This window comes from Streptomyces sp. NRRL B-24085 (assembly GCF_001282115.1).
Lineage (GTDB): Bacteria > Actinomycetota > Actinomycetes > Streptomycetales > Streptomycetaceae > Streptomyces.
The window spans coordinates 1-55388 of sequence record NZ_LJBR01000037.1 but is presented as its reverse complement, the minus strand read 5'-3'; the positions used below and the strand labels follow the sequence as shown (position 1 = coordinate 55388).

The window sequence follows — 55388 nt, the reverse complement described above, 5'->3', positions numbered from 1 at the left end:
CTCGGACCTGAACCTGCTCCGCGGCCACTACCCCTTTGCCCACTTCCCCGTGGTGCCCGGCCACGAGATCACCGGTGTGGTGACGGCCGTGGGGGAGGGCGTGACCTTCCCTGAGGTGGGCGCCGCCGTAGGAGCACAGTTTCTCTACGACTCCTGCGGCCACTGCGACTACTGCGTGCGCGGCGACCAGATCCTCTGCCCGCGCAAGCGGATCACCGGGGTCGTGGCCGACGGCGGCTACGCCGAGTACGTACTGCTCAAGGCCGGCTACGTCACGCCGCTGCCGGCCGGACTCGACCCCGTCAGCGGCGCGCCGCTGATGTGCGCCGGCATCACCGCCTTCAACGGACTGCGTCAGGGCGGTGCCAGGCCCGGCGCGCGCATCGCGGTCATCGGTGCGGGCGGCATCGGCGCGCTCGCGATCCGGTACGCCGTCGCCATGGGCGCCCGGGTCGCAGTGGTCGGCCGCTCGCCGCGCGGTGAGGAGCAGGCGAAGAGCCTCGGCGCCGAACGCTACGTCGCCACGTCCGAGACCGATCCGGCCGAGGCCCTGAAGACCTGGGACGGCGGTGCGGACCTGATCCTGAACGCGGCCCCGTCGACCGACGCGGCGGCGGCCACCCTTGGCGGCCTCGCTCCCGACGGCATGCTGATGCTGTGCGGCTACGGATCGCAGCCGCTGGTCCTGCCCACACAGCCCATGGTCCTCAACCGGCTGCACGTCGCGGCGAACCCCTCCGGCTCTCCGCACGACCTGCGCGACACCCTCCGGTTCTCCGCGGCGCACGGCATCCTGCCCGACGTCACGCCGATCACCCTCGACGACGCCCCGGCCGCGCTCGACGCGATGGCCGCCGGCACCGCGCACGGCCGCAGTGTCATCGTCTTCGGCTGAGGCCCACGTCTCCCGTTCCGCCCCACCCTCTCGTCCCCGCTTTCCGTCACTCGTTCCAGGGAGAACGCGATGCCGTACGTCATCCTCGTCACCGGCGCCTCCAGCGGCTTCGGCGCGCTGACCGCCCGCGCCCTCGCTGACGCCGGGCACACCGTCTACGCCGGCATACGCCACACCACCGGGCGCAACGCCCCGGCCGTGGCCGACGCCAGGGCCTATGCCGATGAGCACGGCGTCCAATTGCGCACGGTCGAGCTCGACGTCTCCCGCCAGGACTCCGTCGACGCCGCGGTCGCCACCGTCTCTTCCGAGGCCGGCGACATAGACGTCGTGGTCCACAACGTCGGCCACATGGTGCTCGGACCTGCGGAGTCCTTCACGCCCGAGCAGATAGCCCAGATCTACGACACCAATGTGGTCTCCACCCAGCGGGTCAACCGCGCGGTGCTGCCGCAGATGCGCCGGCGCCGGGACGGTCTGCTGGTGTGGGTCGGTTCCTCCAGCACCTACGGCGGCACGCCGCCGTACCTCGGGCCCTACTTCGCCGCCAAGGGCGCCATGGACCATCTCGCCAAGAGCTACGCGGTCGAGCTCTCCCGCTTCGGCATCGACAGCGCGATCATCGTCCCGGGTTCGTTCACCTCCGGCACCAACCACTTCGCCCACGCCATGCACCCCGAGGACACTGCCACCGCGGAGGCGTACGAGGTCCACTACGCCGGTCTGATGGAGGACGTGGGCAAGCGCCTGGCGGCGCTCTCGCCGCCGGACGCCGACGTGCGGGAGGTGGCCCGGGCGATCGTCACCGTCGTCGACACGCCCAAGGGCAGCAGGCCCTTCAGGACCACCATCGACCCGGCCGACGACGGCTCCGAAGCTGTCAGCGACGTCGCGGACCGGATCCGCGCCGACTTCTACGAGCGCATCGGCTTCACCGACCTGCTCACCACGCGTACGACGAGCTGACGTCCCTGGTCCGGGAGTGGCCACCGCGTCGGAGCGGGCGGACCGCCAGGCTCTGACGCGGCAGGGAAGCCGCCGCCCACCATCTGGCTGCCCCGGCTGACAAGTCTCACCCGATGGCCCCGGACGATTCTGACTGGTCGTACCTCGTGAGGGCCGAACGCCTCGGCGGCCATGCGATGGCGGAGACGCCCGCACGGGAGTCGACCCGCTTCCCACGCCTGGTAGCGCCTGGACGGGTTCGACCAACCGTGATCGCCGCAAGCGGCTCATGGCACCTGCCCGGCGCGACGCCTCACCCTGTTCAGGGACTCGCTCGTCAGGTCGTGGAGGTGGTGGCGCGGGCGCTGCTCTCAGGGCAGGGCAGTGGTGCGTTCTGCCGGCGGAGTGCGTAGTTGGGTGTCCTTGCTGGGCGGTGTGCCGAACATGCGACGGTATTCGCGGCTGAACTGGGATGGGCTGTCATAGCCGACGCTGAGGCCCACACCGGTGATGTCCGAGGGGCGGCCGGCGAGCAGGAGCCTGGCTTCTTGCAGGCGGATGCGCTTTTGGAACTGGATGGGGCTCATCCCTGTGACGGTCTGGAAGTTGCGGTGGAAGGCGGAAACGCTCATGCCGGCGATGTCCGCCAGGTCCTCGACCCGGAAGGCGGTGGCATAGTTCTCCCGGATCTCACGCACGGCGCGGTTGATGTGGGCCAGTGCGCTGTCGGCGAGACCGAGCTGGCGGAGAGCGGCTCCTTGTTCCCCACGCAGCAGATGCCACAGGATTTCCCGCTTGACCATGGGAGCGAGGATCTTGCGGTCCGCGGGCTGGTCCAGCAGCCGCAGCAGCCGCACGATGGCGTCCAGCAGTGAGGGGGAAGCTGTGGAGACGGCGATGCCGGGCGTTGTGGTGCGTGGGGTGGCCGGCAGGTCCCGGGGGTCGGCTTCCATCAGGAGGTCGGCAAGGGCTGAGGGGGAGATGGTCATGCCGAAGCCGAGGGTGGACTGTCCGGTGTCCAGGACATGGCCGGTGACGGGGAGGTCGGCGGAGGTGATCAGGTACTCGCCGGGCCGGTACTCGTAAAGGCGTTCGCCCAGGGCGAGACGTTTGCCGCCCTGGGCGATGACTGCGAGCACGGTCCCGGACATCCCGGTTGCCGACGTGTGGGGAGGGAGGAATCTGCAGACTTGGATGCCGTCGATCGCCGTGCTCATGTCGGGCCGCGCGTGCCGGTCGAGTAGCTCACGCATTTCATCCAGGGCAGACATGAATCGATCCTTGCACAAACCTCCAGACCGGAAGGCTTGCTGGGCAGGATCGGGCATGCACGGGTGACTCCGTGAGTGTTCGGTCGTCCCCCCGCGACCGGATCCGGTGGCTGGTGTCTCGGCCCGTCGCGGAGTGAGCCGTGGCTGGGCGGAGAGCTCTTGGCGCGGCTCAAGTTCGCAGCAGGAGCGTTTCAGAGGTTCTGGCCTCCGGAGACTTCGATGTCCTGGGCGGTGATCCACCGGCCTTCCTCGGAGACCAGCATGGCGATGACCATGCCGATGTCGTCGGGCTCGCCGACGCGGCCGAGAGTGAAGGTCTTTGCCAGTTCCGGGATGATCTCGGGGTTCTTGCCGAACGCGTCGTCGGCGAAGCGGGTGACGGTGGCTCCCGGTGCGACCGAGTTCACGCGTATGCCGCGGGGGCCGAACTCCTTGGCCATGTAGCGGGTGAGCACCGCTACGGCGCCCTTGAGCGCCGCGTAGACGGAGTATCCCGGCGCGGTCACGTGGGGCAGCATGGAGTTGCTGGTCACGTTTACGATGGCGCCGCCGTCGACGATGAGCGGCAGCAGGGCCTGCGTGAGGAAGAAGGGGCCCTTGAACAGGCCGCTCGTGAGTCGGTCGAATTCCTCCTCGCGGGTGTCCTCGATCATCGCCATGCCGGCGAATCCGGCGTTGTTGACCAAGTGGTCGAAGGAGGTCCGCTGGAAGGTCTCGCGCAGCACCTCGGCAACGGTCTCCCGGAAGACGGTGAATCCCGCCGTGTCGGCGAGGTCCAGGTGCAGTGCCGCGGCAGTGCCGCCGTGCTGCTCGATCCGGGCGACGGTGTCCTTTGCGCCCTGTTCGTTGGAGCTGTAGGTGAGGATGACGCCGGAACCGCGCCGGGCGATCTGCAGGGCGGCGCTCTGACCGATGCCGGAGCTTGCGCCGGTCACGACGGCTACCTTCATGCTGTGCCTCCTGGGCCTTGAGGATCAGTTAAAATCCGGGGGAATGTGTCTCTTCCAGGAGACCGCCGTGCCAGGCCCGCGCAAAAGAATGATCCTCTTCGCCTCTTGCCTGATCCTCTCGAATGGACGCGGCAAGACCTGCCGCCCATGCCCAGTCACTGCCCACCGTGCAGCGTTGGTCTCGGCATGGGCGCCCATCCTCCGATGCCGGAGAACTCGTCGCCGTGTGGCCATCGGTCCGGGCTCGCCGCGCAAGGCACGCACCATCGACATCACCACCCTGGGTTGGCGTACCGGCCGCCCGACGGGGATCGAGATCTGTCGCAGATCACCCGCCTGCCGGGCTGGGAGGCGGTCAGGCCGGAGCGGCGCTTCGATGGCTGCTATGAGCGAGCGCGACGACTTCCTGGCCTGGGTCGGATCCGACCTGTACGCGGCGGAGCTGGCCCTCCACAACGGCGACGCGGACCCGCGTAGGGCGCTGTGGTCCCACGAGGAGCCGGTGAGTGTGCTCGGCGCCTGGCGCAACGCCTTCGGGCTACGTGAGGTCGATGAGCTCTTCACCCACCTCGCGGAGAGCTTTTCCGACTGCACGTCGTATGCGTTCGAGCTGCGGGCGTGCGACGTGGTGGGCGACCTGGCCTGGACGGCCGGCTTCGAGCGCACGTCCGTGTCCGTCCACGGCAAGCCGACGAGTTACACGTTGCGGGTGACTCAGGTCTACCGTCGCGAGGGCGGGTGGTGGCGGGTCGCCCACCGTCATGGGGACGACGGGCCGTGATGGACACTGTCGGGCTCCCGCCGTTCCATGGTTCAGCCCTTGATCAGTTTGATCTCCCAAGCTGACGTTTCTCAGGGGGACGCAGTGGGGGAGGGGGCGAGAAGATGCTCCCCGACCCCTTCCCGGCACGGCAGCCACACCCGCGCCGATGTGACCACCGAACACCCCGGCGCATCCCTGTCCCCGGCACCCTCAGCAGCCGACCACGCCACCAGGCACCTGGGGCACCCGTTCCTCCGGGTGCCCCACAGCACCTGTGAAGTGAGTGGTGCCGCTGGACGGTTCAGCGCAGATGGATCAGCCGCACCGGATGTCCGGGGTGCTGAGGGTGTACTTCACCCCACCGCGGATCAGTGACCCGCTCAGGTGGATGCATTGATTGGTCGCGTCGAACCAGGTGTAGACGGGTCCGGCGTAGTAGTGGTAGTTCGCTGGGTGCTCGGGGGGCGGGTCAGCTGCGTAGTCACCGCTCTCGTCGTGGAGATACAGCGTGATGTAGGACGCCAGACCGTCGTAGGGGCTGGAGAAGAACTTCGCACAGTTCTGCCTGGTCGACGAGTTCCAGTAGGTGCGCGCATAGCCGCCCCCGCTGCTCCCTGAAGGGCTCTTGGCCCAGTAGTTCTTGCCGTCCCAACTGCCACTGCACTCAACGGCTCCGGCCGCAGCGGCATTTGTCTCGCCGGAGGGTGCCGCCTGCGCAGTCGGGGCGGAGACCAGGCCGAGCGTCAGGGCCATGACTCCGAGGCCGATCAGCTGTGTTCTCCGTAAACGCTTCATCCGCAACTCCTTGGGTGAGATGTCGCTGATCCGGTACATGACAGATGGCACACGGAATGCTCTGCTTGTCGCGGGGTCGTCACCCGGCTTTTCACGAAATCTGCGCTGACCGCCCGCGGCGAACCGGCACGGTAGCCCTGGCGCCACCAGGCCACCGCACCCCATGTTCACGTGAGCGATTCAGGAACGGGGTGGTCACCTGCGGGACGGACATCTGCTGGTCAACCCGCTCTCGTCTCATTCGGGATGGCGTTGCCCCCGCGCTGCGCGGCAAGGCGTCCGCCCAGGGGAGTCTCCCCGCCCCCGCGATGCACGCGCGCTCACCGGAGAGCGGAATCACTACAAACGGAACATCGAGTTCGGCAAGTGCGGCGCCCACGGCATCAAGGGCCACGAGGCCGTCGCCCGCCAACTGGACGTGCAGGCCAGCTACATCGCTGCCCCGTCACCACCCGATGCGCCCTCCTGGTCCGCCTGAACTACCTCACCCGCACCCCCCACGCCCGGGCTGCGGCCCGCACGGCCAGGCTGACCGTCACCGACCGCACCCGGTGCGCCTGGACGGCCAGCACCCCCACCCCGTCCCGACGCAACCTCGAGCGCATCGAGCAGGCGTACCGCACCGTGCGGCGCCAGAACGTCGCCCGCTAACGGCCGCCCGGCTCAACCGCGACGGCCGCGGCACCCGCGTCGAGATCCATCCCTTCAACCAGTCCGGCGTCTCCCGGTTGCGCCAGCGCCCCATGGAATTCGCTGGATCTGCGCCGCTGGGACCGGAGTGTCGCCGCGTGGGCGGTCGGCCACGACCAGGCGCTGGACGGCGCCTGGGTCAACCTGGCCGTCGACCTCGGTTCCCAGTGAGGCCAATACGAGTACGTCACCAACATCGAGTTCGCCGCCTGACCTTGGCGCTTCAAGATTTCGACCGCCCCGCCACGCCGCAAAGACGGTGTGGCGGAAGGAGCAGACATTCCCGCCCACCCATGCCCCTCAGAGAGCGAGTCAGTTGGTTCGCCCGATCGGCGCAGACTGGCAGGACGTGGGAGGGGAAATTGGTGAACACCTTCGGGGCGTGGCACTTCCGGCGCGTTTCGGGGTGAGTGAGATGCGGGTGCCGCGGCCATCCCCGAGTCGGCCGCGGCATACCGTACCCCTCCCGTTCCCTCTGGTCCGGCGGAAGGACTGGGCGGGGCGGAGAGTGCTTGCGTCCCGGCGCGCAGTCACTGAGGACTGGGCACGGGGCGCTGGTCGGTTCAACAGGTGACGACCTTGCCGTAGGAGCCGCGGCCCCAGTTCCACTCCCACTGCTCACCGGGCTGGTAGGTGAGGCATGGCGAGTCGTTGCCCCAGTCGATGACGACCTTCAAGTGCATGGCCACGTTGCAGGTGTTGGTGACCTTTACGTACTTTCGGTGCTTGATGACGTCCCGCGTGACGCAGGCTGGCGCCGTGCCCTGCGCGGACACCGCAGATGCCGTGGGGGCTGCCGATGCCGGGGAAGTTGTCACGAGGCCGGCGCCGAGGAGAGCCGATGCCGCGACGAGACTGACGGCGAGATGCCTGCGGTAGTTCATGTCCGGTTCCCTTCACTGAGCCAGGAGGCCGTGGGACGGGTGTCGTTGCCCCACAGACTCTGCCGATCTTTTGGCCTCCAGAGCCAGCGACATGGCTGAAGTGCATCCTTTTGGGGATATTCCAACTGAAGTGATCGCTATTGGGGCAGAGGCGACCGGGGCGTGAAGCACACCGCTGGGACCGCATCCAGACATGGCCGACACCCAAGCGCGATCAGCTCACGGCCATCCCTGCCGCGCTGACTTGCCAAGGTGTGAAGGCGTCGATGACGGGTGGCCGTCGCCGTTCATGCGGGCTAAGACATACCGAGGCCCGGAGGAACGGCCCCGGGGCGCGGATCGGGGGCGTACCGTCCCACGGCGGCGGAACCAGGCCGTCACGTGGTGCCGGCTCCGGCACCTCCGACACGCCGGCAACCAGCTGTGGGGAACTGCCGAGGGCGTCGACGTCGTCACACAGCCTGGCGCGGAGTCCGTGACTGTTGCAGCCCTGAGACTGGTGAGCGGCGGTTTGCCGCTGCTCGTACCAGGCGGGGCCCCCTTGCACGCTGAGCTGCCGTCAGTACGGCGATGAGGTCTTCTGGGGCACTCGGACCCGCCTCCCGCAAAGTGCGGCTCTTGCCGGCGACCACCGTCCTCAGGCGAGCGTCGTGGTCCCGCGGGACGTAGGCGGGCAGAATCCCGAACCCCCTGGCGCGCGCCGTCGGTGTCCAGGGCCGGGTGGATGCCCAGTCCTGCGTCCAGGAGGAGCCGGAGATCGCCGCGCAGGTCGCTGATCGGGCGCTCCGCGCCCTGCGCCATCCGGGCCCGTAGCCACAGCTCACGCACCCGCCCCACCAGATCCGGAGTGTCCCAGGCAGCCCGCCGGGCCGGCACCGTCACCACGGCGACCACATAGGTCTGCTGGCCAGGTCGTTCTGCGTCGCTGATGAGGCCGTGGACCGTGTCCCGGCTCGGCGCCCCCACCAGGCCGTCGTCGTCGGTGATGGCCTCGGTGATCTCCTTCAGGCTGGGGGAGCCCGCTGCCAGATACACCTCGAAGAGCGGGTCTTTGAACTCGCGCAGCGCCGGCGGCCGGCCCACGCGCGCCCACGTTTCGAAGGGGATCGAAAACATGGTGCTCCTGGCAGGTGCGTGCGACTGTCGCTGTGACCGTTGGACGAACAGGGGGAACGTATGAGGCATGCCGTCAAGGCGGCCCTGGTCGCTGCGTTGGTCGCGGGCTGCTCCGCGATCGCCACCAGCCCGGCATCAGCAGCTCAAGGCGCAATGGTCACCACGTACGAGCGGGTGAACGTCCGGGACTACCCGACCTCGAAGAGCGCCCGGGAGGACGTATACCCGGCCAACTACACCGTCTTTGGACTGTGCTGGAAGTGGGGCGAGACCATCACGGACAACGGCTACTCGAACGACGTCTGGGTGGCCACCGGCAAGAAGGGCAGCCGCTACTCGTGGTGGGTGAGCGCCGTCTACCTGAAGGGTGACAAGTACGCCGGACTGTCCGTCGAGAACGGTTACTGCTGGGACGACGCCTGAGCCGGCCGTAGAGCATGACCACGAGCCACAGGCAATGTCCGTGACGGCGGTGGGCCCGGGTCAGAGGGAACGGGTACATCGCACCACCGTCACCTCTGGGGGCGTCAAGTCGTCGGTCTGCCGGCTGCCCGCGCCCCGCGCCTGGACCGCGCGCTGAGGAAGATCGCCCGAAAGGGTGGCGGGGCGGAGTGCCGCTGATGGCTCTCTGATCCGCACCCGGCGGCGCACTGCGACCGAGAACTAGGAAGAGTGGGACGACTCCATGGGCAACACGGGGGACACCGCGTTCGGGCGCCGGTTATTGGCTGCCGTCTCGGGACTAATGATCTTTGCCGTGGCCGCCTGTGGCTCGAACGGGAACGTTCCGGAGACGCGGGCGGAAGATCCGGCTGGGATGAAGCCTGCGGGAACGGCATGGCCGTTGACGGCGCGGGAGAAGTCGCTGCTGTACGACGCCGAACAGGCCATGGTGCAAAGCTGCATGGCCCGCAAGGGGTTCAAAGTGTGGAAGGTACCCGAGAATCCGGTGCCCGAGGACAAGTCGTTCCCTTACGTGGTGGCTGACTTGGCCTGGGCACAGCGGCATGGGTACGGCAGCGACGTGCGGCGGCGCATCGCCCAGGTGCGGCGCACTGATCCGAACCGCCGTTACCTGCAAAGTCTGCCTCCGCAGCGCAGGACGCAGGCGGTCGACGCCTACAGCGGAAGAACCGGAGGCTTGGAGGTGCGCCTGCCCACCGGCGCCATCGCCGGGCGCAACACTGACGGCTGCTTGGCGGAGACAGAGGGAGAGCTCTACGGCGGCCTTGCGAAATGGTTCCGGGCCAAGGCGGTGACCAACTCGCTCGCGTCGATCCGCCGGGCCGACGTCCTCGCCGATCCGCAGTTCCGCGAATCCACGCGGGAATGGGCGACGTGCATGCGCCGACACGGTCACCGCTACACGGATCCGAGCCAGGCCCGCGCGGCCTTCGTCTCGGACAAGGCCAAGGACCAAAAGGAGGAAGTGCGTACCGCGGTCGACGAAGCACGGTGTGCGCACAGTACCGGGCTGTCCGCCACCGCACAGCGGCTGGACGCCCGTTATGACCAGCGCCTGCAGAAGAAGTACCGCGCGGCGGTGGACAGCCGACTCCAGTTGGAGAGGGGCGCGCTTCCCCGGGCTCGCGCCTATCTGTCCGGGCACTGACCGCGCGACCACGGAAGCGACAATCAGGGAGACAGCCATGTCTGCATCACCCAGGAAGATCAGCACCGGCCTCGCGGGGCTCGCCCTCGCGGGCCTGAGCATTCTCGCCGCACCGGGGATCGCCGGCGCAGCAGAGGCCCCCGTGCCCACCCCCGGCTCGAAGTCCGCCGCTTCCGCCGCTGCCGCCGATTCCTCGGCTGTGGCCGCGGACGGCTACTTCTACGCCTGGGAGGGCGCGAACAGGACGGGCAACTACTGTCGCTGGGTCGGCAACGACACCGACTGGACCACCTGCTCGCCCGGCGGGAACATGCGCAATCAGGCAAGCTCGATCGAGAACCGCGGTTACCCGGGTTCCTATGCGAACGTCGTCGTCTACTGGGACACCGGCTACGGTGGCGCGAACGCCTGCATCGACAACGGCTGGTACTACGCCGACCTGTCACAGTGGTTTTTCCCGAACAACGGTCCCGGACAGGGCGAGACCCTGAACGACAACATCTCTTCGCACCAGTGGACGAACGCCATCTGCGAAGGACCGTGAGACCGGGGGTGGCCCGTGCGGACTCCGCACGGGCCACCCCGCCGGTGCACAACTGGTTCTGGGAATCGACGGGTTGCTGGCGCGCGGCACCATAACGTGCAGGAGGATGTTGGGAACTTCGAGGCGCCGCATGACGGATCGGTGTATCGAACACGGACGGCATCACTGGACGAACCGGAGTTCGACAGGGTAGCCGACGACCTTCGGCAACTTCTGGGACTGCTGGAGCAATTCCTGCCGCGGTTCGTCGCCGACGGTGAGTCGGGACCTCTGCAGATCAGCCTGCACGGCCCATTCCGTTAGGCGTTGTTAGTGCTACGTCAGGCAACGTTTGTCCTGTCCGCGAGCGGCACCTCGGGGCGATGTCCCCCGTCGACATGTCCGCCGCTCGGGGTACGGGCAGCGCGGGACAGTGCGACCCGAGCCGACGTTCCGTCGAGGGAGCGGCCAATGTGCCAGGACAACACATCAAGTCAAGCCGTGACTTGTGCGGGCCGGTATCGCTGGGCTACCGCCCCCGACCGGAACTCGCGGCGGTCCACGAGCTCAAGCTGGATGCGCTCGCGCAGACCGGCGAGCAACGTCGGCCCGTGTCCGGCAAGGACTGGCTGAACGAGGAACTCGTACTCGTCGATCAGTCCCAGGTCTGCCAATGCCGTGGGGAGCGTCACGCCCCCCACCCACAGGCCGTCGCCTGCCTCTGCTTGAGCCGCTGAACCGCTTGCCCCAAGTCGCCTCGCACCAGATCGGCATTCCAATCGACCTCGCTCAGCGTGCTCGACACGACGTACTTCTTCGCCCGGTCGATGGTCTCGGCGAACGGGATCTCCCACTCACCCATCCACTCAGGCCACGTGCCCGTGGCCGGCTTCCGCCACGCTGACTCCATCATCTCGTAGGTCACCCGGCCGAACAGCAGGGCATCGGCTCGCTCCATCTCAGCGGTCCAGTAGCGCATCGACTCCTCGTCCGGGGGAAGTCCTGCCTCGTGATGGCAGCAGCCGTCGAGTGTGACGTTGATCGAGTATCGAAGTGGTCTCATGCCGTGGCTCTCCCTTGATGCGCGCCCTGCGTCCACCGGACCGCAATCAGACGACTGTCGGCGCCATTTCTCATCGGTGTCCCGATGGCACCTACTGTGACGCCGTCGTGATGCGAACCAGACCGCAGACCGAGCGCGCGACCGATTCGGCGCTCGGAGCGTTGAGGTTCGCATTGGGACGGCGCCCACAACGCTCGGCTTCGGGCCACGTTACCTACCGTCCAGGGGCCAACAACGAACATCGCAAACGTTGCCTGACGCGGCACATGGCCCTCGGCAGGATCCACTCGTGCAGGTTCGAGGGTGTTTCGGCGGGCGGGCCACCTGTTGTCCCGCCGCCGCTGCTCGATCGGTTCGACGACATCAGGTGGGAGCTGGGTCGGTGAGGACCGCGGGACGCTCGGGCGGTCCTGCAACTCGGCTTCGTCGTGAGTGTCGTGCCGGTTCTTCCACGTGGGCAGGCAGGCGCGCGGTACACCGGCTTCGGCGGCGACGTGCGCGATCGGGCGGGTGCGGCAGCGCTCCACAGGCCGTCGGCGTTCCTCGATGTGCGAGGGCGCATGCGCATGTGTCATCGCAGCACCTCGGTGCCCCGGCCGGCCGTGATGACGGTGAGGAGGGGGAATGCGATGAGCAGCGCGACCGCGACGAGCAGCCCGCTTGTCCAGAGCGGTCCCAGGATCCCGGCTTCGGTGTTGAGCGTGGCTGCAGCGACGACGGGGCCGACGGCGGCGCCCACGTTCAGCGCTGCCGTGGCATACGAGCCAGCCATCGTGGGGGCTCCCGCGGCCTCGTAAAGGACCCGTGTGATCAGCGTGCTGCCCAGCGCGAACGACAGCGCGCCCTGCACGAACACGAGGGTGAACAGGGCGGCGGGCACATTGGCCAGCACCGCCAGAGTGGGCCAGCCGATGAGCAGCAGTGGACCGGCGACCGCGATGGCCGGGCCGGGCCTTCGGTCGGACAGCCGTCCGGCGACGGTGACACCCACGAAGGAACCAGCACCGAAGAGCACCAGAGCGACAGAGATCCAGAGCTCGCCCAGCCCGGTGCTGTCGGTCACCACGGGGGCAAGGAAGGTGAGGCTGCCGAAGGTAGCCGCGTTCACCAGTGCGCCGAGCAGCATGACGAGGATCAGCCGCGGCCGGGCGAGCTGGGCGAGTTCTGCTCGCAACGATGGCCTGCCGGTCGCTTCATCCTCGTCATGTCCCGCGGGGAAGCCTTTCAGGATGCCGAGAGCGGCGGGCAGGCAGAGAGCGGCGACTGCCCAGAAGGTGGCCCGCCAGCCGAGTGCCGTGCCGAGCACTGACCCGCCGGGGACACCGGCGATCGTGGCCACCGTCGTGCCCGACAGCAGGACGGCCAGCGCGCGTCCCTTCCTGCCGGGTGGGACCAGCCCGGCCGCGGCTGTCAGAGCGATGGCGAGGAATCCCGCGTTCGCGAGCGCGGCGATGACTCGGGTAGCGAACAGGACGGGGAAGCTCGTGGTGACGGCGCCCAAGGCGTGGGCTGTCGCGAAGACGAGGACGAACCCGAGAAGGGCCGGGCGCCTGGGCCAGTGGCGGGCAAGCACGGCCACCAGGGGGGCGCCGACGATCATGCCGATCGCGAAGCCCGAGGTGAGCACGCCTGCTGTCCCGACGGTGACGTCGACATCCGAGGCGATGTCCGGCAAGAGGCCGGCGAGCATGAACTCCGAGGTGCCCATGGCGAAGACCGCCAGGGCAAGCAGGTACAGCGGGAGAGGCATCGAGTGGCTCCGGGGTGAGGAGAGGCACGAGAAGGTCATCTCGTCACCACGGCCAGCCCCGTGCGCACACTCGTCCCACCGCGGAAAGCGGTGTGACGGCAGGGCTACGAGATCAGTGGTTCAGGGGGCTGACGGTGTGACCGAAAGCCCCCACCTTGTCTGACTCAGGACTCGACATGGCCCGCACGCTACCCGACCGACGCCCGTCGAAGCATCCTGCTTTCTCAGAGGGTGTTTTGCGCTTTATCAAGGTGTTTTAGATAGGTTTTCATGCCGGACCTGGTGTGAGCGATGAGGTTGATGGGGTCTGCGTTGCAGGAGAGTTGATTTAGCGGGCGTCTTGGCCTGGCTGCTCCTGTTTCATCCCAAGGCGCCGGACTATGCGCCGTGCGCTTCGAGCGCTGGCACGCGCGCCTGCGCCTTGCGGGTAGTCCCGAATTGTGCCTGAACGCCGCCGATATCCGAGTGATCTGTCCGATGCCCGCTGGGAGTTGGTCGAGCCAGTCCTGACCGCCTGGCGAGCTGAACGCCGCGGCCGTGGACTGGACATCGGCCGGCCTCCCGACCATGACCTGCGCAGCCTCCTGGACGCGATCCTTTACGTAAACCGCACCGGGATCCCCTGGCGCTACCTCCCGCACGACTACCCGCACTGGAACACTGTCTACGCCTACTTCGCCCGGTGGCAGGAGGAGGGCGTCTTCGACCAGTTCAACAGTCTCCTTCGCCGCCAAGTCCGCAGGCAGGAAGGCCGCGAGGCCGAACCCAGCGCATGCGTCATCGACTCGCAGAGCATCAAGACGTCCACCAACGTCCCGGCATCCGGCCAAGGTGTCGATGCGGGCAAGAAGATCGTGGGCCGTAAGCGGAGCATCGTCATCGACACGGTCGGTCTGCTGCTGGCGGTGCTGGTCACGGCCGCGAGCGTGCAGGACTCCGTCGCCGGCCAGGCCCTCATCGAGAAGGTGGCCGCCGAGCATCCCACCGTCCGCAAGACCTGGGTCGACGGCGGCTACCGCCAGTACCTCGTCGAGCACGCCGCGACCCTCGGGATCGATATGCACATCGTCCGCCGCGACCCTGCCGCCAGAGGCTTCACCGCCTTGCCCCGGCGGTGGACCGTCGAGAGAACGTTGGGCTGGCTGATGAACCACCGCCGCCTGGCCCGCGATTACGAAGCCCACCCCCACCGCTCCGAAGCCATGGTTCACCTCGCGATGATCAACCTCATGACCCGTCGCCTCACCGCCGAATCCACCCCGAGCTGGCGCGGCACGTGAACCACCTCAATCCGGCAATCCGGGATGAAACAACAGAAGAAAACGCCCTCTTACTACTCCAGCAGCGGTTCGTGTCCTGAGCTGGCGGTTGTCGTTGTCCTGGCATGCAAGGGATGAGTGAAGTCGCTTGCTGGGCTGCTGAGTTGGAGTCGGTATTCGCTCGGGTGGCGGATGCGGGATTACGTTCGTGGTCTGCTGGGGCGGTCGACGCGGAAGAACGGCTGGCAGCTTGCGGAATGGGAAGGCCACCGGACCCCTGACGGCTTCCAGCGGCTGCTGAACAGTAGCGTTTGGGACGTAGACGCCCTGCGCGACAATGTCCGTGATTACGTGTCGGAACGACTGGGGCCCGACGGTGTGCTGATCATCGATGACACTGGGTTCATCAAGAAGGGCACTACGTCGGCCGGGGTGGGCCGACAGTACACCGGCACCTCCGGGAAGATCGACAACTGCCAGATCGGGGTGTTCGCCGCCTACGCCACCGGCTCTGGCCGGGCTCTGGTAGACCGGGAACTCTACCTGCCCAAGTCCTGGACGGCTGACCGCGAGCGGTGCCGAGCAGCGAAGATCCCCGACGAGCGGGCCTTCGCCACCAAAGGCGAACTGGCCAGGGACATCATGCATCGCTGCCTGGCTGCCGGCCTGCCCGCCGCATGGGTCACCGCGGACGAGGCCTATGGACAGGACTGGCACTTCCGCCGTCTGCTCGAACAACTCGACGTCGGCTATGTGGTGGCGGTGCCCAAGTCCCAGCAGATCAAGTCCCTGGCCGGTATCTGGCGGATCGACCAACTCATCGACGAGGCACCTGGTGATGTCTGGCAGCGGCTGTCCTGCGGCGACGGGGCGAAGGGCCCGCGCATCTACGACTGGGCCGCAGCAAAACTGCCCGGCAACATCATCTTCGACCCTGATCCGCCCACGCATCACCGCTGGGTGATGGCCCGGCGCAGCCTGTCCGACCCCAGCGAGATCGCCTACTACATGGCCTACGCTTCCGCCGGCATCGAAATCGCCGAGTTGGCCCGGATCGCCGGCAGCCGCTGGGCCATCGAGGAGTGCTTCCAGGCCGCGAAGAACGAGTGCGGCCTGGATGAGTACGAAGTCCGACGCTACATCGGCTGGCATCGACACATCACACTCGCGATGCTCGCCCATGCAGTCCTGACCGCACTCGCGGCCGAGGCCAGCAGCGACACAAAGGGGGCTGCAGAAACGCATCAGCCCTCGTCCCGCTCACGGTGGCAGAGATCCGGCGGCTCCTGGACGCTCTCCTGCCCCGGCCACGAGCCGACCACGATCCCGTCACCCACGCATTGAATTGGTCGGCGTGGAGACGACACCGTCAGGCTGTCGCTCGTCGCTGTCACTACCGGGGGCAAGCTCTGCTGCCTCAGCCTTCACCCACCTCACAGTAGACCGGCATGCCGTTGCCGGGGCCGGTATGACGACAGCGCCCCGGCCGGGGCGAGGCCATCCGGCCGAGATCGCCACATCGGCAGGCCGTGCCCCCGGTGGGCGCATCGTGCGCGGTCACTGCGAGTCGCGGCAGTTCCGGTCGCCTTCGCGCGTTTCTGCGTCCGAGTCCGGAGCCGGGGAAGCCGACATCACGGTGACTGGCGGCTCCCGCACAGTCGTCGAATGTGGCTTGTTCTGCAGCCTCGACGCTCAGCACGGGGTCATCGCCCAGGTCATCCGCGTACTTCACACTCCCCCTCACCATGGGCGGACGCCTGCCGCCCCACCGCCGTGTGAACAACACCCTGCGCGTCAATACACCTAGCTCGAGGGCTTCTTGGCGCTCGTGTCCAGGGCGTAGACGTACTGACCATTGCTGCAGACGAACACCGTGCTGTTCTTGACGACAGGTGAGCTGGGGATCTGGAAGTCGGTTTCGTAGCTCCACTTCTTGGTGCCGGTGGCGGCGTCCAGCGCGTAGAGACGGTGGTCGAAACTGCCGATGTAGACCACACCGCCGACTACGGCGGGACCGCCCCATACCTCGTCGCCGGTCTCGTAGGCCCACTTCTTGGTGCCGGTCGCGGCGTCCAGCGCGTAGACGTTGTGGTCCCAACTGCCGACGTAGAGGACGCCGTCGGCCTGCACTGGCGAGGAGGTGATCTCGCTGTCACGGTTGGTCGTGGCCTGTGCGTCGCCGCGGTAGGACCACTTCTTGGTGCCGGTCGCGGCATTCAGCGCGAACACGCTGTCATTCCCGCCCCCCACATACACCGTGCCTCCCGCCGCGGTGGGCGACGAGGACGAGGCGCCGATCTCGTAAGCCCACTTCTTCTTTCCCGTCGCAGCATCCAGGGCGTAAAAGCTCTTGTCGAGGCTGCCGAAGTACACCAGACCGCCCACCACCACCGGCCGCACTTCGTCGACGTAGGCGCCCGTGGGGAAGGACCACTTCTCGGCGCCAGTCGCCGCGTCCAGCGCGTACATGTGGTTGTCCCAGCCACCGATGTACACCGTCCCGCCCACGACCGCGGGCGAAGCGGCCACGGCTTTGCCGGTCTGGTGCGACCACTTCTTCCTGCCGGTATCGGCGTGTACAGCGTAGACGTTGCGGTCATCGCTGCCGAAGTAGACCACCCCGTCCACCACGGCGGGCGAGGAGTTGATCTGGTCGCCGGTCTTGAAGGCCCACTTCTTGGTGCCGGTGGCGGCGTCGATCGCATAAAGGTTGTAGTCGCCGCTGCCGACGTAGACCACGCCGTCCGCGATCGTGGGCGCGGCACTGAGTGCGTTGGCGGCATCGAATCGCCAGCGCAGGCGCCATTTGTCGGGTTCGGAATGCGTGCCCGAGGTGAGGTTGACGGCTTCGGCGATGCCGCCGGCCAAGGCTGCCACCGCGGTGCCCAGCATGATTGCCCGGCGGCGCGTGATGCCCCGCACCGCTGGCCGAGCGCTCCCGGGAAGAGCCGACGGCTGGGGCATGGGCGGTGCCTGAGGGGTGGGTGCCGTCTGGAGGCTCTGACCGGTCGTTCGCGATGCTGCCCTGAGGACAGCATCGGGGCGCAAGGGCGGTGCGGCTGGAGCCGGGGCAGTGCCGGTGGGGGCCTCGAACGGCTCTTTGAACGAGGGGGCGCGGCCGTGCGCGCGGTTGTGCACCCAGCCCTGGCGGGCGACCGCGTTGTGTCCGAACTGCTGGGGCTCGGGGCTGCCCTGCGTCAGCAGCCGGCGGCGCACCCGCCGCCAGATCTGTTCCACGCTGAGGGTCGGTCCGGCGTCCGGGATGCCGTGCTCCAAAACTTCGATCAGCTCACCGGTGAACTCCGGATACCGTGCACCGGGCGGTGCGAAGGAGCGGCCGGTCTTCGGCGCCGATGTCAGCACACAGCTGCCGTAGTCTCCGCCCTCGGGCTCGTCGTCGCCGTCCTCCTCCAGAAGATGGGCGAGGTCCGGACGGGCAAGGGTCGCCGCGCCCATCCCGCCTGCCAGGCCGCTGTAACAGCAGTCCAGCATCGTGATGCGGCGCCGCGCCCGGTATCCCGCGCGCCCCACGACCCGGCGCAGTTCCGGATAGGCCAGGCTTGCGATCTCCGGGTGCTCATCGTCGGCGTCGGCCAGGGCCAGGTACAGCTCATCGCTACGATCGCGCAGCCCATGTCCGGCGAAGTAGACCAACAGCGTGTCGGTGCAGCCGGACGCCGCATCCCGAACCGCGCCCAGGACGGTGTCTCTGGACGCGTTGGACCCCAGCAGAGTGACCTGCTCCCTCGGCAGGCCCCACACCTGGCGGTCGCGCAGCAGTTCGGCCATCCGCGTCACCCCTGCGGTGACCGCGGGCAGGGGATCCAGCCGGGTGTACGCGGCCACGCCGATCAGTACCGCCGCACTCGTTCCCGTATTGGGTAGCGCCACCGGAGGTCCTATGCCAACGGGTCGGCTGAGGCAGCAGGCCCGGCCAGTTCGGCCGCACCCAGAGCCTGAGCGATACGGGAGACGTCGTCCGCAGAGCCGCCCTCGATGGTGACTCGCGTGGAGCCACGCTCGATGACGAGGCGCGTGGCCGCCTGCACCCGACGCGGCAGCGATGCCCGATACGACAGGTGGGAGTAGGCAAGGGCCGCCGCCGAGAAGCCTGAACTCGTGCCAAGCGAGATCCAGCTGAGCACGTCGCCCGACATCCCGCCGTCGTTCCGCGGCTGGCGCACCTTGCGGATGTCCGCGTGCGCGGCGACCGCACGGTCCTCACCCAGCCAATCCGCGAACGCTTCGGTCAACTCCGCAGCGTTCCCTTCCGCGGCGTCGGTGCACTCGATCCGAATGCGTACGTCCATCGTTTCTCGCCCTCCCCTGGTGGCAGCAGAGCGGGAAGCGTGGAAAACCCCGCGCAATTCGATCACCCGCCCGGCTGGTCGCCCCACCGTAGAGCCCAGCTCGCCGACCGCGCATGAATTCGCCGCAAGTACGGCCCCGGCCGGTTGGGCGACGTCCTGGCTCTCAGCCGTCGCAGCGCCGACGTACATGTAATGAAGTACTCAGGTTGAATGCGTGATGTCCGGTGTCTCGGTCAGTCCCTGAAGGTCAAGGCCGGTGGGTGGCAGGCAGCCTGTGATCAGGTGCGGCCGGTATTGGATCTTCTTGAGCTTCCGCTTGATGACGCGGGTCAGGTGTGCGAGGTCGGCGGCGGCGAAGTTGGCCAGGGCCCTCGTGAGCAGGCTCCAGACGCCTTCTCGTGAGCGGCTGATCGGGATCTTCGCCGACCGGCTCCCCCCGTCGGCGTCGCTCGGGCACCATGGCTGCATGGCATGGTGGCGGCGTCACCGCGTGCAGCGGGACGACAACCCGGGTGCGCCCGGCGGGCGGCTGGAGTACTTCTGCTATATCTCACGCGGCAAGGTCGACCAGCTGTACGAACAGGTCGACCCGGAAGCGGAGTACGAGGTCACGGAGCTGCGATCCACCACGACCAGCACCAGCGGCAAGGTGGACACGGACTGGGGCGTTCCCCAGGTGATCACCCTGTTCAAGGCCGGGGGCAGCTACGGCCGTACCGGAGTGATCCAGCGCGAGGCGAAGGTGAAGGTCTCGTACCTGCGCAAGCTGGAGAGGGTGATGCTGGCCCTGGCCGCCGGGAGCCCAATTCCGGACCTGGCCGAACTCCAGCGGGCGCAGGCTACTGCGTCCGGTTCCGGCTACTTCCACTTCAGCGGCACGTTCCGGGTGGTCTCCCGGGTCACCCCGCAGACGGACTCGTTCGTGACGGTGGCCGCCGACCTCGGCCGCGGTCGCCGGCTGCTGCTCGACTGCTCGCTGCGCAACTTCAGCGAAGGACCGCTGCCCGACGGCTCGTTCGACATCAACTCCGCGAACATGCGGTTCTTCGAGGAGGAGATTTGGCTGCGGATGACCACCGTCTTCCTGCTGCTGGACGCCTCGTCCGAGCGTGTCGTGGGCACACCGCTGTTCCTGAAACTCGCCCTGCCCGCCCACGACACCATGACCGCGCTGTGAGCCCCGCGCGTCATCTGGACATCGCGGCCGACGACCCGGAGGAGTACGAGGGCCGGCTGGTGATCGTGGGAGACGCCGAGTACGTCATCGGCCCCTGCGTCGGCCAGGGCGGCGAGCGTTTCGTCCACAGCCTGGTCAACCGCCGTACGGGACTCGGTCTGCACCTCATCAAAATCCTGCGCCACCAGGCCACGGCCGCCCAGAAGGCCGACCAGCTCGGCAGGAACCTGACGCGGCTGCGCGATATGGGCCTGCCCACCGTGGACCCGGCACAGGTCGTGCACGGCCATGGCGGCGTCTTCGAGGTCGAGGAGGCCGCGGGCGACATGGAGCCCTACGCGGAAGAGCTCCAGCGGATCCGGACCGCGCTGGAGGCCGGGCGCTGGACGGAATGCGAGGAGGTGGCCAGCCGGATACTCGCGGCAGCACCCGCCCATGTCGTGGCCCTGCACGCGCTGGCGATCGCGCGGGCACGGCAGGGAGATCACGGGACGTCGATCGAACTGGAGCACCGAGCCGTCGAATTGGAGCCCAACGTCCGTCTGTACTGGGGCCAGTTGCTGGAGTCGGCCGGAGCGCTCGGAGCGGTGCACAGCGCGCGGGACGCCTTCGCCGTACTGCGGCGCAAATGGCCCCATGACCACCGGTGGAACGAACTCGGCGTGCAGCTGCTGCTGATGACGGGTCGGCCGGACGAGGCCGCCGCGCTGAAGGCACCGGGGTCCGCGGACCTCGCGCGGCAGATCCGCAAGGAGACACGCGACCGCGACCGGGCCCGTCGGCACCTTGAAGCCGCCCGGCGGGCCGCCGAGGCGGGCCGGGCCGAGCGGGCCGCGAAGGAACTGCGTGCCGCCTACGGGCGCTACCCCAAGGACATCGACGTCGCGTTCAACCACGGGATCGCCCTGCTGCGCGGGGGCCGGTACACACAGGCGCACGACGTCCTCGTGGGCATCGTCCAGTTCGTCCCCCCGGCCTGGCGTGACCAGTGCCTGGGCACGGTGGGCTTCGCACTCGCCCTCGACAGCCGGGACGCCCGGGCAGCGACGATCTTCGAGCTGGTGGTCGCCGAGCTCGACCGTAAGGTGACGACACCGGCCGGGAGCGCGGAGGCCGTGGAGGCCATGGCTCACCCAGTCTGGGATCTGCCGGTGTGGCCGGTCTGGTGGCGCGGTGACAGTGTGGTGGGCGAGCGTTCGGACCGGGCCGCGGCGATCGTCGCGGACCTGGTCCGACGGCTCGACGCCCAGGGCGGGGCTCCGGGGCCGCTACGCCGGCTGTCCCGGGCGTACCGTCAGGGACTGGCCGACTTCCTGGGCACCTGACAATGGCTCCCGGCCCGCGGTTGCCCCGGGCCCGGATCCGTACCTCTTCCCGGCGCCTGCGCTGCTCGGCGATCAGCCCGCCACCGTCCGGATACCGCATGCCCCCGTCGTACCAACCCGGACAAACCGCGTCGCCAGTCCCGACACAGATCCAGACCCCGCAACGCCGAAGTCAGTACTCAGGTTGAATCCGTGATGTCCGGTGTCTCGATCAGGCCGTGAAGGTCCGGGCCGGTGGCTGGCAGGCAGCCGGTGATCAGGTGGGGCCGGTACTGGATCTTCTTGAGCTTCCGCTTGATGACGCGGGTCAGGTGTGCGAGGTCGGCGGCGGCGAAGTCGGCGAGCGCCCGCTTGAGCAGGCTCCAGATGCCTTCCTGCGGGTTGATCTCCGGTGCGTAAGGCGGCAGATGGAAGATGACCAGCCAGTCCTTGTGCTCCGCTTCGAAGTCGAAGAGTTCCTGCTGGAGATGCGTGCTCAGGTTGTCCCAGACCCACACGACGGGAGTACCGAGCTGCAGGTGCACCATTCGGATGAAGTCCCGGTAGTCGTGCCAGGCGAAGGGCTTAGGCTCGCCCTTGCGGCCGCGGTGGACGTGCAGCTTGAAGAACATACGCGGCCGGTGGCCGGGCTTGAAGCACACCGCGCCGGCGATGTTGACCCGGCCGCCGCGACGGCCCGCCACCCGCACCACCGGTCTGGCCCCGCGGGGCGCCCAGGTCCGGTCCCTCGGCGGGATCAGCGACTGGCCGCTTTCGTCCGCAAAGCAGATGTGGGCGCCTCGGTCGTGCGCGGTACTTTTACCCGCGGCCACAGCTCGGCCTTCCACACCTCGATCGCCGCCTCGTCCCGTTCCAGCGCTCGCCGGACCGGCACCTGGCAGCTCCAGCCGTGCCGCTTGAGCAGCCGCCACACGCCCTGGACGCTGTAGCCGACGTGGAACAAACGGCCGATCAGCAGCTTCACCCGCTTCAGCGTCCAGCCCTGCCCCTCGTCGTTGAAGCCGTGTGCCAGCGGCCCTCTCTTCAACTCCGCCTCCAGCCGCTGCAACTGCTGCGGGGAGAGTTTCTCCACCGCCATCGGCCCCGCCGACGCCAGGGCTGCGACACCGCCCTGCCGTCAGGCCGCCCGCCACCGGCGCACCACCGATCCGTCACCCGCAACTCGACCGCGATCTGCGCCGTGGCAGCCCCGGCCTCGAACGATTTGGCAGCCTCCAGCCGCACGGCCTCCCGCTTCACCTGCTCAACAGGCGTCAACCCGCCCCCTTGCGCGTACCGCATGAGGACGTCGTACCGCAGGGATCACGACCCGTCACCCCGCCCGGACATCACGGATTCAACCTGAGTATGGGCTCGACGAATTCGTGCAACCGCGTTCCAGGACCCGGGACACCGAGCCGACGGGTGGGGGACGCTACGGATCGGCACCACCGGCTCCCGGTCGTGGAGGACAGCCTGGCCGTGGTGAGCCGCGGTGGCGGCGATGGCGAGGTCCACCGGTGGCAGGTCAGGCAGGCACGGCCCCCCGCTGGCCCCCTGCGGCAGTGTGCGCCGTCTCACGCATCGCGGAACCTCCCAAGTTGCCCACATCACAGCGCAAACGAGTCCGTGGCATCCATGCTCAAAACAGACACTGATTCATGAACCTATTCGTACTGTCGTGGACTTGGGTGAATCATTCCCAAGTGGACCATGACCCAGCACCCATGGCATTTGATCTCACTCCCTGTAGAAAGGCACCAATTCATGGTCGCTTACCTGTGCCCGCCTGCCGTGATACACGGCAAGCACACCGTACGGACCAGCCAGATCGTGGACGAAGTGCGCGGGCGGCACCCGAACGCGCCGTGGGCGCCGCGGATCGACGGCATCGCGGCCAGTACGGGCATAGAAACCCGTGGCTGGATGGTGCCGTTCGAGGCAGCCGTCGCGCCCGGCAGCGGAAGCGGCCTGCCGGCCACCGCCATCGGGCCGGCCCGAGAGGCGCTGGCCGGTGACGGGTTCACCGAACAGGACGTGGATCGCGTGATCGCCGCCCTTGAGGCGACACCCGCGCCGCAGACCGTCCAGGAGCGCACTGCGCCGGCCTGGTCGGCAGTGCAGTCCTACGGTGAGCGTGCGGCGCGCGGCGCCCTGCAGAGCGCCGGGCTGGACGCCGCGGACGTCGACTGTCTGATCACCAGTCACTCCACCACGCCCGCGCTGCCGGGACTCGACGTCTCCCTCGCCAACCAACTCCCGCTCCGGAGCGACGTGCTGCTGCTGCCGGCCACACAGTGGGCCTGTATAGCCGGGACCCGCTCCCTGGCCCTGGCGGCTGATCTCGTGGCCGCGGACCCCGACCGGGTGGTCCTGGTCGTGATCGCGGAGGCACTGAGCACGACCTACCAGCCCGCGGACGACACTCTGGAGTCCTTGATCGTCCGGTTGCTGTTCGCGGACACCGCAGTCGCCGCGGTGGTCACGGGCCGATCGAGGCCCGAGTCGGTGCTGCGGCTGGACGCCGCCTGGCACCACACGCTGCCCGGCACCCGGGACCTGCACCGCCTGGAGACACGGGAGGACGGCACCCACTTCGTGATGGACCGGCGCGGGCCACGCGCCGTGCAGGAGACGGTCACCGCGATGTGGGAGTGGTTGCGCCTCCGATACCAGGACGACCCCGGTTCTTGGCACCCCGACGTTCTGCTCGCCCACCCCGGCGGCACGCGTGTGCTGGAGTACATGGAGCAGACGATGCCCGACGGATGGCCGACGGGCCTCCTGCACTACAGCCGGGACAGCTACACCAGCGGCAACCGCGGAGGCGCCGCCGTGTTCGACATCATGCGGAGAGCCTACGACGCCGGGCAGAAGGCGGGCAGCCGTGCCGTCCTGTACGCGGCTGCCCCGGGCCTCACGGCCACCGCCCTGGAAGGGGAGTGGCTGTAGCGCGGACTCGCGCGCCTCATAACGCCGGTGCCGCCGCCCGACGAACAACTCCCGCACCGCCCGACCAACGCCTCGTCACCCCCGGCAAGGCCGCCTTGCCACCAGCCGGCCGAAGCCTCGCCGCCAGCCCGCTGACGCCTCATCACCGCCCAGCCGACTCCCCGTCACCGCTCGACCGAAGCCCACACCACCTTCCCGGTGTCCGTCCACCGCACCCCCCACCGGGTGGTGAGCCCATGCACTACGTGCAGACCACGGCCTGCGTCGTCGAGGAGCCCGCTCGGGCCCAGCCGCGGCCTGCCGTTGCCGGTGTCGCCCACCTCGCACAGCAGCCCGTGACCGGTCCTGATCAGCCGTACGGTGATGGGTCCGCCGGCGAAGCGGACCGCGTTGGCAACCAGTTCATCGACCACCAGCAGCACGTTGTCCCTGGTGTGCTCTCCGGTGCCCCACCGTCCCAGCAGCTCGGAGACCAGTGTGCGGGCCCGGGCGGCCGCGTCACGGCGGGCGGGCAGACGCCACGTCGTGGTGTCCCCCTTGCGGTAACCGATCATGCGGGCGATCAGCAGAGTCACGTCGTCGCGCCGACGTGTCGGCGCCACCGCCGAGACCACGCGTCGAGCGGCCTGCTCCAGGGCGTCCCAGGGGTGCACCGAGGACACGGCGTCCGTCAGCCTGTCGATGCCCTCGTCGATCGACAGGGCCGGATCCTCCACCAGGCCGTCGGTGTAGAGGGCGAGCAACGAGCCCGGGGGCGCACGGAACGTGTGCACGTCGTACGGCTCCCGCAGCGCGAACTCGGCGCCGAGCCCAGGGTGGGGGTGGATCGCTACCGGGCCGGCGTGGCCCTCCGGGGGTACCAGGACCGGGGGGAGGTGGCCGGCGCTGGCCACCGCCACGTGGTGGCTGACCGGGTCGTACACGGCGATGCAGCAGGTCGACCCGAGGGCGCTGTAACCAGCCGCCAGCCCGGACTCCGCGTCGTCCAGCAGCGACACGGTCTCGTCCAGGTGCTCCAGCACCTCGTCGGGCGCCAGCCCCGCTGACAGCAGCGCGCGGGCCTCCATGCTCAGTTGTCCCATGGTCGCCGCGGCGCCCAGCCCGTGCCCGACGACGTCTCCGACCACCAGCGCGGTACGGCCGTCCGGCAGCGGAAAGCTGTTCACCCAGTCGCCGCCGACGCCCGCGCTGTCGGGGGTGGCGGGCTGGTAGACGCTGGCCGTCTGGATGGTGTCGCCGCCGGACCGTGGCAGCAGTCGGCGCTGCAAGGCCAGGACCTGCGTGTGCTCGCGCTGGTGCTGACGGGCCAGGTCCACGTGGTGGGAGGTCCTGGCCACCAGTTCCTGCAGGTCCAACAGCTCGCTGTCCGCGAAGGGGCGGTCCGCCCGCCGCCAGACCTCCGCTACCCCCAGGACTACGGGCGGCGAGCCGTCCAGGACCAGCGGTATGCACGCCACGGCCGACGCCTGGTCGCCGGGCACCAGGGCACGTACCAGCCGAGGACTGCCGAGCACCCGCTCGATCGCTTCCCGGTCGGGTATGACGATGGCCTGCGCGGCATCGTCACGCCGTATGGCCTGCGACAGCAGTCGACTCGCATCGCCGGGAAGATCGTCGCCCGGGAGCACGTAGCCGTCGGGCCACGCCCGGTCCGGCACCAGGGCCGCCCGGCGCAGCCGGAGGCGCCCCTGCGGCTGCTCGGTGACCGCCTCACCCGTCCACACGGCGAAGTCGAGGTCGATGGCTGTCACGTCACCCCAGGCCAGCAGGGACTCCGCCAGCGATTGCGCGGTCTCGCCGATGTCCAACGAGGTGCCGATCGCGGTCTCGGCGGCGTACAGGTGCAGCCTCCTGGCCATGGCGATCAGGGAGACGGTCAGGCCCTCCTGGGGCGCTGCGGCGGCCAGGATACTCATCGAGACCACCAGCTCCGACCCGTCGCCGCGTCGCAGGCGCTGGACCCGGGCGACGTGCGGCTCTCCGGTCTCGAGGGCCTGCCGCAGGCGCCGGGTGACCGTCGGTACATCCGAGGGAGGCAGGAGATCGACGAAGGGCCTCCCGGCCACGGCCTCCACCCCCGCGAAGACCGGGGCGTCCAGATTGCAGCGGGTGATTCTCAGATCCCGGTCCAGATTGACCGCGCCGAGGATTTGCTCCTGACCCGCGGGGGTCGGGTTGTCGGATACGTCTCGGCGGGCGGCGTTGTCCCCCTGCGGGCCGGCGGAATCGGCGGCCGCCGCCCCTTCGACTGGCATGTACTGCCCCAAAGCGCTGCTGACCATGTCGAACGGTGACACAGACGAGGGGGGTGGGGTGGAGTCCATGCGACTCTCTCAGCTCGCTCGCCGACCCCGGCACCACGTCGGAGCCGTACCAGAACCCGGGCGACGGAGCCCCCGGGATTCTTGACCGCAAACATCATTCAATACCACCCGGGGCCGCTTCGCCCACACCAGCGGGCCGCACGGTGACGTAGGGGCAGCCCGCGACCAGTCGACGACGGTGTTCCTTCGCCGTCGTTCCATGGTCGCCGCCGCTCTGTACCGGAACGCCGTCGAGGCCGAGGCGCATGGAGTCTGCGCACCTTGGGTACGGGGCGGGGGGCGTAGAACGACAGCACGGCCCCTCGGCAGTGCAGGAGAAGAGCGGATCGCCTCAGGAGGGCTCCTGCGGTCGACCGCCCCGTCCCGGGCGAGGTGTGCCCGCTGGCGAACCGCGTTGACACGGATGGTCACCCGACGTTGACTGGCAACACGGAGCAGGACCGTGAACGGCAGGGTCGACCGGCTTTTGGCGGCCCTGCGCAGCCGTCGTGAAGGCGAAGGCAACCTCGGACGGTGACCCCATCGCCACGAAAGACGGTGCAGACGACGATGTACGACCAGACACGCGCCCAGCAGCCCGACGACCGGTCCTCGGGCTTCGCGGCGCGCCGCACCCAGGGCCCCGAACCGCTGATCCCGTCCGACGAGCGGGACAAGATCGTCCGGCACCTCGGGCGCGCCGTCAACCACTTCGCGGACACCCCGCGCGAAGCACTGGAGGAGGCCGAGGTCGCCTTCGACGCAGCGGCCGACGCGCTGGTGAAGGCCCTCGCGGAACGGCGGCGCGACCTGCGCGAGGGCTGGCAGGATCAGGATGCCGAGACGCGTTCCACCGAACTCCGACTCGCGCTGCGGGAGTACCGCGAGATCACCGGGCGGTTGCTCCGCGCGTAAGCGGCCACGGGCCACGCCCTCGAAGCCGACGGCCAACTGCCCGACATCGCGCCCGGCGTGCTGATGGACGGCGACATCGGCAAGTGGCTCCAACAGCAGTGCAGCTCGGGCGCGGTGACGAGGCCAGATCGCAGTCGGCTGGTTGAAGCGTCGCGGTGCCGCGTGAGGGAATCACTCGTGCGTTCGGACGCAATCTGGTTGGCGATCGTCTTCCGCGAGCTGACGCCCATGGACCTTGACCTGGTGTTCTGCGATGGAGGGTTACACCTTCGACGTTCCTATGCGGGAGGGCACGACCGAGGACGAATTGACGGACCTGGTGAATGCTGCGGTTTGACTTCAGCCCGAGGGGCGAGCTGGAGGACCAGGACGGCTTGGACGAGGCTCGTGATCCGGGTCGTCGAGCAGCGGAGCTCGCGGAGGAGTCGCCAGGACTTGAGGGTGGCAATGGCCCGCTCGACCGGTGCGCAGACCTTTGCGTGGGCTCGGTTGACGGCCTGCTGACCGGTGGAGAGGCTGTCCCGTCGGCTGCGGTAAGGGAGACGGACCGTGCCGCCTGCACCCTGGAAGCCCTTGTCTGCCCAGCAGGGGATGCCGGCCCCGACGAGTGCCTCGATGACGCCGTGCTCGCGCGCGGCACGGACGTCATGGACGGCGCCGGCCAAGGCTGGTGAAGCCCACAGCAGACAACCCTGCGGATCGGCTATGACCTGCACCTTCATGCCGTGCTTCTTGTGTTTGCCCGAGTAGAACGGGCGGTCGGCGGCGATTCGGTCGATCGGCACGAGCTTCCCGTCCAGGATCACGTACACCTTCGTCGATGCCGCTCGTACGGCTTCGGTGCGGGTGGGGGCGAGGGCGGCCAGGAGGTCGACGGCCTCGGTGATGTACCGGTAGGCGGTGGTGGTGCCGATCCCGAATCCGGCCCGGCCGAAAGCTGGGCGTACGGCTGGCCGTTGCGCAGGTGAGCGAGGGTGAGCAGGTCCTGTCGGCCTGCCCGAGAAGGGTTTGCCCATGTGAATGGCCCGGTGGAATCCGCGCCGCCGGAATGCGGGTGGAGCAACCTTCGGCACACCCCTCGGTGCGCCGGTGGCGCACCCGTACAGGCAACGGTGACCACCACCACTACCGGCGGGCCGCCGCGTCAAGCCTGCTCTGTGCGTAGCCGACCACGCCAACGGGACTTGCTCCTCTTGCGGTCGTGGCATCCAGGACAGGTGCTGGCCGGTCTGCCGATGCCGCGGGCCGCCGACGGGCGCCTGGTCCTGGCGGTCGACGTCAGCAACTGGCTCCGCCCCGACGCACGGACCACCTCGGAACGTCTGTTCTGCCACGTCTACGGCCGCAGCGGACGGGGCTTCGGACCAGTTCATCCCCGGCTGGTCGTACTCGTTCGTCGCCGCCCTCGAATCGGGCCGGACGTCCTGGTGCCAGCTGCTGAACGCCGCCCGTCTCGGCCCCCAGGACCACGTCGCCGAGATCACAGCCGCGCAGCTCGCCGCGTGGTCGAGGACCTGATCGAGATGGGCCGTCTCGCTGCCATCGACACCAACGGAGAGGTCACACCTTGCTTTCTCACACCTCGTAAAGGTCTCGAGCAAGCGCTCGTACGCCGGTTTCGGCCGCAGGGCCGCGTCCCACGGCAGGGAATCGGCCGGGCGCGGAGGATAGATCTCGGTGTCGGCGGTGGAACCGTACCGGTCGGTGAATCCCCAGGTCGAGAACGATGTGCAGGTCGGCTCCTCCAGGCAGACCCGCAGCTTGCCCGCCATCTCATCAGCCTGGGTCTGCCGCCCGTCCTCCTCGTCCTCACCTATCGTGACGTCCATCTCCGACACCCGCGCCTGAACCCCGAGCTCCGCCAGATCCCGCACATGGCCGCGGAAGATCTCCGGGTCGATGCGGTCGCCGGGTTCGTACTCATGGGTCTGGAAACCCACGCCGTCGATCGGTACGCCGCGTTCCTTGAGCCGCTCGACCAGACCATAAAGGGCGTCCCACCGCTCGCCTTCCTCCTCGACCCCGTACTCGTTGAGGAACAGCCGTGCCTTCGGATCGGCCCGGTGAGCGGCCCTGAACGCCTCGTCGATGTACTCCTCGCCCATGACCTCGAACCACGGGCTCCACTCGGAGCGCACATCATGATCCCCGCCCGTGTAGCTCTCCTCGTCGTCGGACAGGGGCTCGTTGACCACATCCCATTGCGCGACCTTTCCCCTGAAGTGACCGGCGACCACCGCGATGTGCCGGAGCATGGTCCGGCGCACCTCCTCGGGGTCGTCGGGACAGCCGAAGTGCTCCGCCACCCAAGTGGTTGCGGCGGAAGTCGTCCGCGGCGGCCCGCACCTCGCCCGCGCTCTCCCCCTCCTCCTGGCACTCCACAACCGGCAGACAGCGGAAGCGCACCAGCCTGGACACCTCGGCCCCGTAGACCTCGGCCAGGTGAGCCGCGATCTCGCGGTGCGTGAGCCCCTTCGCGAACAACGACAACACCATCTCGTCGACCCCGGTCAGCCGCCGCTGCCGCTTCCTGACGATCTGCGGCTCGAACGTGCCCGCAGTGTCACGCGGCACTGTGACCTCGACCGGCTCGACGTCGGTCAGCACGGTCTTGACCCGGCCCCCGTTGTGGGACTTGCCGCTGCCCCGGCCGGCGGCATCGTGCTTCTCGTAGCCGAGGTGATCGGTGATCTCGCCTTCCAGCGCAGACTCCAGGACCCGCTTGGTCAGCTGCTGCAGCAGCCCACCCTGCCCGGTCAGCTGCAGCCCCTCCGACCGAGCCCGCTCCACCAGCATCGCGACCAGTTGCCGTCCGACACGGAGACGGACGGCCCGGACTGGGCACTCTCGGCAGGTTCCACGGTCTCCAACTCCACCGCGGTGTCGGTCACTTGACGTCTTTCCCATGATCGTCGGATCCGCCGTCAGATTTACACTCCCCCGCGTGATATTGCCAGTGCACCTCAGCGGGGGTCCTCTGGCCCGGCGCTGGCTGCGGCAGGGTGCCGGCGTTCGGTCAGGACGCGGAAGAGAGACCGTGATCTAGATCGGCGACGCAGTGCAGACGCTCGCAGACCGGAGCGTGCGCGGCAAGGCCGTCCCCGTCGTGGACTGAGCCCGCCGCATACCAGCCATACGAACGCCCGATGCCCTTTCGCTGACCGATTTCTTGTTCCGGCCCAAGGCCATACCTACGCTGCCACCACCGCACTCCGGCGGCATGGGAACAAGGGACTTGGGCAATCATGGGTCGACTGGCCGGGAAAATCGCTTTCATCAGTGGCACGGGGGCCGGAATAGGCCGGGCCGCAGCGCTTGTATTCGCCGCGGAGGGCGCCACTGTATTCGGCTGTGACATCGACGAGGAAACCGCCGCCGAAACCGTGGAACTCGTCGAGAAGGTCGGCGGCGTCATGCGGTCCCTGGCCCCCGTGGACCTGTCCACGCAGGCCGGGGCGCGGGATTGGATCGAGGCCGGCGTCGAGGCATGCGGCGGGATCGACATCCTGTACAACAACGCCTCGGCGCTGCGCAACGGACCGTTCGAGACGATGCCGGCCGACGACTGGTACTTCACCATCAAGAACGAGCTGGACATCCCGTACTTCTGCACGCAGGCGGCCTGGCCGCACCTGATCGCGCGCGGCGGCGGCGCCGTCCTGAACGTCGCCTCCGTGGCGGCCGTACGCGGCGCGCCGTTCCTGCCGATGGTGCCGCACGGCGCCGCCAAGGGCGGGGTGCTGGCGATGAGCAAGCACCTGTGCGCGGCCGGCGCCGCGCACCACATCCGCGTCAACACCATCGCGCCCGGCATGACCCGCACCGCGGCCACCGCACCTTTCCTGGACGACCCCGAGGGACCCAAAGCCCACCTGGAGGCGCGGATCCCGGTCGGCCGGGTCGGACAGCCCGAGGACATCGCGCGCGTCGCGGCCTTCCTCTGCTCCGACGAGGCTGCCTTCGTCAACGGCGCCAACCTCATGGTCGACGGCGGCGACAGCGCCATGGCCGGCTGAGCGCCCGTGACCATCCGACTCGACCACGTGGGCGTCAACGTACGCGACCTGGACGCCCTGACCGCCTGGTACACGAAGGCGCTCGAACTGACGACAGTCTTCCAGTTCCACCTCGAAGGGCCCGGCCTGCGAGGTGTTGTCCTCGAACATCCACACGGCTGGCGCGTTGAACTGCTCACCAGACGCGGCTCCGCCCCCGGCCTGAAAGCGCCGGACCCACTGACCGCCACCCTCACCGAGGGATACGGGCACTTCGCGGTCACCACCCCCGAACTCGACCCCCTCTACACGGCCCTGGTGGCCCACGGAGCGGGCGAGGCCGTGCCGCCGGGACCCTCTCCCGAGCCCGGCATCCGCATGGCCTGGGTCACCGACCCAGAGGGAAATCTCATCGAACTCATAGAGAAGAACGCAGAGTGAGGGCACGGACGATGACGGAATCGATCTCCCTGAAAAGACTCGACAAAGGGACGCTCATAGCCTGCTGCCTGGCCGTGGCGGCAGCACAGTTGTGCATTACGGTGCCTTCACCGATCAACGGAAACATTCAGGCCGAATTCGGTGCGTCGGGCTCTCAGGTGGCCTGGGTCACTTCCGCGTTCATTCTGCCCACCGCCATTCTCGAGCTGAATTTCGGTGTGGTGGGCGACCTGTTCGGCCGCAAGCGGCTGCTGGTGCTCGGCGGGTTCATCCTGGCACTCGGCGAACTCCTCAACGCCACCTCGCAGAACATCACCATGCTCTGGATCGGCCAGGCCCTCGCCGGCGTCGGCGCCGCCGCGCTCTTCCCCAGCTCCCTCGCGGTGATCGCGGCCGCCACGCCCCAGGAGAGGGACCGCGCGAAAGCGGTCTCGACCTGGGCGCTGAGCATCTCCCTCGCCTCGGCGATCGGTCCGCTGTCCTCCGGCATCCTCGCCACGGTCGCCGACTTCCGCTGGGTGTTCGTGCCGCCGGTCGTCCTCGGCCTGGTCGTCGGGGTCGACTGCCTGTTCCTGGTCACCGACTCCAAGGCACCCGAGGGCCGCACCCTGGACTGGCCGGGACAGATCAGCATCGCCGTCGGCCTGACCGCGCTGCTGTGGGGAGTCATCGAGGGCGGCGACCGCGGCTGGAGCAGCCCGGCGATCGTCGGCACGCTCGCCCTGGCCTTCGTCGCCCTGGTCGGCTTCGTCGTCGCCGAGAAGCGGTCGGCGTCGCCAATGTTCAACCTGGACCTACTGCGAATCCCGTCCTTCGCCGCCGCGGCCGTCGTCGCGCTGGCAGGCATGTTCGGCTTCATCGGCACCGCGTACTGCGTCTCCATCCGGCTCGGCGCCGTGATGCACCTGAGCGCTCTCCGGGCCGGCATGCCGTTCGTGATCCTCCAGGCGATCCCGCTGCTGCTGGCGCCCGTGCTGAGCAAGATGCTCACCCGGGTCGAGCCGCGCTGGCTGCTGATGGGCGGGCTGCTGCCGATGGCCGCGGGCCAGTTCTGGATCGCCGCGCTGCCCGTCACCACCACGTCCCTGGCCGCCTTCATCGGTCCGGTCCTGCTCCTCGGCATCGGCTTCATCTGCGTGGTTTCCTCGCTGACCTCCGCCGCGGTGAACGCCGTACCGCTCAGCATGACCGGTATGGCCAGCGGCGCCACCAGCCTGGTGCGCGAGTTCGGCCAGGCTCTCGGCCCGGCGGTCATCAGCACGGTCGCGATGAGCGCCGCCTCCTCCGTGCTGGTCGGCAAGCTCAGCGGCGCGGACGCGGGCATGGAGGCGGCCGCCGGACCCCTGGCCGTGGTCAACGCGGGCAGCGACGGCGCCCGGGCCGCCGCGCAGAGCGCGCTCGGGCACGGCATGGCGGTCGGCGTGGTGATCTGCGGCTGCGCCTCGCTGCTGGGCGCACTGGTCACGCTGCTCCTGGTGCGCAAGAGCACCGCGCGGGCCGCAGTGGGCGCGGGAGAGCCGACGGTGCAGACGGCGTCGGCGTAGCGCACACCGCAGTCGAAGGGCCGGGGCGACACGTCCCGGCCCTTCGACCTACCCGGATGTCGATTCCGCCCGGCCCCCGTCGTCGGTGGGGTGCAGGAACGGCCTGAGGACCGGGGGGACCATGAAGTACATGCTGCTTGCCTGCGGCGGCGACACCGCCGGCGCCTCGGGCATGGCACCCGTCGAGCCCTGGGTGCAAGAGCTCGGCGAGTGCCGGGTGCGCCTGCACGGCCTCCGGCTGGGGCTGCCCGCCAAGGCCACCCCCGTGCGCGACGGCGAGGTGCTGCGCATCGACGGCCCGTTTGCCGAGACAAAGGAGCACGTCGCCGGATTCGACGTGCTGGAATGCGACAGCCTGGGAAAGGTGGTCGAGGCCGCCGCGAAGCACCCCGTCGCCGGCATCGGGTCCTGGAGTTGCGGCCCTTCTGACCGATGTGGGAGCGGGAGGACCCCGAAAAAGGCCATCTGGGCCCTCGACGCGGAGGGCCGTCGGAGAGCACGACTTGGAGCGCGCCCTGGCCTGTTACGTCTCCGACGCCGAGATCGTCCACCCTGGCCGGCACGGCCGTGATGCCCACGGCACGGCGCTGCAGGGCCAGTTCGCTATCGGCTACCGCGGCGCCGGTGTGCGGTGGCGGGTCACCCACGAGCATGCCTCGCCCGCGCGGGAAGCATGATGAAGTTCGTCCTGTTCTCCTGTTCCCCGGTCGGCGGCGCGGAGGAGAGCCCGCGCGGCACGCCGGCGGCCCCCGGTTCCACGACTACCGGGCACACGCGGGGGTGGGCCGTGTCATCAGCGGCGACCGCCTGCGTCCGGCCGCGGACGTCACGACCGTACGCGTGCGCGATGACGAAGTGCTGCTCAGGGACGAGCCGTTCGCCGAGACGAAGGAGTACCTCGCCGGCCTCGACTCCATCTAGGTCCCCGACGTCGACCAGGCCATCGCCCTAGCCGCCCGGGGCACTCGGCCGCCCGCAACGGCGGCTCGGTCGAGGTGCGGCCGGTCTGGAAGTGAGTGCCACGGACGGGATCGAGGAGGCGGTCGGCGCCGCGTTCCGCGAGGAATGGGGAGAGGTCGTGGGGCGTCAACACGGCGGCCTTCAAGATCGGCGGGGCCTTCGTGGTGGCCGACCCACCTCGGTCGCCGTGTCAAAGACAAACGGCCCGGACCGGCTCGCCGCACTGACAGCGGGCTACCGGGCCGCGTTCACGGCCTGCATCGTCCTGGTCCTCGCCCGGGCGGTCCGCGCCCGAGTCGTGCTGCGCGTGCGTCCGCCTCCGCGTCCGGAGCCGGACGTGCTGGTCACGGCCCGTCGAGCGCGTTCGTGATGGCCTTGACCCCGCCGTGCGCCGCATACCCGCCGTCGACCGTGATCTCCGCGCCGTTGACGTACGACGCCTCGTCAGACAATAGGTAGACGATCAGCGGGGCCACCTCGTCGACGGTGCCCGCGCGCCCCTGGGGAGTCATCGCCACGTGCGCCCGCACGAACAACGGGTTGGCGGAGGCCATCAGCGGGGTCTCGATGTACCCGGGGTGGACGACGTTGGTGCGGATGCCGCGGGGCGCCAGTTCCAGCGCCGCGACCTTCGACAGCCCGCGCAGCGCCCACTTGCTGGTCGTGTAGGCCACCGCGTGATGGGCGGTCAGGCCCGCGACCGAGCCGACGTTGACGATGGAGGAGCCCGCCAGCATCAAAGGCGCCAGGGCCTGGATGCCGAGCAGGGCGCCCGTCGTATTGACCGCGAACGCCCGGTTGAAGTCGGCGACTTCGACCTCTCCGAGGCGGGCCCGCATCGGGATGCCGGCATTGTTGACGAGGCCGTGTACGACGTCCAGGCCGGCCGCGAGCGCGGCCCAGTCCTCCGGTGACGTCACGTCCAGGTGCCGGAAGGTCACCTCCAGGCCGTCGGCGCACAGGGACGCGACGAGCGCCTCGCCGGCCTCGTCCAGGACGTCGGTCGCGATCACCTTCGCGCCCTCCCGGGCGGCCGCCTCGGCCTCGGCGGCTCCCTGGCCCTGCGCGGCTCCGGTGACGACGACAGTACGGCCCGCCAGACGCGTACGGCTCACGGTTCCTCCAGTGGGGTGCGGGATTCCTCCCGACCACGCTAGGAAGCCGCGCTCAGCTCCGGAAACGGTTCTTCTTCATGCCTGTCATCCACCGGGGCGATCTCCGCGCGCGCCGGCTTATCCAGCGAGGCGCCGACCTGCCGCACGGTCTCGCGCAGCCACCGGTGCGCGGGGTCGGAGTGGCGGTTGTGGTGCCAGTACATGGCCTCCACGAGCGGCACGTCCGGGAACGGTGTCGGTACGACGGCACAGCCCGCGAACGACTCGTAGCGCAGGGCCAGCCGCTCCGGCACCAGCGCGACCAGTTCGGTGCCGCTGACCAGGAACGGCAGCACGCTGAACCCAGGTGTGCTGACCTGCACCTTCGGTGTGATGCCGAGGGTCTCCAGCTGACGCTCGGCGGGCGTGTGGCTCTTGCCGAGGGCGCAGGTGGCGTGCGGCATCTCCGCCAGGTCCTGCAGCGTGAGCCGGCCGTCGCGCAGCCAGGGGTTGCGCCGGTCGACGATGCAGACGAAACGATCATGCATGACGGCCTCGCTGACGCCCGGCAGCTGGTAGCCGAGCGGGACGACCATCAGGTCGTGGCAGCGCAGGTGGGTCTCGTTCTCCAGCTGTCCGCCGACGATCGGGTGGAAGTCGATGCGGACGCCGGGCGCCTCCTCGGCGATGATCCGCAGCAGCGGCTCCACCAGCATGGTCATCACATAGTCCGACATCACGACCGAGAAGCGCTGCCGGCTGCGCGAAGGGTCGAAGTGCCGGGTCAGGGAGAGGGCCTCCTCCGCCTTGTGCAGCGAGGCCTGCACGACCGGCAGCAGCCGCTCGGCCAGCGGCGTCAGCTCGTACTCCCGGCCCACCCGGATCAGCAGCTCGTCGTTGAAGTGGCGGCGCAGCCGGGCCAGGGAGCCGCTCATCGCGGACTGGCTGGTGGACAGACGGACCCCGGCGTGGGTGACGTTCTTCTCCTCCAGGAGCGCCTCCAACGCCACCAGAAGATTCAGGTCGATGGCTCCGAGACCCATGGGTGTTTCCTTCCGGCCGCGTCGTTGAAGCTCGGTGAATTCGGAGGGTAACCACGGGCCCGCCGTCGAGGAAGAGGCCCGGATGCAACTCACAGGGATCCGATAGCAGCTATCGGATCCCTGGATGTGCGCAGGTCAGCGCCGTGTGAGGTTACGGCCGCGGGGTGCGCCCCCGTTTGCGGGCCCGCGGCAGGTAGGCGTCGGTGCGTCCCGCCACGACCCGGTTGGAGACGGTGCCGAGCCGCTCCACGGTCAGGGTCACCTCGTCGCCCGGCGTCAGTGACGGCGGGGTCCGCTCGCCGAGCCTGCCCCAGAACTCCGCCAGCGCTCCCCAGCCGCAGGTGCCCGAGCCGAGAACGTCCCCGGGGCGCACCCAGGTGTCGCGGGCGGCGTAGGCGACCATCTCCTCGAAGGTCCACGAGCAGTTGGCGAGCGTGTCGCGGCCGAGCAGCTCACCGTTGAGGGTGACCGTCATCTCCAGGTCGAGGAAGCCGTCCGCGTCCCGCCGGTCCGCCACCTCGTCGGCGGTGACCAGGTAGGGGCCGAGAGTGTGGGCGAAGTCCTTGCCCTTGGAGAAGCCAAGCCCCAGGTTCTTCTCCGGTTTCTGCAGATCGCGCGCCGACCAGTCGTTGAAGACCAGGTAGCCGACGATGTGCTCGCGCGCCTGCTCGGGGGTGAGGTCGCGGCCTGCGCGTCCGATGACCGCGCCCACCTCCAGCTCGAAGTCGAGCACCGAGCAGCCCGCCGGGACGGGCACGTCGTCGTGGGCGCCGCAGGCCGCGTGCGGGTTGGTGAAGTAGAAGTTGGGCGCCCGGTACCACTCCTCGGGCACGTGCTCCAGCCCGTCCAGCGACTTCGACACGCCCTCGATGTGCGCCTCGAAACCGACGAAGTCCCGGATCGAGGGCGGCGTGAGCGGCGGCAGCAGCCGCACCTGATCCACCGTCAACTCGCTGCGTTTCCGCAGCGCTTCGACGCCAGCGGAGATCAGCACCTCCTGCTCCAGCAGCGTCAGGACCGTGACACCCTCAGGCAGCGGGTGGATCACCCCCTCCCGCACCACCCCTGCGCGCTCCACACCCTCGTGCTCGTATGTCGCCAAACGCATGGCTCACTGCTCCCAGTGGTTGGTGTTGGTGACGGCCCCCGCGCTCAGATAGCCGGCGAACAGGCCCTTGGGGTCGCGCACGGCCCGGATCTCCTGCAGCCGCCGCCACTGCTCGTCGCCCATGAACTTCAACTGCCGTACCGTGAAGTCGGAATCCCCCAGGTACTGGCCCGCCGTCACCGGCTGCATCGCCGCCATCGCCTCGTCCAGCCAGGCGCGCAGCTCGGCGTCGCGCTCGGGCCCGTCGTGCACGACGTAGGTGGCGCAGTAGATCTCCGACTGCAACGAGAAAGCCATGTCGGGCAGTTCGCGCAGCGGGGCCATGGAGAACCAGATGGTGAAGGTCTGCGGGGTCGGGTGCTCGGTAAAGGCCTTGCGGATGGCCGGGACGACGTCCGAGGCTCCTCCGGTCAGCCAGGCGTTGTCCACGAAGTATCGGTGGCCTTCGGGGTTGGCCTCCCGCTGGCCGTGAATCTGCTCGGCGAGCGTGGTGGGTCTGGCCTCCACGCGGAACAGCGCACGGTCCGCGTACGGGTTGGCGTGCAGCGGCGCCAGCGCCTCGGCGGCCTGCTCCGGGGTGTCGGTGAAGGACAGGCCGGTGACCAGCAGGACGTGTTCGTCGTATTCCGGGAGCGCCTGGGTCACGGCGACGATCTCGACCAGGTCCGAGACGGTGTGGTGGGTCTCGTGCAGCCACGTCATGACTTCGTCGAAGAGGTCGAGGGGGTAGGCGTGCACGGTGTGCGCGAGGTGTCCGGGCAGCGGGCGGGTGCGCAGGTGGAAGCGGGTGACGACACCGAAGAAGCCCGGTCCTGCGCCGCGCGCCGCCCAGAACAGGTCGCTGTGGTGCGTCTCGTCCGCGCGCACCAGCTCGCCCTCGGCGGTGACGACGTCGATCGCCACGATGTTCTCCGCCGCCCACCCCCAGCCGCGTGCGTTCCAGCCCTGCCCGCCCTGGAGCAGGAAGCCGCCGATGCCGACGGAGGGGCAGTGGCCGCCGTTGAAGAAACGCCCGAACACGCCCAGGAACGGGTTGAGTTCGTCGCCGCCCTTGACGCTGGGGGTCGCCGTGGCTATCCGGGTGTCCGGGTCGTACGCCATTTCGCGGAAGCCTCCCAGGTCGATCAGCAGGGCGTCCCCGCGCACCGACCAGGCGGCCCAGCTGTGCCCGCCGGAGCGGACGGCGACCTGCCAGCCGCGCTCCAGGGCGAGACGCACGCCCTCGACGACGTCTTCCTCGGTGCGGGCTTCCAGGACGGCCGCGGGTCTGCGGTCGGTGGGTCGGCGGGCGTTGAAGACCCGCCCGAGGCAGGCCTCCTCGAAGCCTTCGTCGCCGGGGAGGTGCAAGGTGCCGGAGAATCGGTTCATGGCGGTGCTCACTTGATCGCGATCGGGTTGACGGGGGCGCCCACCGCGCCGGTGACCGGCAGGGGTGCGGCGACCAGCAGGAACTCGTAGACGCCGTCGGCCGCGCAGTCCTCGGCCAGCGCCTCCAGGTCCCACATCTCGCCCAGCGGCAGGCCCATGTTGGGGATGGCGATCTGGTGCAGCGGGGACATCGCCGGCTCGGTGAACTCGTAGGGCCGCACCTCGAGTCCCCAGGTGTCCGAAGCGATCGCCGCGATCTCGGTGCGGTGCAGCCAGCCCAGCGTGGTGAACGACAGCCCCGGCGCGTCGCCGGCCGCGTAGGTGCCCCATGCGCCGAGCCGCCGTACCCGACCGATCTGGCCGGTGCGCACGAGCACCAGGTCACCGCGGCGGACCGTGGAGGTGGCGCCCTGCGCCTCGATCGTGTCGCGCAGGTGCTCCTCCATGATGGGGAAACCGTCCGGGAGTTCGCCGTGTCCGTCGCCGACCGCGCGGCCCACGTCCAGCAGTACGCCGCGCCCGGTGAAGGCGTCCCTCATGTGCTCGATGCCGGTGACGGAGTCACCGTTGCCGTTGACGATGGTGCACGGACGGCCGTTCCACGCCTGCTTGTTGTCGTAGATGTGGCCCAGCCCGTCCCACTGCGTGGATGCCTGGAGGGGCATCACGATGTGGTCGTCCGCGCCGCCGAAGCCGTGCGGGAAGCCCTGCGTGCCGGCCGCCGCGTCAGAGCCGGTGTCCTTCATGTAGTGCACGGGGTTGATCCGACCGCGGAAGCCGCGCTGCGGACCGTCCTCGTTGAACTCCAGCGACAGTGAGAAGGAGCGCCCGCGTCGCACCAGCCCCGCCGCGTGGGCGCGGAGCGAGCCGTCGATGAAGTTGAGCGTGCCCAGCACGTCGTCCTCGCCCCAGCGCCCCCAGTTGCGGTAGGCGGCACGGGCCTTGGCGAGCTCTTCCTCGATCGGGCCGAGGGTCATCGGGTACGTCCTTTCAGCAGCAGGTCAAGGGCGTTGCCCCCGGCGATCGCGGCACGGTCGGCCGGCGCGAGTCCGGCCGCGTCCAGGCGGACCAGCGGGTCGTCGACGCCCATGTCGAAGGGGTGGTCGGTGCCGAGCACGACCCGGTCGGCGCCCACCTCCTCGACCAGGTGACGCAGGGCGCGCGGGGTGTAGACGAGGGCGTCGAACCACATCCGGCGCAGGTAGGTGCTCGGCGGCTCGGCGCAGCCGCGGGCGTCCTCGCGCACCCGCCAGGCGTGGTCGGAGCGTCCGATGTACGTCGGCAGATAGCCGCCGCCGTGCGCGGCCACCAGCTTCAGCCGCGGGAAGCGGTCGAGGACCCCGGTGAAAATCAGGTGGGAGAGCGCGACCGTGGTCTCCACGGGCTGGCCGACGGTGTTGCCGAGGTAGCGGGTCGCCAGCCGCTCGCCCAGGGAGCAGCCCCAGGGGTGGACGAAGACCACCGCGCCCAGCTCCTCGGCCCGGCGCCAGACGTCGTCGTGCGCCGGATCGGCCAGCTCCCGCCCCTCGACGCTCGTGGACACGCTGATGCCGTACAGGCCGAGTTCGGTGATCGCCCGGTCCAGCAGGGCGACGGCCAGGTCCGGGTGCTGGAGGGGGACAGTGCCCAGCCCGTACAGCCGCTCGGGGGCCGCACCGCAGTGCGCGGCGACCGCCTCGTTGACCCTGCGGGCGAGGTGGGCAGCCAGGCCGGGGTCCGCCCAGTAGTGGTGCATCGGCATCGGGCCGACCACCTGCGCGTCCACGCCCATCGCGTCCAGGTCGGCGAGACGCTCCACGACGCTCGTCAACTTGCCTGCCAGACACTGGAGTTGGGCGCGGTTGGCGGCCAGCGAGGCGGAGGAGTGGGCGCGCTGCTCCGCCGCCAGCTCGGCGGCGAGGCCCGGTGTGCCGGCGACCAGCGCGTCGGCGGCCGGGACGGCCAGATGGCCGTGGAAGTCGACGACCGGCGTGTTCATGCGGCCGCCGTCAGCGACTCAAGGGTCTCCGACATGATCCGGGCGGGATCGGCGCCGGGCGTGCCCGGATGGATCTCCCACTCGGCGAGCTGCAGGGAGTTCTCCAGCACCATCCGCACCCGCGGCAGCCGGCGTGCCATGAAGTGGCCGAGGGCCCGCTCCAGCGGCTCGTCCCCGGTGACCAGCTCTGCCAGCAGCACCGCGTCCTCCATGCACATCGCGGCGCCCTGCGCGATGAGTGGCGGACAGGCGTGGGCCGCGTCGCCGACGACGATCGCCCGGCCGCGGTGCCAGTCCTCGTCGACCAGAACCGCCTCGATCCAGCGGTAGTCCACCGCCGTGTCGTCGGGCAGCGAGGCGACGATCTTGCCCCAGATGCCGTCGTAGCCGGCGCCACGCTCGCGCATCAGCGACAGCGGGGCGCGCGGGCCGACCAGGGAGGCGTCGAGGTTCTCGTCCAGGAGGTAGGCGTAGCACTGGTCGGGGGAAATGGGGCTGTAGCCGGCCTTGAAGCGCGGGCCGCCGTAGTAGACCTCGGCGCAGTCCATCTCGGCGGGGCGCTGGGCGACCACCCGGAAGATCGACATGCCGACCGGGCGCGGCCGGTGCGGGAAACCGATCAGGGCCCGCATCGCCGAGTTGATGCCGTCGGCACCCACGACCAGGTCGTAGCGGCCGGTGGAGCCGTCGGTGAAGGTCACGTCGACGTGGCCGGGCGACTGGTCGAGCCGCTCGGCGCTCAGTCCGAGCCGGACCCGTACGCCGTGCGCGTACACGGCGTCGCACAGCGCGCTCTGCAGGTCGCAGCGGAGCGCTCCCGCCGTCGAGGGCAGGTCGGAGCCCCCGGTGTGCGGGGTGGGCAGCTCCATGATCAGCGAGCCGTCCGCGCGGCGCAGCCGCATGATGTCGAACGGCACCGCCCGCTCCAGCACCCGCTCCAGCACGCCGACCGAGCGCAGCGCCTTGAGCGCGTTGCCCTGGATGGTGATGCCGTGGCCCACACCGAACCACTGGGGGGAGATCTCGACGAGGTCGACGTCGGCGCCGCGTTGGGCAAGGGCGAGGGCGAGCACACTTCCGGTGATGCCGCCGCCGACGACGAGCACCTTCTGTACGGGCATGGGCGATCCTTGGGGCGTAGGGAGGGACGGGTCAGCGCGGGCTGACTTCGTGGTAGTGCTCGACGGCCGGCGGCTCGGCGAAGAACGGGCCGACCAGGGCCCGCCAGCGGCCGAAGCGGTCGGACTCGCGGAAGCCGACGGTGTGGGCCTCGACCGACTCCCAGCCGACCAGCAGCAGAAAGGTCCGGGGCCGCTCCGCACAGCGCAGCAGTTCCGACCAGTGGAACCCGTCGGCTTCGGCCAGCACCTGCCGTGCCTTGCCGAAGACCTCCTGGAACTCCTCTTCCCGGCCGGCCTCCACGGTCAGCAGGGCATGCTCGACTACCACGTGTCTCTCCTCGGGTGGTGGGGTGCTCCGAGCCTGCGTGGACGGTCGATGCACGGTCAACGGATCGAGTCATCGGCAAGGGTGACGTCATCCATCCCGTACGGCGATGGAGGCCCAGTTCAGGGCCGGGCGGGCCCGTGATGGCAGGCATCGCGAACGGCCATTTCCGCCGCCCGTGCGGGATGCCTAGCGTCGAAGGCGAACCCACCCGTACGAGGAGAGCCGCCCGTGCCCGATCCACTCCCCCACGCCGGACCGTTCGCGCTCGGCACGTTCCGTGCCGGTGCCGGCCCCTTCCCGGGCCTGGTCACCGGCGCCCGCGTGCGCGACCTGTCCGGCCATGTGCCCTCCACCCGCGCCCTGGTGGCCGACTGGGACGCCTGGCTGCCCCGCCTGGAGGAGCTCGCCCGGTCCGCCGACGGCCCCTGGCACGACCTGTCCGCGCTGCGCGTGCTGCCCCCGATCGAGCCGGGCCAGATCCTGCAGAGCGGCGCCAACTACCGCAAGCACGTGGTCGATCTGGTCGCCGCCGAGAAGCAGAGCGTGCACGGCGCCACCCCCGAGGAGGCCCGCGCGGACGCCGAGAAGATGATGGACGAACGGATCCGCCACGGCGTCCCCTACGTCTTCCTCGGCTCACCGCGCGCTATGTGCGGCGCCTACGACGACATCGTGCTCCCGGCGCTCGGCGAGCAGCACGACTGGGAGCTCGAACTCGCCCTGGTCATCGGGAAGACGGGCCGCGACATCCCGGCCGACGAGGCGCTGGGCCACGTGGCCGCCTACACCATCTGCAACGACCTCACCACCCGCGACCGCCTCTACCGACCCGACCTCAAAGCCATCGGCACCGACTGGTTCACCGCCAAGAACGCCGACACCTTCCTGCCCACCGGCCCCTTCCTCGTCCCGGCCGCCTTCGTCGGCGACCCGAACGACCTGCGGATCACCCTGCGCCACAACGGCGTGGTCCGGCAGGACGAGTCCACCAAAGACATGATCTTCGACATCCCTCGGCTCATCGCCTACGTCTCCACGACCACCACCCTGCTCCCGGGTGACCTGCTGCTGACCGGCTCCCCGGCCGGCAACGGCGCGCACTGGGGCGTCTTCCTCGCGCCGGGAGATGTCCTGGAGGCGGAGATCACCGGACTGGGCCTCCAGCGCAACACCGTCAGGAGCCACGCATGAGCTTCCAGCCCATCACCCACCTGCGCCATGTCGACCTGGCCGTACCGGACTTCGAACGGCAGCGGACCTTCTTCGGCACCACCTGGGGCCTGACGGAGGTGGCGAACGACAGCGGGATCGCCTTCTTCGCCGCCGAGGGCAGCCCCGAGCAGTACGTGGTGCGCGTCCGCGAGGACCAGCGCAAGCGCATGGACCTGGTGGCCTTCGGGGCGGTGTCACAGGCGGCGGTGGACGAGCTGGCGCTGCGGCTCGGCCGGGCCGGCGTCCCACTCGTCCACGAGCCCAAGGACTTGGAGACACCCGGCGGCGGCTACGGGCTGCGGTTCTTCGACCCGGACGGCCGGGTCGTCGAAGTCTCCGCGGACGTCGCCACCCGCACCCACCGCAAGGTCGAGGAACGGGAGGCCGTTCCGGTACGGCTCTCCCACTGCGTCGTCAACTCCCGGAATCCCGAGGCACTGCGCGACTTCTACGTCGAGCACCTCGGCTTCCGGCTCACCGACACCCTGTACTCCACGCACATGGGTGACCTCATGTACTTCCTGCGGTGCAACCCGCTGCACCACTCCTTCGCCATCGCCCGCGGACCCCATGTCTCCCTGCACCACGCCTCGTTCGAGATGCGCGGGGTGGAGGAGTACATGCGCGGCACGGGCCGGGCGCTGCGCGCCGGGACCCGGCTGACCTGGGGGCCGGGCCGCCACCTGGCCGGCGACAACACCTTCTCCTACTTCCACGACCCGCACGGCAACACCGTGGAGTACACCACCGAACTCGCCGTCCTCGAAGAGGACCTTTGGCACCCGGGCCGGCACGACGTCGACGACCCGCTCACCCAGGACCAGTGGGGCACCGCCGACCCGATGAGCGAATCGGTCGCCAAGGAGCAGTTCAACGACCCCGACGTGCTCTTCGAAGCGCCCCCCGTCTGATCCGCCCACCCGCAGAAAGGCCGCAGTTGTGGCAGAGATCCTGAAGCATGCCGTGCCGAAGGCGCAGGTCGCCGCCTCCCTCGACCAGGTCCGCGAGACCGTGGCCGGCGTGATCGCGGACATCCGCGAGCGCGGGGACGCTGCCGTGCGCGCGTACTCCGAGAAGTTCGACAACTGGAGCCCCGGCTCCTTCCGGCTGAGCGACGAGGAGGTCGAGAAGACCGTCGCGTCGGTGCCCCAGCAGGTCATCGACGACATCCGGTTCGTCCAGGACCAGGTGCGCTCCTTCGCCCGCCACCAGCTCGACTCCCTGCGGGAGTTCGAGGTGGAGACCCTGCCGGGCGTGCGGCTCGGACAGAAGCACATCCCCGTCCAGGCCGCCGGCGCCTACATCCCGGGCGGACGCTACCCGCTGACCGCCTCCGCCCACATGACCATCGTCACCGCCAAGGTGGCCGGGGTGCCGCGCGTGGTCGCCTGCACGCCGCCCATCCGCGGCGAGATCCCGGCCGCGACCGTCGCCGCCATGCACCTGGCGGGCGCGGACGAGATCTGGCTGCTCGGCGGGGTACAGGCAGTCGCCGCCATGGCCGTCGGCACCGACTCGATGCGCCCGGTCAACCTGATCGCCGGCCCCGGCAACGCCTACGTGGCCGAGGCCAAGCGGCAGCTGTTCGGCGAGATCGGCATCGACCTGTTCGCCGGGCCCACCGAGATCCTGGTCCTGGCGGACGAGCAGGCCGACCCGTTCGTCTGCGCCGTCGACCTGCTCTCCCAGGCCGAACACGGCCCCGACTCCCCGGCCGTGCTGATCACCACCTCCCGCGAGGTCGCCGAGCGCACCGTCGCCGAGGTCGAGCGGCTGCTGCCCGGCATGCCGACCCGCGACTTCGCCCAGCCCGCCTGGCGCGACCACGGCCAGGTCCACGTCGTCGACTCGGTCGACGAACTGTACGCGCTGGCCGACGAGTTCGCCTTCGAGCACGTGGAGGTGCTGACCGCCGAGCCGCGGCTCGCGCTGGAGAGGATGACCCAGTACGGGGCCCTCTTCCTCGGCGAGGGCACCTGTGTGTCCTTCGGCGACAAGGTGATCGGTACCAACCACGTGTTGCCGACCCGGGGCGCCGCCCGCTACACCGGCGGTCTGTGGGTCGGAAAGTACCTCAAGACGGTGACCTACCAGGAGGTCACCGACACCGCCTCGCAGGCCCTGCTCGGCCGGGTGTGCGGACGGGCCTCGCGGGTCGAGCTGTTCGAGGGACACGCGCGCTCCGGTGACGTACGGGCGGCGCGGGCCGCCGGGGACGAACTGCCCTGGAATCGCGCATGACCCTCGTCGGCCGTACGGCGCTCGTCACCGGCGGCGGCGGACCGCTCGGGCGGGCCTTCGCGCTGGCGCTGGCGGGCGCGGGCGCGCGGGTCGTCCTCGTCGGCCGCGGCGAGCGGGCCCTCGCGGACGCGGCGGAGCGGGTGGCCAAGGACGGCGGCGAGGCCCGCACGGCGGTGTGCGACGTCTCCGATCCGTCGTCGGTGGCCGGCCTCGCCGCCGAACTGGCCGGTGAGGAGGTCTCGTTGCTCGTCAACAACGCCGGTGTCGCGGGCCCCGTGCGGCCGCTCGTCGACATCGGACCCGACGAGTGGGACGACGTGTTCGCGGTCAACGTCCGCGGTGTCTACCTCATGTGCCGGGCCTTCCTGCCGCCGATGATCGCGGCCGGCCGGGGTGACGTCGTCAACGTCGCCTCGGTCAGCGGCAAACGCCCGCTGCTCAACCGCTCCCCCTACACCGCCTCCAAGATGGCGCTGCTGGGACTCACCCGGACACTGGCCGGGGAGGTCGGTCCGCTGGGAATCTCCGTCAACTCCCTCTCCCCGGGGCCGGTGCGAGGTCCGCGCATGGACCGCAACTTCCGGCTCACGGCCGAACTGACCGGCTGCACCGTCGAGGAGGCTGAACGCGACTTCGCCTCCCGAGCCGCGCTCGGCCGTCTCGTCGAGGAGGACGAGGTAGCCCGGGCCCTGCTGGCGATGCTGGCGATGCCCGGCCTGTGCGGGGCCGACATCGACCTGTCGGCGGGGATGATCGCACCCGCGTAACCACAACGGAACACGAACGGCGAGGTGGACGGCGTACGCGCCGCCCGCCTCGCCGTCATGCGCGGGCCCGTCACCACCCTGTGACCACTCTATGTGACCGCCATGGAACCAGCCGCCCGATCTCAGGCATCGGGTTCCGGCATGGGTGTGCGCAGCGCCTATTCCCTGCTTCTGAACGCTGCTTCACTCCCTCATGCGCACCCCAGGTGCCCTTTTCCGAGCCGTCGTCGCCCCCCTCGCAACGACGGACTCGTCACGCTGCGCCACGACGCACCAGAACCGTGGGAAGGCATGAAAATGACGCTGATCACCCGACGCTCCCTCCTGATCGCCGGCACGGCAACGGCAGGAACCCTGCTGGTCCCGGCCGCCTCCGCCACCGCCGCACCGAAGGCGACCGGCAACCAGACCTCCGTCGGCTCCGGAGAGGCGTACGAGCTCCCGGCGACCACCCGGGTGAGCCGGCTGACGATCGCGGAGGGCGGGACGATCGTCGCCCCGGAGGGTCACAGCCTCACTATGACCGTGGACGGCGTGGAGACCGGCCAGCTGCTGACCGAGACCGGCGGCACCGTCACGCTCATCCAGCCGGGCAGCTACCGCGGCGACGTCGTCCTCACGGTGGCCGAGGCCAACGAGGTGACGTACGAGGCGCTCACCTTCCCCTTCCGCCAGGCCCTGTACGTCGGCGGCGACGGCGTCGACCGCGACAGGTCCGTCCTGTCCGCGGTGCTCGGCGGCCGGCTCACCGACTCCGCCGCCCGCAACGTGTCGATCACCTCGACCGGCGAGTGCTTCGACGGCGTGTTCGTGCAGGACGCCACCTACACACTGGATCGGCCGACCATCTCCCTGAGCGGCAATGGACGTTGCGACTTCGCCGGGTACGGCGCCGCGGTCGTCGGCGACGGCTCCGCCACCAAGCTCGTCGTGGACGGCGCCCGCATCAGCACCAAGGGCGTGGTGCGCACCGGCGTCATCTCCAACGACGGCGCCACCGTCGTCGTCAAGAACTCCTCGATCCGCTGCCGCAACGGCGAACTCCCCGCCGACTACCAGGCCACCGTCGAGACGCCGTACATGGAGTCGGTGCCGTGGATGCTCGGACTCGACGGAAACGTCCGCGCCACCAACCTGATCGGCAAGAACAGCACCTCCACCTACATCAACTCCACCGTCTTCTCGGAGACATGGGGAGCCCTGTCGGTCGAGGGCGGCAGCGGGCTCAAGCTGACCACGATCAACAGCCACGTCGGCAACACCGGTGCGTACGGCTACGGCACCTACGCCATCGGCGACGCCACCGTCCGCGTCCTCGGCTCCCGCTTCGACGTGGGCAGTTACGCGACCATCATCGCCGGCCCCGCGGCGGTCGTGCACTACGGCGACAGCACCGCGAAGGCCGTCGCCGCGCTCAACACCGAGCTCGGACTCGGCCTCGGCTCGGCCGAGCTGGCGGCCATCCCGGAGCGCAGCACGACCGTGAACTCCGGGCACTTCGGTTACATGTTCTTCGGCGCCGGGACGCTCACCCTGGACGGCGGCACCGTCGTCAACTCCGAGCGGGCCACGTTCCTCAACAAGAGCCAGCAGACCGCCATCACCGTCGACGGCTCCCAGGGCGCCCGGCTCAACCCGCGCGACGGGGTCATCCTGCAGATGATCGAGCTGGACGACCCGGGTCCGGTCAACGTCGACGGCAAGATGCTGAACGTCGGCGTCTACACCGAGCCTACCGACGATCCGACGAAGGACTCCTCCTTCGACACCACGGCCGTCCACCCCTCCGACGGAGCCGCCACCTTCACCTCCATCGCACTGAGGGGCGACTTCTACAACGGCCTGCGCAAGGGCAAGAACATGGTGCTGACCTTCGACGACTCCACCGTGGAGGGCGTCATCTCGGCAACGAGGGCCAAGCACCGCGTCTCCAGCATCGACGCGTCCATCTTCTACGAGCTGGGCATCGTCACCAACACTGCCCAGGCCGCCGTCAACAACGGCGCGATCGTCAAGCTGGGCGGCGGCTCGACCTGGACGGTCACCGGCACCTCGTACCTGACCTCCCTCACCCTCGCCTCCGACGCGGCCGTCAAGGCACCGCTCGGCAAGACGGTAGCCATGACGGTCGACGGCACCGAGACAGCTATCGCCGCCGGTACCACCTACACGGGGGCGATCACGCTGATCGTGGCGTGACGTCCCGCGGTATGTCCTCCCCGGACACGGGTCCGTCGTAAAGGACTCCGTGTCCCGGAGAAGCCGCCGCCCGGTGCCGGCGTGGGTTCCGGCCGTATGCCCAGCGTCAGCTCGGTGGCCACCTCGGTGCCGTTCATGCCGCTGCCGCGCGCCACCGTGCGGGCCGCAGAATGGCCGAGGTGGAAGTGGCCCCGTACAAGAAGGAGTACGGCGGCAAGACCTCGGTCACCTACCTCCCGCGACGGCGACGATCGAGACGCAGTCCGTGCCGCTGGTCGTCCGGCTGCCGGGCCGCCCCGACCAGGAGAAGGAGGCTCGGCTGCGGGTTTCACTGGAAGGGCGGCGGCCACCAAGGCGTCCTGACTACCGCCCGGGAATCGGCAACCGTTCAGTCGACCGTCGGCGAGGCCCAGGTAGTCGCCAAGCATGGAACCGCCACCGACGGCGGGACCATCGCGCTGGGTTACCTTGAGTTCCGCGTTCTGGGCCTGCACCATGCCGAGGACTTCGATCGACCGCGCCATCGGCTGCGGCAGATCCGCCAGATCCTCGTCCGTCAGGACAACCACGCGGCTATCGGGCACCTCGGACCCTCTGGGCACGTCCGAATACAGCACCTCAACCGCCTCAGCCTGGCAAAGCGTCGCCTCCGAATCCTCAAGCCGTCTTTGACATGAACCTGCCTACGGGGTGCGGTGTGGCGGCGTGCACCGAGTCCGGAATGCTCACTAGGCCGAACGTGATCGGCATCCGTGCGATCGCTGAGGCGGCAATACGCCCGTTGAATGCCCGACCAACGCAGTCCGCACATGGAGGCCGCTCCCTACGGCACCCCGCCTACAGGTCGAGGACCGCGCGGAGGGCGTTGTCGACGAGCTCTTGCTGCTCGGGGCCGATGTTGCCGTGCAGCGTGCCGGTTTCGAAGCGGATGGCGGAGAGCTGGAGGAGGTTCACAGCTACGAGGGAGGCGTCGACCGGAGTGGTCAGATGCACGCTCATGGCCGTGTCGGGATGCTGTGCGGGAGCATGGAGGACGAGGACGACTACAGCGTTGTAGGCCTCGGCGAGGCCGTCGAGGCTGACGACGAGAACGGTGCGGGTGCCCTTGCCGGTGTCGACGTCCCAGACGTCGCCCTTGCGGATGGTCACAGGGCGTCGCCCTCGCCCGCGAGATCGAGCGGAGCGATGGTGGCGAGTTTGCGGGCGGCATCTAGCGTCATCTGCCGACGCACGGCGCGCACGATGTAGTCGTTCAGCGAGGGGGCGTCGGCCGCAGCGTCCCGCAGCGGCTTGTCCATGGCGTCGGGGATCCGCAGGGTGATGGCAGTCATGATGCCAAATTTAGTGGCAAGAAGGCCGTCACGGAAGCGGACCCTCACGACCGGCGCTGCGGCGCGCATCGTCGGCCGCCCGTCGTACGGGCGGCGCCGCGCAGTGGTGCGAGTGCGTTATGGCTGCTCCATCCCCAGGGCCCGCCGCGCAGCCTCCCGGAAGGCGCAGTCTCGGAGCGCGTTTCGCGACCCGGCTCAGGGGGCCGCAGGTCCGGGCGGTTCTGGGGCCGGCCTCGGCACCCTGCAGCCCAGGTGAGATCACTCGGGAGGAAGGTCAGCGGAGCGAGCAAGGAAGTGCAGGGGCTCCCAAGGCATTACGCCGCTGGCCAGGCCCCAGTGCCGACACCAACCTTAGCTTCAACCCCGGCACCTCGCGGTCCGGCATTGCTTTGCGGCCGGGGTACCGGCACCTGGGCGCACGCGGCGGCAGCAACGGTTCCAGACGGTCCCACAGCTCATCCGACACGCTCGGCGGGGATGTCCCCACGTCCAACCGAACGCCTGACTCCCCCCCTCGAACACGCCCATCAGGACCGACTCACCTCATTGTGTCAGCCGTTGTCAGCCTGCCGAGCGCCTCCAGGAGCGAGTACTGGCGCGCATTCAGCTTGTGCTCCGCCTGAAGTGCGCGTTCGATGCGGCTCCTCATCCGGCCGTGCAGCAGTGAGAGGGTCGGCCAAGGGTGCGCCGGTGCGGTCATAGCCGGGTCGGTGGCCGTCCTGTCCCCGCTCCCTCGATCTGACCTTGCGAGCGAGGAACCCAGACCGGCCAGAAGCACCGGTGCATCACCAGTCGCTATACCCGCGCTTGCAAGTATCAGGCGGCTGCAACTATTGTTGCCCTCGTAAGGCGCAAGCCGCGCTTCCCGCCAGGAGGGTTGTCGCCGCGACTCTTGCACCGTCCGAGGAGCCTGACGGCCGCGACACGCAGCCGTCCATCCCCCACCGTAGGAAAGTGACCCATGAGCACCACCGTGACCCCGTTGACCACAGCCGACGCCGAGACCCTCATCGCCGCGGCACGCCGCGCCGCCGACGAGGCGGGAGTGCCCGTCAGCATCACCGTTCTCGACGCCGGAGGGCACCTGCTGGCCTTCCGCCGTGACGAGCGCGCCGTACTCATCTCCGGCGAGACCAGCACCGCCAAGGCCTACACCGCCCTTCAGCTCAACGCCCCCACCGCCGAGGTCGCCGACCTGGTCAAGCCGGAGGGCCCCTTCCATTCGCTGCCCACCGCGCTGAACAAGCCCCTGCTGTTCATCGCGGGCGGAGTGCCCGTCCGCCGCGACGGTCAGCTCGTCGGCGCCCTCGGGCTCGGCGGCGGTGCCCCCGAACAGGACCACGTGTTCGCTCAGACCGCGCTCGAGGCCCTGTGACCCGTGCCGAAGGACACCCACGGCACAAGTGAAAGGCTCCACGTGACGGCCATCCGAGCGTGACGCTCAACAGCGGCGTGGTCATGCCCCAGCTCGGCTTCGGCGTCTTCCGGGTTCCCCATGAGGAGACCCTCCGCGCCGTCGGCGGTGCCCTGTCTGCCGGATACCGCAGCATCCACACCGCCTCGGTCCACGGCAACGAGCGGGGCGTCGGCACGGCCCTTGCCTCCTCCGGCCTCCCCCGCGAGGACATCTTCATGACGACCGAGCTGTGGAACGACGACCAGAGCAAGGACAAGGCGCCGGACGCGTTCGACGCCTCCCTGGAACGGCTCAGATCGAGCTGCACCCCGCCCTCCAGCAGGACCAGCTGCGCGCCTTCCACGCCGAGCACGGCATCGCCACCGAGGCGTGGAGTCCTCTGGCCCAGGGCGCGGTCCTCACGGACGAGCCGATCGTTCTGATCGCCGGATCGCACGGCGTGTCCCCGGGGATCCGGCAGAACCTAGACGTCCTCGGCTTCGAGCTGAGCGACGCCGACATGGACGCCATCGCGGGACTGGACCGCGGGCTGCGCACCGGCCTCGACTCCGCCACCCTGAACTGAACCACCGCCCCGAGCGCCCGCCCCGTCCCTCGTGTCACGGAAACAGGCGCTCGGGGTACCTGCCGTCCACCGGCAACGATGTACAGCCCCACACCCGCGACAAGGAGGACCCATCGTGCACATCGACCTTTCCGGCCGCACCGCCTTGGTCACCGGCTCCACCCAGGGCATCGGATACGCCATCGCCGTCGGCCTCGCCCGCGCCGGCGCCCGGGTCGCCGTCAACGGCCGCAGCACGGAGCGCGTCACAGCCGCGGTGGACCGGGCGCGGGTCGACTCCGGAAGCGACGACGTCATCGCTGCCGTAGGCGACCTGGCGACGGAAGAGGGCGCTGCGGCCGTCCTGGAGGCCGTCCCCTCGGTCGACATCCTGGTCAACAACCTCGGCGTCTTCGGCTCCGCCGCGCCGCTGGAGATCGATGACGCCGAGTGGCGCCGCTACTTCGAGGTGAACGTCCTCTCCGCCATCCGGCTCATCCGCGCCTATCTGCCCGCCATGACGGCACAGGGCTGGGGTCGCATCCTCAACCTCGCCAGCGACTCGGCCGTGGTTATCCCCGCCGAGATGATCCATTACGGCATGACCAAGACCTCGCTGCTCGCCGTCAGCCGCGGCTTCGCCAAGGAGGCAGCTGGCACGGGTGTGACCGTCAACTCCGTCATCGCCGGCCCGACACACACGGGCGGCGTCGAAGACTTCGTCCGTGAGCTGGTCGGTGACGAGTCGCCCTGGGACGAGGCGCAGCGCGAGTTCATGATCAAGCACCGCCCGCAGTCCCTGATCCAGCGCCTCATCGAGCCAGAGGAGATCGCCCACATGGTCGTCTACCTCGCCTCGCCCTACGCGTCAGCGACCACCGGCGGCGCCCTGCGCGTCGACGGCGGCTACGTCGACTCGATCCTGCCCTGACACCTCCGGCACGGTTCGGTCCCATATCTCACCGTAATGGTCCGCGTGCGTCGCGACGGCCCGGTCACCCGAACTGCCTACCCGGAGGTGCCGCCGCGCGTCGCATACGCGCTGACCGGGCTGGGCCCACCCTGCTCGACGCGGTCACCGCCCTGACCGACTGGGCGGGCACCCACCACGACGAGATCACGCGCAGCCGGGCTCACTACGACAGCGAAGCCCGTGGCAGCTGATCCGCAGGCGGTGCGTTCCGCCGTCGAGAGCGAAGAGATGGCTCGCAGGGGCCGTCCGGGGCCCACGGCCACCCGAGGTCAGCCGGAACGGGTCTGCCGTCCGACAGAGACCTTGGTTGCACCGCGAGCAGGGCGGCCCCCGGCGGACTGGGCACACGTGCGCACTCCCTGTTCCAGCGCTGCACTGCCGCGTGTTTCTCCTCGCTCGCCTGACACGAGCCAGTCGAACACGTTGAGCATCCGCGCAGGTGCCCTTGAGTACGCGTACTCAGGAGACGGAGGCAGGTCGGCAGCGAGAGTAAGGACACACCGAACAACGGGAGGAACACCATGAACGAGCGCCGCATCGCAGGCCGCCCCGCCTCTGCATACGCCTCGCGGCCCGTACGAGGGCGTGTCGCCGCCGCGTTGGCGAGCGCGGCCGCGCTCGTAACGCTCACCGGATGCGGTGGCTGGGAGTACAAGGAGAACATCTGCGGCAGCGATGAGTACCCGGTCCTGTCCGTGGGCTCGACGGGCCAGGCCTGTGTCCAGGAGGGCAAGGAGCCCGACGCCGGCTACACGAGATACCCCGAGGGCAAGGTGCCGCAGGAGGTCGGGGACAAGTGGGACGTTTACTGGGACACCCACACGCTCGACGAGGACGGCAAGACCGTCAAGGTGCCGTCCGGAGGCTGACCGACCGGACATCCCTGCTGGTCGCCACCATCCTCTCTGCCACGGTGGCCGGCGCTGGTGAAGTCATTGGGCAGAGCGGTGCCCGCGATGGTCTGATACGCCGTCACCGATGCGGTCGCTCCCCAGCGGGAGCCTGGCGGAGGTGGGCGTTGTTGCGGGCGTCCCAGCCGTAGGGGGTGGTTTCCGTCAAGACGGCCGAGCCAGCGCGTCTCGCACCGCGTCGGCGGCTGTCGGATGCACGGGAGAGGGTTCGTCCACGCCGGTGAGGCTGAGCATGCGCTGCAGACGGGTCGGTACGCCGACAATATCGACCGAACCGCCGGACGGCTGTGTGCCAGATCCCGATCAGGCCGCTCAGACCGGTGGAATCGCAGAAGCCGATGCGGGAAAGGTTTAGAACCAGACAAGTAGGTTCATATCGGACCAATTCCGCGACCCGATCGCGCAGCCCACGGCCGCTCCGCACGTCCAGGTCATCGATGAGAGTGGCGAGTGCGACGCCTTCACAAGGTTTCTCGACGGTCATCTCGACGTCAGTCATGGCAGGTCATCCCTCCTGTCACTGCCCGACCGCGTCTGAGGCCGCGGAAGGGCTGGGCGGACCGGTGAGCACTTCGTCGTCGCGGGCTGCCCCGTCCATCGGGACCGACAGCGCCAGCACGGCGACATCGTCCCCGGCACCTCCCGGCATCGTTTCCAGCAGGGCGACGGTGTCCTCACCAGGGCGGTGGCCCTGACCGGACCGGTGCGCTGGCGCAAGCGCACTGGTACGGCGGTGACTTCCGCACCCCGCAGGCGGTCGAGCAACTGAGGTCGTGCCTGACGCAGGTGTACGCGCGCTATCACAAGCCGAGCTGGCTGACCGAGTACGCGCTCATCGATTTCTCGCAGGGACGCGGTTCCCGTCCGCGGCGCAACAGGCGGCGTTCGTCACCGCGTCCACGAACATGCTGGACAGCCTGCCCTACGCGCATCGCTACGCCTGGTTCGGGCTGGGCGCGGACCCGTCGAAGCCGAGCAGCGGACTGTTCACGGACGGCACAACGACCACGACTGCCGGTCGGGCCCTTCCAGGCGGCGCGCTGAGGCGAAGCGAGGGCACCGGCCTGGGTGGCTGCTTTCGAGGTCTCCGTTAGGGCGACCAGGTCGGTGCCTGGCCACAGCTCATGGAGAGGCGCAGCTCACTTGCACAACTGTGCGCTGAACGGGGAGGTCTCACGCTCGCCAGCGGCCGACGTGGGCAAAGTGAGCATCCACCATCAGAGAATTACAAAGTTTGCGCGACATATTGCGTACTCCTGTTACCGGTGCTTGAGTATGCGTCGCCCGCCGCAGCCCCCTCCCCGCCCCCACCTCAGCGGGTGTGCGTGTTCCGTAC

At 69.3% G+C, this 55388-nt stretch carries 51 protein-coding genes and 10 pseudogenes (1 of these 61 running past the window's edge); 31 read left to right on the top strand and 30 right to left on the bottom strand.

What is annotated here, in order from left to right; genetic code table 11:
- Positions 1–895: the 3' portion of an alcohol dehydrogenase catalytic domain-containing protein gene (locus AOJ26_RS05480; protein WP_053847018.1), read on the top strand. It extends 116 nt beyond the left edge of the window; 895 of the gene's 1011 nt are visible here — the last part of the coding sequence; its start codon lies beyond the left edge, outside the window; the stop codon is at positions 893–895.
- Positions 896–964: 69 nt separating this feature from the next.
- Positions 965–1861 (top strand): SDR family oxidoreductase, encoded by an 897-nt coding sequence (locus AOJ26_RS05475; protein WP_053847017.1) that lies wholly within the window; start codon positions 965–967, stop codon positions 1859–1861.
- A gap of 350 nt (positions 1862–2211) precedes the next feature.
- On the opposite strand, the gene AOJ26_RS05470 is transcribed toward AOJ26_RS05475, so the two are convergent.
- Together AOJ26_RS05470 and AOJ26_RS05465 are read right to left on the bottom strand one after the other, a co-directional pair.
- On the bottom strand, positions 2212–3111 hold the full coding sequence (locus AOJ26_RS05470; RefSeq protein WP_053847016.1) for an AraC family transcriptional regulator: 900 nt from the start codon (positions 3109–3111) through the stop codon (positions 2212–2214).
- A 191-nt stretch (positions 3112–3302) separates the two neighbouring features.
- Positions 3303–4061, bottom strand: coding sequence for an SDR family NAD(P)-dependent oxidoreductase (locus AOJ26_RS05465; RefSeq protein WP_053847015.1), 759 nt, complete (start codon positions 4059–4061; stop codon positions 3303–3305).
- Between the two features lie 385 nt (positions 4062–4446).
- Here AOJ26_RS05465 and AOJ26_RS05460 point away from each other — a divergent pair, with 385 nt between their 5' ends.
- Complete coding sequence (locus AOJ26_RS05460; RefSeq protein ID WP_053847043.1) at positions 4447–4842, top strand: YybH family protein; 396 nt, start codon at positions 4447–4449, stop codon at positions 4840–4842.
- A 297-nt stretch (positions 4843–5139) separates the two neighbouring features.
- On the opposite strand, the gene AOJ26_RS05455 is transcribed toward AOJ26_RS05460, so the two are convergent.
- Positions 5140–5619, bottom strand: coding sequence for a hypothetical protein (locus AOJ26_RS05455; RefSeq protein WP_234358453.1), 480 nt, complete (start codon positions 5617–5619; stop codon positions 5140–5142).
- 352 nt (positions 5620–5971) lie between these two features.
- Here AOJ26_RS05455 and AOJ26_RS44140 point away from each other — a divergent pair.
- A pseudogene (locus tag AOJ26_RS44140) lies at positions 5972–6480 on the top strand (transcriptional regulator).
- Positions 6481–6872: 392 nt separating this feature from the next.
- Here the strand turns inward: AOJ26_RS44140 and AOJ26_RS05450 are convergent.
- On the bottom strand, positions 6873–7193 hold the full coding sequence (locus tag AOJ26_RS05450; RefSeq protein WP_053847014.1) for a hypothetical protein: 321 nt from the start codon (positions 7191–7193) through the stop codon (positions 6873–6875).
- 1176 nt (positions 7194–8369) lie between these two features.
- On the opposite strand from AOJ26_RS05450, the gene AOJ26_RS05445 reads away from it, so the two are divergent.
- The 3 genes from AOJ26_RS05445 (at position 8370) to AOJ26_RS05435 (ending at position 10465) form a co-directional block, all read left to right on the top strand.
- Positions 8370–8732: an SH3 domain-containing protein gene (locus AOJ26_RS05445; protein WP_143663511.1), complete on the top strand. Its 363-nt coding sequence runs from the start codon at positions 8370–8372 to the stop codon at positions 8730–8732.
- A gap of 262 nt (positions 8733–8994) precedes the next feature.
- On the top strand, positions 8995–9921 hold the full coding sequence (locus AOJ26_RS05440; protein ID WP_053847012.1) for a hypothetical protein: 927 nt from the start codon (positions 8995–8997) through the stop codon (positions 9919–9921).
- A gap of 37 nt (positions 9922–9958) precedes the next feature.
- A complete protein-coding gene (locus AOJ26_RS05435) occupies positions 9959–10465 on the top strand; it encodes a peptidase inhibitor family I36 protein (protein ID WP_053847011.1) in 507 nt (168 codons plus the stop codon).
- A 162-nt stretch (positions 10466–10627) separates the two neighbouring features.
- Here the strand turns inward: AOJ26_RS05435 and AOJ26_RS44845 are convergent, their stop codons facing one another.
- The 4 genes from AOJ26_RS44845 to AOJ26_RS05425 form a co-directional block, all read right to left on the bottom strand.
- Positions 10628–10753: a hypothetical protein gene (locus tag AOJ26_RS44845; protein ID WP_256979454.1), complete on the bottom strand. Its 126-nt coding sequence runs from the start codon at positions 10751–10753 to the stop codon at positions 10628–10630.
- Between the two features lie 185 nt (positions 10754–10938).
- On the bottom strand, positions 10939–11136 hold the full coding sequence (locus AOJ26_RS44135; protein WP_234358452.1) for a hypothetical protein: 198 nt from the start codon (positions 11134–11136) through the stop codon (positions 10939–10941).
- Positions 11133–11507 carry a dihydrofolate reductase family protein gene (locus AOJ26_RS05430; RefSeq protein WP_234358451.1) on the bottom strand — a complete coding sequence of 125 codons (375 nt, stop codon included), beginning with the start codon at positions 11505–11507 and terminating at the stop codon, positions 11133–11135. The genes AOJ26_RS44135 and AOJ26_RS05430 overlap by 4 nt, the downstream gene beginning before the upstream one ends.
- Positions 11508–12078: 571 nt before the next feature.
- A complete protein-coding gene (locus AOJ26_RS05425; protein ID WP_053847010.1) occupies positions 12079–13257 on the bottom strand; it encodes a Cmx/CmrA family chloramphenicol efflux MFS transporter in 1179 nt (392 codons plus the stop codon).
- 440 nt (positions 13258–13697) lie between these two features.
- On the opposite strand from AOJ26_RS05425, the gene AOJ26_RS05420 reads away from it, so the two are divergent.
- Together AOJ26_RS05420 and AOJ26_RS05415 are read left to right on the top strand one after the other, a co-directional pair.
- The gene (locus AOJ26_RS05420; RefSeq protein WP_053847009.1) at positions 13698–14537 is read left to right on the top strand and encodes an IS5 family transposase; all 840 of its coding nucleotides are present in this window, start codon (positions 13698–13700) and stop codon (positions 14535–14537) included.
- A 117-nt stretch (positions 14538–14654) separates the two neighbouring features.
- Complete coding sequence (locus AOJ26_RS05415; RefSeq protein WP_107092808.1) at positions 14655–15860, top strand: IS701 family transposase; 1206 nt, start codon at positions 14655–14657, stop codon at positions 15858–15860.
- Between the two features lie 459 nt (positions 15861–16319).
- Here the strand turns inward: AOJ26_RS05415 and AOJ26_RS05410 are convergent, their stop codons facing one another.
- The 3 genes from AOJ26_RS05410 to AOJ26_RS05400 all read right to left on the bottom strand — a co-directional run bounded on the left by AOJ26_RS05410 (position 16320) and on the right by AOJ26_RS05400 (position 19294).
- Complete coding sequence (locus AOJ26_RS05410) at positions 16320–18407, bottom strand: caspase, EACC1-associated type (protein WP_078959753.1); 2088 nt, start codon at positions 18405–18407, stop codon at positions 16320–16322.
- 8 nt (positions 18408–18415) lie between these two features.
- The gene (locus AOJ26_RS05405; protein ID WP_053847006.1) at positions 18416–18826 is read right to left on the bottom strand and encodes an effector-associated constant component EACC1; all 411 of its coding nucleotides are present in this window, start codon (positions 18824–18826) and stop codon (positions 18416–18418) included.
- Positions 18827–19027: 201 nt separating this feature from the next.
- Positions 19028–19294 (bottom strand): hypothetical protein, encoded by a 267-nt coding sequence (locus AOJ26_RS05400; protein ID WP_234358449.1) that lies wholly within the window; start codon positions 19292–19294, stop codon positions 19028–19030.
- On the opposite strand from AOJ26_RS05400, the gene AOJ26_RS05395 reads away from it, so the two are divergent.
- A complete protein-coding gene (locus tag AOJ26_RS05395; protein WP_143663527.1) occupies positions 19293–20003 on the top strand; it encodes a hypothetical protein in 711 nt (236 codons plus the stop codon). The two genes, AOJ26_RS05400 and AOJ26_RS05395, sit on opposite strands and share 2 nt — an antisense overlap.
- Positions 20000–21328, top strand: a complete 1329-nt coding sequence (locus tag AOJ26_RS05390; protein ID WP_053847004.1) for a hypothetical protein — start codon at positions 20000–20002, stop codon at positions 21326–21328. Before AOJ26_RS05395 ends, AOJ26_RS05390 begins: the two co-directional genes overlap by 4 nt.
- Before the next feature lie 28 nt (positions 21329–21356).
- Here AOJ26_RS05390 and AOJ26_RS45170 read toward each other — a convergent pair.
- Both AOJ26_RS45170 and AOJ26_RS45165 read right to left on the bottom strand, forming a co-directional pair.
- Positions 21357–21428: pseudogene (locus tag AOJ26_RS45170) on the bottom strand (transposase); the annotation flags it as partial.
- Between the two features lie 79 nt (positions 21429–21507).
- Positions 21508–22609 (bottom strand): annotated as a pseudogene (locus tag AOJ26_RS45165) (IS630 family transposase).
- A 465-nt stretch (positions 22610–23074) separates the two neighbouring features.
- Here AOJ26_RS45165 and AOJ26_RS05375 point away from each other — a divergent pair.
- Positions 23075–24259 (top strand): polyketide synthase, encoded by a 1185-nt coding sequence (locus AOJ26_RS05375; protein ID WP_053847002.1) that lies wholly within the window; start codon positions 23075–23077, stop codon positions 24257–24259.
- A gap of 164 nt (positions 24260–24423) precedes the next feature.
- Here the strand turns inward: AOJ26_RS05375 and AOJ26_RS05370 are convergent, their stop codons facing one another.
- Positions 24424–26583 (bottom strand): SpoIIE family protein phosphatase, encoded by a 2160-nt coding sequence (locus tag AOJ26_RS05370; RefSeq protein WP_053847001.1) that lies wholly within the window; start codon positions 26581–26583, stop codon positions 24424–24426.
- A 549-nt stretch (positions 26584–27132) separates the two neighbouring features.
- Between AOJ26_RS05370 and AOJ26_RS05365 the strand changes: the two genes are divergently transcribed.
- Complete coding sequence (locus AOJ26_RS05365; protein ID WP_053847041.1) at positions 27133–27477, top strand: hypothetical protein; 345 nt, start codon at positions 27133–27135, stop codon at positions 27475–27477.
- 278 nt (positions 27478–27755) lie between these two features.
- On the opposite strand, the pseudogene AOJ26_RS05360 reads toward AOJ26_RS05365, so the two are convergent.
- Positions 27756–28603: pseudogene (locus tag AOJ26_RS05360) on the bottom strand (transposase family protein).
- A gap of 109 nt (positions 28604–28712) precedes the next feature.
- On the opposite strand from AOJ26_RS05360, the pseudogene AOJ26_RS44125 reads away from it, so the two are divergent.
- Positions 28713–28946 (top strand): annotated as a pseudogene (locus AOJ26_RS44125) (transposase); the annotation flags it as partial.
- 138 nt (positions 28947–29084) lie between these two features.
- On the opposite strand, the pseudogene AOJ26_RS05355 reads toward AOJ26_RS44125, so the two are convergent.
- Positions 29085–29783, bottom strand: a pseudogene (locus AOJ26_RS05355) (endo-1,4-beta-xylanase); the annotation flags it as partial.
- 103 nt (positions 29784–29886) lie between these two features.
- Positions 29887–30368, bottom strand: a pseudogene (locus AOJ26_RS41490) (transposase); the annotation flags it as partial.
- 354 nt (positions 30369–30722) lie between these two features.
- Here AOJ26_RS41490 and AOJ26_RS05350 point away from each other — a divergent pair.
- The 6 genes from AOJ26_RS05350 (at position 30723) to AOJ26_RS43320 (ending at position 34787) form a co-directional block, all read left to right on the top strand.
- Positions 30723–31493: an SDR family NAD(P)-dependent oxidoreductase gene (locus AOJ26_RS05350; RefSeq protein ID WP_078959751.1), complete on the top strand. Its 771-nt coding sequence runs from the start codon at positions 30723–30725 to the stop codon at positions 31491–31493.
- 6 nt (positions 31494–31499) lie between these two features.
- Positions 31500–31913, top strand: coding sequence for a VOC family protein (locus AOJ26_RS05345; RefSeq protein WP_053846999.1), 414 nt, complete (start codon positions 31500–31502; stop codon positions 31911–31913).
- Positions 31914–31924: 11 nt separating this feature from the next.
- Complete coding sequence (locus AOJ26_RS05340; RefSeq protein ID WP_053846998.1) at positions 31925–33457, top strand: MFS transporter; 1533 nt, start codon at positions 31925–31927, stop codon at positions 33455–33457.
- A 121-nt stretch (positions 33458–33578) separates the two neighbouring features.
- The gene (locus AOJ26_RS41485; protein ID WP_234358448.1) at positions 33579–34028 is read left to right on the top strand and encodes a YciI family protein; all 450 of its coding nucleotides are present in this window, start codon (positions 33579–33581) and stop codon (positions 34026–34028) included.
- Positions 34029–34237: 209 nt separating this feature from the next.
- Positions 34238–34378 carry a hypothetical protein gene (locus AOJ26_RS44120; protein WP_234358447.1) on the top strand — a complete coding sequence of 47 codons (141 nt, stop codon included), beginning with the start codon at positions 34238–34240 and terminating at the stop codon, positions 34376–34378.
- 226 nt (positions 34379–34604) lie between these two features.
- Positions 34605–34787: a hypothetical protein gene (locus AOJ26_RS43320; protein ID WP_143663526.1), complete on the top strand. Its 183-nt coding sequence runs from the start codon at positions 34605–34607 to the stop codon at positions 34785–34787.
- Here AOJ26_RS43320 and AOJ26_RS05325 read toward each other — a convergent pair.
- The 8 genes from AOJ26_RS05325 to AOJ26_RS05290 all read right to left on the bottom strand — a co-directional run bounded on the left by AOJ26_RS05325 (position 34762) and on the right by AOJ26_RS05290 (position 42457).
- A complete protein-coding gene (locus AOJ26_RS05325; protein ID WP_053846996.1) occupies positions 34762–35532 on the bottom strand; it encodes an SDR family NAD(P)-dependent oxidoreductase in 771 nt (256 codons plus the stop codon). The two genes, AOJ26_RS43320 and AOJ26_RS05325, sit on opposite strands and share 26 nt — an antisense overlap.
- A 38-nt stretch (positions 35533–35570) precedes the next feature.
- Entirely contained in the window at positions 35571–36554 is a 984-nt protein-coding gene (locus AOJ26_RS05320) for a LysR family transcriptional regulator (RefSeq protein ID WP_053846995.1), read from the bottom strand.
- Between the two features lie 151 nt (positions 36555–36705).
- Entirely contained in the window at positions 36706–37662 is a 957-nt protein-coding gene (locus AOJ26_RS05315; protein ID WP_053846994.1) for a fumarylacetoacetate hydrolase family protein, read from the bottom strand.
- Between the two features lie 3 nt (positions 37663–37665).
- Positions 37666–39030 carry an FAD-binding oxidoreductase gene (locus AOJ26_RS05310; RefSeq protein WP_053846993.1) on the bottom strand — a complete coding sequence of 455 codons (1365 nt, stop codon included), beginning with the start codon at positions 39028–39030 and terminating at the stop codon, positions 37666–37668.
- An 8-nt stretch (positions 39031–39038) separates the two neighbouring features.
- Positions 39039–40007, bottom strand: coding sequence for a cyclase family protein (locus tag AOJ26_RS05305; protein ID WP_053846992.1), 969 nt, complete (start codon positions 40005–40007; stop codon positions 39039–39041).
- Positions 40004–41008 (bottom strand): amidohydrolase family protein, encoded by a 1005-nt coding sequence (locus AOJ26_RS05300; protein WP_053846991.1) that lies wholly within the window; start codon positions 41006–41008, stop codon positions 40004–40006. The genes AOJ26_RS05305 and AOJ26_RS05300 overlap by 4 nt, the downstream gene beginning before the upstream one ends.
- Positions 41005–42129 (bottom strand): FAD-dependent monooxygenase, encoded by a 1125-nt coding sequence (locus AOJ26_RS05295; protein WP_053846990.1) that lies wholly within the window; start codon positions 42127–42129, stop codon positions 41005–41007. The genes AOJ26_RS05300 and AOJ26_RS05295 overlap by 4 nt, the downstream gene beginning before the upstream one ends.
- Positions 42130–42160: 31 nt before the next feature.
- Entirely contained in the window at positions 42161–42457 is a 297-nt protein-coding gene (locus tag AOJ26_RS05290) for an antibiotic biosynthesis monooxygenase family protein (protein ID WP_053846989.1), read from the bottom strand.
- Between the two features lie 228 nt (positions 42458–42685).
- Here AOJ26_RS05290 and AOJ26_RS05285 point away from each other — a divergent pair, with 228 nt between their 5' ends.
- From AOJ26_RS05285 to AOJ26_RS05260, 6 genes are all read left to right on the top strand, one after another.
- A complete protein-coding gene (locus tag AOJ26_RS05285; RefSeq protein WP_053846988.1) occupies positions 42686–43648 on the top strand; it encodes a fumarylacetoacetate hydrolase family protein in 963 nt (320 codons plus the stop codon).
- A complete protein-coding gene (locus AOJ26_RS05280; RefSeq protein WP_053846987.1) occupies positions 43645–44580 on the top strand; it encodes a VOC family protein in 936 nt (311 codons plus the stop codon). Before AOJ26_RS05285 ends, AOJ26_RS05280 begins: the two co-directional genes overlap by 4 nt.
- Before the next feature lie 28 nt (positions 44581–44608).
- Positions 44609–45910 carry a histidinol dehydrogenase gene (hisD, locus tag AOJ26_RS05275; protein WP_053846986.1) on the top strand — a complete coding sequence of 434 codons (1302 nt, stop codon included), beginning with the start codon at positions 44609–44611 and terminating at the stop codon, positions 45908–45910.
- The gene (locus tag AOJ26_RS05270) at positions 45907–46677 is read left to right on the top strand and encodes an SDR family NAD(P)-dependent oxidoreductase (RefSeq protein ID WP_053846985.1); all 771 of its coding nucleotides are present in this window, start codon (positions 45907–45909) and stop codon (positions 46675–46677) included. The genes hisD and AOJ26_RS05270 overlap by 4 nt, the downstream gene beginning before the upstream one ends.
- Before the next feature lie 291 nt (positions 46678–46968).
- Entirely contained in the window at positions 46969–48876 is a 1908-nt protein-coding gene (locus AOJ26_RS05265; RefSeq protein WP_234358446.1) for a hypothetical protein, read from the top strand.
- A 170-nt stretch (positions 48877–49046) separates the two neighbouring features.
- Positions 49047–49553 carry a hypothetical protein gene (locus AOJ26_RS05260; RefSeq protein ID WP_053846983.1) on the top strand — a complete coding sequence of 169 codons (507 nt, stop codon included), beginning with the start codon at positions 49047–49049 and terminating at the stop codon, positions 49551–49553.
- A gap of 160 nt (positions 49554–49713) precedes the next feature.
- On the opposite strand, the gene AOJ26_RS05255 is transcribed toward AOJ26_RS05260, so the two are convergent.
- From AOJ26_RS05255 to AOJ26_RS44115, 4 genes and pseudogenes are all read right to left on the bottom strand, one after another.
- Positions 49714–50025 (bottom strand): hypothetical protein, encoded by a 312-nt coding sequence (locus AOJ26_RS05255; protein WP_078959750.1) that lies wholly within the window; start codon positions 50023–50025, stop codon positions 49714–49716.
- The gene (locus tag AOJ26_RS05250; RefSeq protein ID WP_053847039.1) at positions 50022–50207 is read right to left on the bottom strand and encodes a hypothetical protein; all 186 of its coding nucleotides are present in this window, start codon (positions 50205–50207) and stop codon (positions 50022–50024) included. Before AOJ26_RS05250 ends, AOJ26_RS05255 begins: the two co-directional genes overlap by 4 nt.
- A 367-nt stretch (positions 50208–50574) precedes the next feature.
- Positions 50575–50700 (bottom strand): annotated as a pseudogene (locus AOJ26_RS43765) (IS5/IS1182 family transposase); the annotation flags it as partial.
- A 72-nt stretch (positions 50701–50772) separates the two neighbouring features.
- Positions 50773–50907, bottom strand: a pseudogene (locus tag AOJ26_RS44115) (MarR family transcriptional regulator); the annotation flags it as partial.
- A gap of 261 nt (positions 50908–51168) precedes the next feature.
- Between AOJ26_RS44115 and AOJ26_RS05245 the strand changes: the two are divergent.
- From AOJ26_RS05245 to AOJ26_RS05230, 4 genes and pseudogenes are all read left to right on the top strand, one after another.
- Positions 51169–51582 (top strand): GlcG/HbpS family heme-binding protein, encoded by a 414-nt coding sequence (locus AOJ26_RS05245; RefSeq protein ID WP_053846982.1) that lies wholly within the window; start codon positions 51169–51171, stop codon positions 51580–51582.
- Between the two features lie 83 nt (positions 51583–51665).
- Positions 51666–52189, top strand: a pseudogene (locus AOJ26_RS05240) (aldo/keto reductase).
- 115 nt (positions 52190–52304) lie between these two features.
- Complete coding sequence (locus tag AOJ26_RS05235) at positions 52305–53099, top strand: SDR family NAD(P)-dependent oxidoreductase (RefSeq protein ID WP_053846980.1); 795 nt, start codon at positions 52305–52307, stop codon at positions 53097–53099.
- A gap of 563 nt (positions 53100–53662) precedes the next feature.
- Positions 53663–54010: an SCO0607 family lipoprotein gene (locus AOJ26_RS05230; protein WP_053846979.1), complete on the top strand. Its 348-nt coding sequence runs from the start codon at positions 53663–53665 to the stop codon at positions 54008–54010.
- A 103-nt stretch (positions 54011–54113) separates the two neighbouring features.
- Here AOJ26_RS05230 and AOJ26_RS45160 read toward each other — a convergent pair whose 3' ends face one another.
- Positions 54114–54536 carry an STAS domain-containing protein gene (locus AOJ26_RS45160; RefSeq protein ID WP_373413158.1) on the bottom strand — a complete coding sequence of 141 codons (423 nt, stop codon included), beginning with the start codon at positions 54534–54536 and terminating at the stop codon, positions 54114–54116.
- Between the two features lie 101 nt (positions 54537–54637).
- Between AOJ26_RS45160 and AOJ26_RS45015 the strand changes: the two genes are divergently transcribed.
- Positions 54638–55096 carry a glycosyl hydrolase gene (locus tag AOJ26_RS45015; RefSeq protein ID WP_324613961.1) on the top strand — a complete coding sequence of 153 codons (459 nt, stop codon included), beginning with the start codon at positions 54638–54640 and terminating at the stop codon, positions 55094–55096.
- The last annotated feature ends 292 nt before the right edge of the window (positions 55097–55388 follow it).

What these genes read in the sequence shown, in the direction of transcription:
- AOJ26_RS05280 (WP_053846987.1), top strand. Translation starts at nt 43,645, where the DNA reads ATGAGCTTCCAGCCCATCACCCACCTGCGCCATGTCGACCTGGCCGTA.
- AOJ26_RS05460 (WP_053847043.1), top strand. Translation starts at nt 4,447, where the DNA reads ATGAGCGAGCGCGACGACTTCCTGGCCTGGGTCGGATCCGACCTGTAC.
- AOJ26_RS05430 (WP_234358451.1), bottom strand. Translation starts at nt 11,507, where the DNA reads ATGAGACCACTTCGATACTCGATCAACGTCACACTCGACGGCTGCTGC.
- AOJ26_RS05305 (WP_053846992.1), bottom strand. Translation starts at nt 40,007, where the DNA reads ATGACCCTCGGCCCGATCGAGGAAGAGCTCGCCAAGGCCCGTGCCGCC.
- AOJ26_RS05395 (WP_143663527.1), top strand. Translation starts at nt 19,293, where the DNA reads ATGGCATGGTGGCGGCGTCACCGCGTGCAGCGGGACGACAACCCGGGT.
- AOJ26_RS05470 (WP_053847016.1), bottom strand. Translation starts at nt 3,111, where the DNA reads ATGTCTGCCCTGGATGAAATGCGTGAGCTACTCGACCGGCACGCGCGG.
- AOJ26_RS05245 (WP_053846982.1), top strand. Translation starts at nt 51,169, where the DNA reads ATGAGCACCACCGTGACCCCGTTGACCACAGCCGACGCCGAGACCCTC.
- AOJ26_RS05250 (WP_053847039.1), bottom strand. Translation starts at nt 50,207, where the DNA reads ATGACTGCCATCACCCTGCGGATCCCCGACGCCATGGACAAGCCGCTG.
- AOJ26_RS45160 (WP_373413158.1), bottom strand. Translation starts at nt 54,536, where the DNA reads ATGACCGTCGAGAAACCTTGTGAAGGCGTCGCACTCGCCACTCTCATC.
- AOJ26_RS05260 (WP_053846983.1), top strand. Translation starts at nt 49,047, where the DNA reads ATGGCCGAGGTGGAAGTGGCCCCGTACAAGAAGGAGTACGGCGGCAAG.
- AOJ26_RS05405 (WP_053847006.1), bottom strand. Translation starts at nt 18,826, where the DNA reads ATGGACGTACGCATTCGGATCGAGTGCACCGACGCCGCGGAAGGGAAC.
- AOJ26_RS05450 (WP_053847014.1), bottom strand. Translation starts at nt 7,193, where the DNA reads ATGAACTACCGCAGGCATCTCGCCGTCAGTCTCGTCGCGGCATCGGCT.
- AOJ26_RS05425 (WP_053847010.1), bottom strand. Translation starts at nt 13,257, where the DNA reads ATGCCTCTCCCGCTGTACCTGCTTGCCCTGGCGGTCTTCGCCATGGGC.
- AOJ26_RS05445 (WP_143663511.1), top strand. Translation starts at nt 8,370, where the DNA reads ATGAGGCATGCCGTCAAGGCGGCCCTGGTCGCTGCGTTGGTCGCGGGC.
- AOJ26_RS05310 (WP_053846993.1), bottom strand. Translation starts at nt 39,030, where the DNA reads ATGAACCGATTCTCCGGCACCTTGCACCTCCCCGGCGACGAAGGCTTC.
- AOJ26_RS05370 (WP_053847001.1), bottom strand. Translation starts at nt 26,583, where the DNA reads ATGGACTCCACCCCACCCCCCTCGTCTGTGTCACCGTTCGACATGGTC.
- AOJ26_RS05340 (WP_053846998.1), top strand. Translation starts at nt 31,925, where the DNA reads ATGACGGAATCGATCTCCCTGAAAAGACTCGACAAAGGGACGCTCATA.
- AOJ26_RS05300 (WP_053846991.1), bottom strand. Translation starts at nt 41,008, where the DNA reads ATGAACACGCCGGTCGTCGACTTCCACGGCCATCTGGCCGTCCCGGCC.
- AOJ26_RS05440 (WP_053847012.1), top strand. Translation starts at nt 8,995, where the DNA reads ATGGGCAACACGGGGGACACCGCGTTCGGGCGCCGGTTATTGGCTGCC.
- AOJ26_RS05365 (WP_053847041.1), top strand. Translation starts at nt 27,133, where the DNA reads ATGTACGACCAGACACGCGCCCAGCAGCCCGACGACCGGTCCTCGGGC.
- AOJ26_RS05265 (WP_234358446.1), top strand. Translation starts at nt 46,969, where the DNA reads ATGAAAATGACGCTGATCACCCGACGCTCCCTCCTGATCGCCGGCACG.
- AOJ26_RS05230 (WP_053846979.1), top strand. Translation starts at nt 53,663, where the DNA reads ATGAACGAGCGCCGCATCGCAGGCCGCCCCGCCTCTGCATACGCCTCG.
- AOJ26_RS05455 (WP_234358453.1), bottom strand. Translation starts at nt 5,619, where the DNA reads ATGAAGCGTTTACGGAGAACACAGCTGATCGGCCTCGGAGTCATGGCC.
- AOJ26_RS05465 (WP_053847015.1), bottom strand. Translation starts at nt 4,061, where the DNA reads ATGAAGGTAGCCGTCGTGACCGGCGCAAGCTCCGGCATCGGTCAGAGC.
- AOJ26_RS05320 (WP_053846995.1), bottom strand. Translation starts at nt 36,554, where the DNA reads ATGGGTCTCGGAGCCATCGACCTGAATCTTCTGGTGGCGTTGGAGGCG.
- AOJ26_RS05435 (WP_053847011.1), top strand. Translation starts at nt 9,959, where the DNA reads ATGTCTGCATCACCCAGGAAGATCAGCACCGGCCTCGCGGGGCTCGCC.
- AOJ26_RS05375 (WP_053847002.1), top strand. Translation starts at nt 23,075, where the DNA reads ATGGTCGCTTACCTGTGCCCGCCTGCCGTGATACACGGCAAGCACACC.
- AOJ26_RS41485 (WP_234358448.1), top strand. Translation starts at nt 33,579, where the DNA reads ATGAAGTACATGCTGCTTGCCTGCGGCGGCGACACCGCCGGCGCCTCG.
- AOJ26_RS05350 (WP_078959751.1), top strand. Translation starts at nt 30,723, where the DNA reads ATGGGTCGACTGGCCGGGAAAATCGCTTTCATCAGTGGCACGGGGGCC.
- AOJ26_RS05295 (WP_053846990.1), bottom strand. Translation starts at nt 42,129, where the DNA reads ATGCCCGTACAGAAGGTGCTCGTCGTCGGCGGCGGCATCACCGGAAGT.
- AOJ26_RS05400 (WP_234358449.1), bottom strand. Translation starts at nt 19,294, where the DNA reads ATGCAGCCATGGTGCCCGAGCGACGCCGACGGGGGGAGCCGGTCGGCG.
- AOJ26_RS05475 (WP_053847017.1), top strand. Translation starts at nt 965, where the DNA reads ATGCCGTACGTCATCCTCGTCACCGGCGCCTCCAGCGGCTTCGGCGCG.
- AOJ26_RS05270 (WP_053846985.1), top strand. Translation starts at nt 45,907, where the DNA reads ATGACCCTCGTCGGCCGTACGGCGCTCGTCACCGGCGGCGGCGGACCG.
- AOJ26_RS05315 (WP_053846994.1), bottom strand. Translation starts at nt 37,662, where the DNA reads ATGCGTTTGGCGACATACGAGCACGAGGGTGTGGAGCGCGCAGGGGTG.